Genomic DNA, 56241 nt, shown 5'->3' on the forward strand with positions numbered 1-56241 from the left:
AGTTCCGGCGCCTTACAAGGTGGTCAAAATTACTCCATCTTTAATCGAATTCAAGGACTCCAATAATTCAGAAGTCGCCTATCGGATAGATAGATATAATTTGAGTTATATTGAATCAAGGAAAGATTATGAGCATAAATGCAAGGATGTTTGTCTCGATAGGAGTTATCAAGGCAACCAAATGTCCAAGGATATATTGGATCTATATTTAGATATCAAGATTCAAAGTCCCCGTGCATATTGCAAGTCCTGTTCAATAAGGGGCCAGTTGCTAACTGGGAGATGTAAAATCCTTCGAGAGGGGCAGAGCTTAATTGCTGCCCCTCAGATTTGAGTTCCATAGAAGTAGTCTATATTTTGAAGTAGTCGCTCGAGCCAGAGTTGCCTGCCGACCTGGATCGGTGTTGAATTTGGCTAGTTTCTTTCATGGTAAACACAAAAAGTCCCCATGCTTTTGCATGGCTTTATTGTCTTGTCCTTATTGGGTTTAGTTCAAATCTTTTTATGCGACTTCAATGTCCTGTTTTTTGTGAATTAGTAGCTTTGGGAATGTAATCTTTATGTGTTGGTCCTGTCAGATAATTTAGTGACCAGATCTACTCTTAAGTGGTTTTTGCTTAGCGCCTTAATGGATGAGGTGCCTCATTTATCTATTCCTGCCTAATTCGTAGTCGCTGGGCCCCCTTGTGTGATCAAATGGTTCTAAGCGATGGCCAGGTTTCTTTTAGGAAAAAGTTTGCCAAAAGTGTGAGCTTTACGTATTTGAAAACTTGCGCACTGATTGTATTGCAAATGCCACTATAAATAAATATGTTGGATGGTGTCAATCTTTCACTTGGGCGAATAGGCTAAATGCATTGAGCGAAAAGATGACGCTTGTTTTTGATGAACTTATAGGTGAAATGACCAGCCGTCCAGTTGGAGGTTGCAATTGCCTTTTCTGTAGGTCAGAGATATTGCCTGTGGCTGAGCTTCCTGACTCAGCCACAAGGAAGCTTTCTGCTGATGCTCTTCTTGCTGAGATCCCTGGTAGCTCAGGTGCTCACATCTATGATCACACTCGTGATGCTGTATTGAATGATGGAGATGAAATCCTTAATTACTATATTGATAAATCATTTGGATGGGATTATTTGCAAGAAGCAAATGACTCGCTGGATACTTCGTATCACAGTAGTGGTCATTCGATAGCAGAAGTGGCTTTTATTGAGGATATATTCAACAAGCTTGATCCTTTGATCGATTTAGACTTTCAGCGGCAATATACATACTATGGCACTGAGATTGATATCTATTCAGTTAATTATGTTGGCGATTGGGGATATAATTCGACAGTAGGACAAGCTAAGCCTAAGGGCGGAAGGTACGGAGGTGGTTTCGCATGGTTTGATGTCTTATGGAAGGACACTGACAGCTCGCCTGCATTAAATGACTTTGACAGAAATACAATTGTTCATGAGATAGGTCATGCGCTTGGCTTGTCACATCCTCATCAAGACCCCTTCAATGGCAGCTGGAATACTGATGACACAGTGATGTCATATAACATGAGTCCTGATGGCTGGGATTACTGGTTCTCCAGTACTGATATTGCTGCTCTTCAAGCTATTTGGGGAGTTGAGAATGATGTTCTTGTGTAGGTTAATAAGTTCAGCAATGCGCAACTAGCAATCTATCTATGATGAGGGTGTTGGTTATTCCCAGCCACTCCTATGTTTAATGTAATGCCAAGGCCTCCTTTGCTGGGCAGCCTTTATGTTGTCTATCTTTATTTAGTGTCTAAAGGTTTTGATCAGAGTTTTCCTCTGAAGAACTCTTGAATAGTGTTGATTCCATTTTGCCTTAGCAGGTCAGCGAAAGTGTTTTAATGGCGGCCATGCGAAAGGTCTCTAGATCTATAATAATTTTATTTATTGCCTGGCTGTAATAAGGACTAGGTTGGGAATTGTTGTTGGTTTTTGTTTGGTTAATGGGTGGAAATAATTCCGTCAGTTTTAAATGATCTCGATAAATTGCTGATGGATGATGCTTTTATGAGAGCCAGCCATGTTAAGTACGAGAGGTGCTGAGCGTATGATATTTTTTAAAGATAATCTACTTTTTGTCAGGGCAATTGCTCATTCATTCTCTTTGTAGACATTCTGAATATTTATCGTACTTTGATCTGTTGTTGCTGACAAGTCCCCTGCTTTATTGATCATTGAAATACTTAGAATCAGCGCAGAAGCATTAGTCGACCATGGTTGCCATCTAGCTGGGTTTGTCGTCCAAGTGGTAAGGCAGCATTGCCGCAGCAATGACCAACTGGGAGTTTGCCGACGACAGGAATTCCGAGGTCAACACTGCGTTCTTTGAGGACTTCCTCAAGCTGGAAGGTTTGATGCCCAGGCATCTGTTCAGGTGCTTCACATCCCTCAAAGCTGCCGAATCCGAGGCCGGCCAGTCTTTGTAGTAGGCCTGCGAGGCGCCAGTGGGTCAGCATGCGGTCGATGCGATAGGGCGCTTCATCAACATCTTCCAGAATCAAGATTGCACCGTTGAGATCGGGTACGTGGCTACTGCCTAGCAAATGGGAGGCCACAGTGAGATTGGCGACCACCAATGGCCCGCTAGCTACTCCACCCATCCAGGGCTGCCCTTCAAGGTCTGGGATGTGTTTGCCGAAGAGAAGATCATGCAGTCGGACTTGGCTCCAGGCGGGTTCCTTGGCAAGTGTGGTTAGTAAGGGGCCATGCACGCAGCCGTCGAACCCGTCCGCCAAACGTGCCCAGAGTAGGGCGGTGACATCTGAAAACCCCATTAGCCAGCCTGGTTGCCAGGTTTGGTTGTGTTCCAGTAAACGTGCAGCTCCCCAGCCGCCGCGAGCACAAGCAAGAAGAGCAGCAGGGGACTCAGGATTTAGCTCGCGCTGGCGGCTGGCATCATCACCCGCCAGGTACCCCCAGCGGCGTTCACTCACTTGCTCCGACCGGCAGACTAATCCCCATCCTTCAAGGACTTTGAGGCCTTCGAGCAGTGATTGTTCATCCTCCAGCGCTGAACTCGCAGCCACTGTGATCACCTCGTCGCCACGTTGAAGCGCTGGTGTGAGCAGGTCAGATCGGAGCTGCACCATGCTTCAGCTGATGCGCCCCAGGATCAATCCGAGCAGCAACATCGCGCCTAGCAGAACTTGATGCTGAAAGTGCTGCCCGTAGGTCGTCATTGGTTGATTGGAACCTCGCAGGGTCCACGTTTCTTTTTGCATGCCGATGCTGGCGATGAGCCAGAAGGGCCAAAAGGCCCAGCCCACTCCTGCGCTCATTGCTGCACTGGCCAGAAAGGTGCATGCCAGTGCATAACTAAACGCGACAGTTTTAAGTGAATGGCTCCCCAAGCTCAAAGCACTGCTTTTTAAGGCCAGCTTGGCATCGTCACGACGATCCGCCATGGCGTAAACCGTGTCAAAGCCGAACGTCCACATCAGAGTGGCCAACCAGCAGCCCAGCAGTGGCCAGCCTCCGTTGAGATTGGCCTGGCTTGCTGCCCAGGGGATCAGTACGGCAAACCCCCAGCAGAGGGCAAGCACCGCTTGTGGATAGGCAAACCAGCGCTTGGCCGAGGGGTAGAGCAGGATCGGTGGCAAGGCCAGGATGGCTAGAGCAAGGCATAGGCCCCGGCTTTGCGTTGGCAGGGAGACCACGACCAAAAGACTGAGCAGCAACAACACAATCAATAAGCCCACAGCAGTGGAAATTCGAAGGCTGCCCGTTGCTAGTGGCCGTTTCCTGGTGCGCTCCACCTGGCGATCAATGCGTCGATCCCAGAGATCGTTGGCAATGCAACCGGCGCCGCTCACCATCAGTCCTCCAACGACGATCAGACTTACAAGCTCTGCTAAAGGAGGTGCATCCGGAGTGAGCCAAAGGCTCCAACCTGCTGGTACGAGAAGGATGAGCCGACCACTGGGTTTGTGCCATCGCAGCAGCTCTAGCCATTGTCTTAAGCCATTAGAGACGGATCTGCTGGTCACGGGTTTCTGGGTTTGAAGAACCCTAGGGAGGGACCTCCAGACATCGTTGGCTGATGGCAAAGTGGTCTCGTTCCAGGCTCCTGTATTTCATGCCAGGTGTCGAGCCATTGCCTTTCGGTGTGGTTGATGTCGAGCAGGAGGAGGCCAGGTACGCCAGTGCTGGTCAGCTCCGTTCTGAGCGAGAGCTCCGCAATGTTGCCGCGATTGATATTGGAACCAATTCCACCCATCTCTTGGTGGCGACGGTTGATCCTTCCCTGCACACCTTCAGCGTTGATCTTGCAGAGAAATCAACTACAAGACTGGGTGAGCGAGACCCTGACTCTGGAGAGCTCACGGGGCCTGCTATGGAGCGGGTATTTGAAACACTCAAACGTTTTAAGGAGCTAGCCGCCAGCCATCAGGTGGAGCAGGTGGTTGCGTCGGCGACTAGCGCAGTACGTGAAGCCTCAAATGGGCGGGATTTTTTGCAACGGATTCAGGATCAACTCGGCCTTGAGGTGGATCTGTTGAGCGGTGCTGAGGAAGCACGACTGATCTATTTGGGTGTTTTGTCTGGCATGCCTTTTGGGGAGTGTCCCCATCTTTTGCTCGATATCGGTGGCGGTTCCACAGAGCTCATCCTCGCGGATGGTCGCGATGCTCGGGCTCTGACAAGCACGCGGGTTGGTGCGGTTCGGCTACAGAGGGATTTTGTCAAGCATGAACCAATCCCCCCTCAACGGCGTTCCTTTTTGCAGACATTTATTCAGGGTTCTTTAGAGCCAGCTGTTGATAAGGTCTGCCGTCGCATCAAGCCTGGGGAGAGCCCTGTGATGGTTGCCACCAGTGGAACCTCCATGGCCATCGGTGCTTTGTTGGCTAGCGAAGACGATCGCCCTCCGTTGAGATTGCATGGCTATCGAATCACACGGCACCGGCTTGATGGCCTGGTTGAGAAGCTTATAGCGATGACGCCTGAGCAGCGTCGCATCCAGACGCCGATTAATGATCGCCGTGCCGAAATCATCGTTCCGGGTGCGCTGATTCTTCAAACCGCCATGCAGATGCTCGCTGCTGATGAGCTGGTGCTGAGTGAAAGGGCTCTGAGGGAGGGTTTGATCGTTGACTGGATGCTGCGACATGGCCTCCTGGAGGATCGCTTTAGTTTTCAGAGCAGTATTCGTCAGCGCACCGTGATTCATCAGGTGCAGCGTTTTGCAGTGAATCACCGCCGTGCAGAGCGTGTAGCCAGCCATGCACTCAGCCTTTACGACCACACACATGGTGTTCTTCATCACGATGATGGAGGTGGTCGGGATCTGCTTTGGGCATCGGCAATGTTGCATGCCTGTGGTCAGCACATCAATCTCAGTGCTTATCACAAGCATTCCTGGTATCTCATTCGTCATGGCGAGTTGCTCGGCTATTCGGAAGCGGAGCATTTGATGGTTGCGGCTATTGCGCGCTATCACCGCCGCAGTCTTCCCAAGAAGCGTCATCTGGAATGGCAGGCTTTAGCCACCCGGGAGCATCGTCGCCTCGTTGCCGAGATGGTTTTGTTGCTGCGCTTAGCAGCAGCCATTGATCGCCGTCCTGAGCCAGTGGTGGCTGCAATAAGAGTGGAGTCCGCTGATGATGATCAGGTTGTCTTTGAACTAGTGCCGGAAGGATTGAATCAGAACCTCAGCCTTGAACAATGGAGCTTGAAGAGCTGTGCTTCGGTTGTGAAAGAAGCAAGCGGTGTAACCATGAAAGTTGTCGTTAAGGAGTAAACTTAGTTCAGTATTAGGTTGTTGTTGGTTAATTGATGCCAGCGGATCTTTCTAATTGCACCCAGAGCAGTAGGCGGTTTTCGATTATGAGTTATATGAATCAGATCAGGATGCCCTGCAAAGATTTCTAGGGCTTCCTCTAGTGGATAGCTGAGAGGCTCGCTAAGGGTGCCTTCAAAAACAATCTCAGCTTCACTGTTGGGGGTTGGAGTTGGTGCCTGGCTGTGTTTTTGGCTGTTCAGTTGAAGCTGGTTGATTATTATTATTTGTTTTTTTTAGCCCTGCTGGAGATGTTGATGGCAAATTTTGGTTAGGTGTTGCAACTGCAGGCTGAGAGATTAGCTCGGTGTCCTTAGGCTCATCTTTTACATCCTTTGAACGAGTCGAAGACCTAAAGATCATGCCGTCGGCAGTGTTGTTGATTGAAATGATTGCGTTGTTGATGCTTGTTTGGATGCGGGTAAAGGTGTTGGGGTTGCTGTAATAGGTGATGGCTAGTCCTGCTGCAGTCAATCCAATTAATCCTCCCGAAAAGGCCAATGCAGGTATCACTTTTAGGTTTGGACTAGATGCTTTGCTCTTTGATTGGCGTAGGGCTTCGGATCTTGAGGGAATGAGGACCTGAATTTGCTGCACAAGGGCAGTCGCATCGAGGTTGAGTCGCTCGGCGACCCGGCGCACCATGGCTCTGATAAAAACCGGCTCAGGTAGTAGGTCTGTGTTTCCATTCTCCAGGGCTATTAGTTGCTCTTTGCCTATTCGAAGACTTCCCGCGATTTCTGCTATTGAAAACCCCCGTTTTTCGCGGGCTTCTCTAAGCAACGCACCAACTGGAATCAGTGGTGTGGAGATTTGCTCTGAGTGGGATTGGTCACTCAAGAAGTCCTGAGGGTGCTCCGGCATTAAGGAAGAGGAGTGTTGACCTGCATTCATTTGACCTTAGTTGGAAGCACTGAGCTTGTCAGGCATCATTTGTTCCCATGTATATGGGATCACTTGGTTTTGATGATGAGCAGATCAAGCAAATGCTTGGCATTAAAACTTATGGGCGATGCGGGATTCGAACCCACGACCCCTTCCGTGTGAAGGAAGTGCGCTACCACTGTGCTAATCGCCCGCACTACTGGATTTTAAAACACTCTCTTTAGCCCTTTTGGCGAAAGAGATGTTTGTGGCTTGGAGAATACAGCTTCGAACGTTGGCGTCCTGCAGCTAGGGCCGGACTAACGACATAAAGGGTGGTGCGAATCAGCTCGTGTTCACGGGAGGTCGTAGCCATTTGCTTCAAAGGCACCACGCTTAACCATTGATCGGGCCAGCTCACCCTGTAGCCTATAGCTACTGGAGTTTCAGCTGAATAGTGCTGCAGCAGTGTGGCTTGTACTTCCTCCACATGGCGTGCACTGAGGTAGAGGCATAGAGAGGCTCCAAGTGATGCCAGATGTTGGAGGTTTTCGCGCTCGGGAACACCGGTGCGTCCTCCTGCTCTGCTGAGAACTATGGTTTGGACAAGGCCAGGGATGGTGAGTTCAGCTTTTAGTGCTGCGGCTGTCGCTTGGTAAGCACTCAGACCCGGCACAACCTCTACTTCAATGCCTGCGTCAGCAAGGCCACAGATCTGTTCCGACAGGGCCCCATAAAGGCAGGGGTCTCCGTCGTGAAGACGGACCACCCGCTTGCCTGCTTGTGCCCTGTTCACCAGAAGCGGAAGAACTTCCTCGAGGGTCATTGAGCTGGTGCGGATTCGTTCACAGGATTCAGGTGCCAATGCTGCAATATCTGGTGAAACCAGTGAATCGGTCCATACAAGGACCTCAGCCTGCTTGAGATGTTCTGCGGCACGCAGGGTTAGCAGATCAGTCGCGCCTGGACCTGCACCAACGATGGAGATTCTGCTCATCAAGCGAATGACCTAGGCCTACCAGGGTCCGGTAGCTTTCGTTTGCGACCATAGAGCCACCAGAGGCCAAAACCTCCAACTGCCATCATCGCCAAACTCATCAGCTGGGCAATACGCAGGCCCCCTTCACAGGAAGGTGGTAAGGCGCCTAGGCAGAGGGGATCAGTTCGAAGTGCTTCGATCCAGACTCTGCCTAGGCTGTAAGTGATCAGGTAGATGCAGCTCAACGCTCCGGCGGGAAGCTTCAGTAGTCCTTTGCTGCTGCGTTGAAAAAGAACAATTAGCAGCGTGAAGACTAGAAGATTCCAAATTGATTCGTAGAGGAATGTCGGATGGAAAAACTCGTTATTGGCATAATTAAGTGGACGATTCACGAATGGGATGAACAATTTCCAAGCAAGGTCGCCCTTGATTGGAACACCGAAGGCTTCGTTATTGAAAAAATTTCCCCAGCGTCCGATTGCCTGGCCAAGGGCAATGGATGGGACAAGCACATCAAGAACATCCCAGAAGGCTTGGCGACGCCAACGGCAGAAGATCAATACTGCAAGGGTGCCAGCAAGCAGGGCCCCATGAATAGCGATTCCTCCACCCCAAATTTCCACGGCACTTGGGATTGGGATGGCGAGTCCAAAGATATTGATCGAGCTCCAAAAATTGTTTCCGCTGTAGTTCCTCCACTCAAATGCGACGTAGTAGATGCGTGCTCCAACAACGGAAGTTAATACGAGAATGGGCAGCAGATCACTGATCAAGCCCTGCTCAAGGCCTCGTTTACGGGCCAGGCTGCTGGACAGATTGAGGCCGATCAGTACGGCGATGGCAATTAGCAATCCATACCATCGCAAGGCAAAGGGCCCGAGCTGAAAGAGCTCGGGCCCTGGAGAGGTAAAGGTCGCGATGAATGCGTCCATTGAGTTGAGATGAATGGGGATCAGATCCCCTCAGCTGCCTGAACTTTTTCGACTTGCTTCTTCTTCAATACAAGTAAGATCTGAGCGAGAGAAACTGCTACAAAGAATGCCAAGAGTCCATAGATTCGAACTGGATTCTGGAGCACAACCTCGGTATCGAGTTGTCCGAAGCCACCACTATTGGGGTCGCTAGTTAAGGGGGCGCCAGCCTCTACTTTGTCATCTACTTTTACCAATAGGCTTGGACCAGCTGGAATGGTTTCACTGATAACTTTTCCGCTGTCAGTTTTGAGCTTGATGTCGCTTTCCCCATTTTTACCAGACTTAATAGATGTAATTGTGCCAGCTTCAGTTGCTGTGAACGCGTTGTTATTGGTTTTTTCACCAGTAGGCAATATTTGGCCTCGTCCACGGTTGCCTCCAACGTGGATGGAATATTTGCCGAATTGAATACTGCTGTCAGTCGCAGGATCAGGTGAAAGTATTGGGAAAACAATTTCTTTGTTGTTGTCACCAGGAAGCGGGCCAACAAGGAGGATGTTCTCCTTGTCTTCGCTGTATTGAGTGAAGAAGACTCCTTTGGTTTCTTCTTTTATCTCTTCGCTCCAGCGATCCTGTGGGGCCAGCTTGAATCCATCAGGAAGCATGACAACGGCACCCACTTGGAGGGGCACATCACTGCCATCGGAGCTGATCTCTGTTGTGTCTTTCTTGTAGGGGATTTTCACCACTGCTTTGAAGACGCTGTCGGGTAGTACTGATTGAGGTACTTCTGCCTGAGTGGTTTTTTGGGCCAGATGACAGTTCGCACAGACGATCTTGCCAGTAGCTTCTCGGGGGTTGTCGTAGTTCTGTTGAGCCCAGAAGGGATAGGCCCAGCTGGCAGCTGGAGCAACAAGAATCGACAAACTAAGAACCAGTGAGCCGAGAAGGATGGGGATGAGGCGACGCATGATGCGAGGGGATAGGAGAGCTGGAACGACGATGGTGCGTTTGGTTGTCAGATTCAGGTCCACCAGGGCTTCTCGCCCGTGCGGAAGTCTGTCTCGGTCCATTGGCTTACAAAGACGTTGTCGTTCTCGACAGCGATGTTGGCCAATGCGAGAGAGAGGGGTGCCGGCCCCCTTACGACCTTTCCGGTGGAGTTGTATTGGCTGCCGTGACACGGGCAGACGAATTTATTAACCCCGCTGTTCCAAGGCACCACGCAGCCGAGGTGGGTGCAGATCGCGTTGATTCCGTAACTGCCAATGGCATCATCACCTTCAACAATCAGGTAGGTGGGATCACCTTTCAGCCCTTGGACAAGGCTGCGGTCACCATCTGAATGGTTCGCAAGCCAGCCGCTTGCTGTGACCGAATTGCCAAGTTCATCCTTGGCGCTCGTGCCACCTCCGCTCCCGGAGGCACGAGGTGGAATGAAGTACTTCACCACTGGATAGAGGGATCCAAGCGCAACGCCAGTCACTGACCCGAAAGTGAGCAGGTTCATGAACTGCCGACGACCCATCCCGGGCACATCACTCGAGGTCATTTGTGTCATGACGGATGTTCGATCTGCGCAGAATGGAGACCATTATGGACTGTGAAGGGCCCGTCACGCTTTGCAAAGACTGGGCTTTTCAATGCAATCGTTGCATCATTCTGTGCTTTGGCTAATCCTTGACGATGCTCTGTTGCCTCTAGAGCTAGGAGAGGGAATTGCTTGCTTAAGGAATTGTCTGCAAACTTTCTAAGGCATGCACTTGTTGGTGTGCCGCCAGAGTCTCTACTTGCAGGAGATCTGGGCGTATTTGAGCAGCAATCTTTATGTTCTGGATCAACAGGCTTATCGCCATCATCTCGGCGAGGCGCTTTAGGCGGTCATTCGACTGGGCTTGGCAGAGGTCGTCTGGGAATTGCTGGCGCGCACAACAGAAAGATCAAGCTTCTCAATTTGTGGCTGTAGGAGGCTGGTCGCTTTCGCTTGCAGGCATGTCTGGCCTGAATTGATCAGTTAGCGCCACTAGGCCTACTCCAATCAGGAAAAGGGCTGTAATGGCTCCAGCCAGCAGCAGCATGGTGATTGGATCAGTGGATGGGGTCAATACAGCTCCAGCCAAGGCGGCACCAAGCACGACCCATCGCCAGGCACTCAACATGGGTTGCCAGTGCAATAACCCCAGAATTCCTAATATCAACTGGAGCACAGGTAGCTGAAAGGCCAGGCCGGTAGCCAGCATCAGCAGAAGCACAAAATCGAGATACCGCTCAATTGACCACAGTGGCTCGACTACATCGGCGCCATAACTCACCAGAAACTTCAGAGCTGCTGGTGCTAGGGCCCACCAGGCGAAGGCAAGGCCGGCTAGAAACAAGATCGCTGATCCAGCTACTGCTGGCGCGATCAGACGTCGTTCCCGTTGAGTGAGGCCAGGCAATACAAATCCAAGCCCTTGGTAGAGCACATAGGGCAGTGCAAGTGTTAAGCCTGCGTAGCCTGCCACCTTGATTGAGACGAATAGAAACTCTCCTGGGGCCAGCTGAAGAAAGTGAATGGATCCAGCCGGAGCTTCCAACAGCCGTACGAGCGGCTTAACCATGAGCAGGCAGACACCTGCCGCTAAAACAACAGCAAGCAGACTGCGCAGCACTCGCTGCCGTAATTCCTCCAGGTGATCAACCAGAGGCATTTCCACGTCGTGGGGTAGTTCGGTGTGCTTGATTCCCTGCTCGACGTGAATCGGGGTAGGGGGTGGAAGAACCGAACCTGTGGGCTGATCGGGACTGGTCAGAACAGGCGCCGCTTGGTTTTCATCAGACTAAGAGTTCTGAGGCAGAGAGGTGTTGAAGCCCTCGGTCTGGTTCAGCCCAGCAAAGGTTTCCGTCCCGGTATCGCACGGTCCCTGGGCCTGCTCCTGGGATTCGCTGCAGGTTGCTTGTGGGCACCATCACCACAGGTACGCGTTGATTGCCTCTAGCACGACTGAAGTGAGCGGCCAGGTCTGCAGCTAGTTGCAGGTCGGCCTCCTCAGCATGGCCATTGGAGGCCTTGAGAACGACATGGCTGCCTGGACATTCCTGGGCATGAAACCAAAGATCACCAGGGCGAGCTTGGCGAAGGCTGATCCAATCGTTTTGGCGGTGGTTGCGACCAACCTGAACGATGAGTCCACCAGGAGTGGTCAGTTCGAGGGGGCTTGGGGGTTGTTGATTGCGACGGCCCCGCTTCTGGCGATTGCGGGATTGAGAGATCAGCAACTCGTCTAGCTCCTGCCGCAACTCCTGCAGCCTTATCGACCGTTCTCGCCGTCCTTCCCAGCTGGTTCCAAGCAGATCTTCCAGAAATGTTTCACTGCCTTGGATCAGCTGCAGCCTTTGCTGGTGATGTTCAATCCGTGTTTTCAGCACGGTCACTGAGCGGCGGAATTTTTGAGCTTTTCGGTAGAGCTTTTGGGTTTGGTTGATCAGATCCTTGCTCGGCGAAGGCAGGCAAAGCATGGCGTCGGCTTGTTGTTGAAGAGAATTGCTTTGACTGGTTTCCTTGAGTCGACCCTGTTGTTCGCCAAGGGCCTGCTCCTCTCGTTGTCGCCACTGAAAAAGTCTTTTCTGGAGGTCTTCGGCTAGTTGATTGAGAGATTGGGTTTCAAGATGCCTTCGGTAATAACTCCCGAGAGTGAGGCTGAGCCCATCGGTGAAGGAGGAGGAGGTTGAGGTGTCACAGTCCCAGACGCGGTAGCTGCTTGGACCGTCAAACCTCATCGTGAAGCGCTCTTTCTCAAGGCAGTCCAGCCATCGACTCCAGCGGTGGTAAAGGAGTTGCCATTGCTCGTCGGTGATCTCAAGTACTGAAAGCTCCAGCAGGGCATGTGCTTTTTTTGCATCGTCGTCAACCAGCTGCAAAGCGAGTGCAGGACTGATGCCTTGGTAACACTGCTGCAGAGCGCTACGTAGCTTGGTTGGCACAAGGCAGAGAATGTCTTTCCAGCGTTTTAGGGATTCCTTTGAGCTTGGTTCTCTGCCTTGCATCGGCGGTGGAGCGACATAGATGTCTGCAGTTCCGATTGGTCTCACTCTTGATTGATGGTTGCGTACCTGGCGTCCAAGGGTGATTACCTGGCGTTGACGATCAAGCAGAAGCAGGTTGCTGTGGCGTCCCATCAGTTCCAGCACAAGAGTGCGCTCGATAGGTTCGCCGGGGCGGTGGGCGAGGCCGCACTCCACCACGCGATCAAATCCTTTCTGTTTCAGTTCAATGAGCGCCATCTGTCGAAGGCCATGTTGAATCTGCTGGGCCAAAGTGCTGCCGCTGCCTAGGCGGGGAGGAGGGGTGATCTTGACCAGTCGGGGACAATCAGCACGCCAACTGAGTTCCAGCCACACAAGACCTTTGAGTGTGCGCAGCCCCAGTTGGAGGGTATGAGGTTCTGGTTGTTGGACCTTTTCGAAGCGGCTTGGCAGCACCTCCTTGCGGAGCTCGCTCAGTACAGCGCGCAAGCTTGAGAGGTCCATGACCTGTAGGGCAGCAGGGGCCATCGATTCAGTCGGGACCTGGATTGCACGCAGCCTTCCTACTCTGCGATCCGATTCAATGCAATGCAATCAATGGCTTCATCCGCCGCTGAAGGAAAGCTCACGGTGATTACTGGGCCCAGTGGCGTTGGCAAGGGTTCGTTGGTGAAGCAACTCCTAGAGCTCCATCCAGAGATCTGGCTGTCTATTTCGGCGACAACGCGTGAAGCCAGGCAAGGCGAGATTGAGGGTGATCATTACTTCTTCTTGAACCGTGATCGCTTTGCAGAACTGGTTCAAGCTGGCGGTTGTCTTGAATGGGCTGAATTTGCAGGCAATCGCTATGGCACCCCACGCCAACCTGTTGAGGAGCAGCTTTCATTAGGCCGTCCGGTTTTGCTTGAGATTGAACTGGAAGGGGCCCGACAGGTGCGGCGCAGTTTCCCTGAAGCTTTTCAGATTTTTTTGGCGCCGCCCAGTTTCGAGGAGCTTGAACGACGCATTCGCGGACGCGCCACTGATCCTGAAGAGGCAATTCAGCGACGTTTAGCTAGGGCGCGGGAGGAATTGATGGCTCAGCAGGAGTTTGATGCAGTGGTGATTAATGACAACCTGCAGGTTGCTGTGATTGAGCTGGAGTCTTTGATGGGTCTGAGCTGTTGATGCGAAGACTTTTTCCTGACCTTAAAGCGTTATTTGACAACATAGGCCAATAAAAAAAGCCCCTTTAGAGGGCTTTTTGAAGGGGTTTAGCCAAGAAGCTAATTTGTTTCTTGGCTGTAGTTGTTGATGCTCTTCAGCTCTTCAAAGACCCATTGGGTGGAAGAGAAGATCTGGGTAGAAGCGGTTGAATTCAACAATGATTCCCGCTGTGAGCCATACCCAGAGAACGGCAGCCATTGGCCAGCTTTCGAAGAATTTTCTCATCTTGATAAAGGGGAAATGGGGTGGTTGTTAAGAGGAGAATATTGCTCAGCGTGGTGAAACTGTGATCTTGTCGTCGCTCTCACGGAGGCTGCCATTTTGGCCTTCAATATGAGCGAGCCACGGCCAGGCAGAAGCTCTGAGCATGCAATTGAAAGCCAGGGTTATATCGAGATGGATCTCATTGTCTAAGGCTGCTTTGTGGCCTTTGGCTTTGATGGCCTGGAGATAAGAACGACCAGCCCAACCAATGATTCCAGCGATATAGATGAAAATCACCCCTGGGATCATGATTTCGCCTTCATGGCCGCGAATAAAGGACATCGCAAACGGCTCAGTTGGCGCTGGGATTAGAGCGTGTGGGAGTCCGTCATCACCGCACAAGGATTTGCTGTAGCGGTCAAAGCGGGCAATGGCCTGTGGAGTGTCTGCAGCACTGGCTCGCTGCTGAAAACGGGCATTCTCAGCGCAAGGGGTTAGGCCAGCTATGTCAGCTTTAGCAACGGGTGCAAAGCCGAGAACCAGCAGAGCCGAGAGCACAACGGCGAAGAGACGACGCATCGGTTTCGATTCCTGTAAGACCTGCTCCGGAACGGCAGGATGTCACAAGTAAAATGTAAATGAGGCTTCCCACAACTATGCCGACGGTGCTTGCCCTCGAAACAAGTTGTGACGAGTCGGCTGCCGCAGTTCTACGTCTAAATAACGGGTGTTTGCAGGTTGTCGCTAGCCGAATTGCTTCTCAGGTGGAGAAACATGCCCAGTGGGGAGGCGTGGTACCGGAAGTGGCCTCTCGCTTGCATGTGGAGGCTCTGCCTCATCTTGTAGAGGAGGTTTTGCAGGAGGCGGGACAGTCGATGGCTCGCTTTGATGCTGTAGCGGCAACGGTGACCCCTGGGCTGGCCGGAGCACTGATGGTGGGATCGGTGACAGGCCGATCTTTGGCTGCTCTCCATGCGCTGCCTTTTTTTGGCATTCATCACCTGGAGGGGCATTTGGCTTCAGTGCGCTTGGCGGAACATCCTCCACGCCCTCCTTATCTGGTGCTACTTGTGAGCGGGGGACACACTGAGTTGATTCGGGTCGGGGCAGAGAGTGAGATGGTGCGTCTTGGACGTAGCCATGATGATGCTGCTGGAGAGGCTTTTGACAAAGTTGGCCGTTTGCTCGGTTTGGCCTATCCAGGTGGCCCCGCTATTCAGGCGTTGGCCGCGACTGGAGACTCTGGCAGATTTTCTTTGCCCAAAGGACGGGTCTCTAAGCCTGGTGGTGGATTTCATCCTTACGATTTCTCTTTCAGCGGATTGAAGACTGCCATGCTGCGCCTGGTTCAGGCTCTTTCAGAGGCTGATGAAGACCTGCCCCGCGCAGATCTTGCTGCCAGTTTTGAGCAAGTGGTTGCAGATGTTTTGGTCGAGCGCAGCTTGCTCTGCGCTAATGACCAGGGCCTAAAAACTGTGGTGATGGTTGGAGGAGTCGCTGCTAACCGCCGCCTAAGAGAACTGATGAGCAAACGTGGACAAGAACAGGGAATTGAAGTGCACACGGCACCGCTTCGATACTGCACGGATAATGCCGCCATGATTGGAGCAGCGGCCCTGCAGCGCTTGGTGTCTGGGGTTAATGGCAGCTCTCTTGAGCTGGGAGTGGCAGCCCGATGGCCATTGGACAAAACCGAGGTTTTGTACCATTCACCTCCCCCATTTTGAAGAAGCGAATTAGCTTGACCTTGTCTGCTGTGCAGCGATGGCTTCTGAATCTCCACTTGATTCCAACACCTCTGCGGAACCTGTCAGTAGTGAAGAGCTAAACGCTTGGCGACGAGGGTTCACTCCACAGGCCGAGATATGGAATGGTCGTATGGCAATGGCGGGATTGATTATTGGGATCAGTGTGTTGTTGTTGTTGCGTCTAGTGATGCCTGCTGATTGCAGAGCCTGGCTGAATTAGGTGTGGTTCAATTGCGGCCACGAATGCTTTGGGCTAGTTCGTTGGGTTTAAAGCTTGCGGCGACTGCAATCTCTGGTTCTACCCGGCCACTATCGACAAGATTCAGCAATGATTGATTGGCTGTGATTATGCCATCAAAGCTGCTGCGTTCCATGATCTCCTCAACATCCTCAAGTGCTCCTCTTTGGATGTAGTCCTTGCAAGCATCGGTATTAATCAGGATGTCGTGGTAGGCAGCTCGCTTGTTGTCGGTTGTTCGGATCAACCCTTGGGCAATCACCCCCAGCAGTGATTCTGAAAGGGAGCGACGCATGCACTCTTGATCTTCTGGGGCATACATGCCCAGGACTCTCTCAATGGTCTTGACTGCCGAGTTGGTATGCAGAGTGCCAAACACCAGGTGCCCCGTTTGGGAGGCCTCAATCGCTGTGGCCAGGGTTTCTTGATCACGGATCTCACCGATCAGGATCACATCTGGGTCTTCTCGTAGGGCTGCTTTCAGGGCGTTGTGGAACTTCAGGGTGTGTTTCCCCAGTTCTCGATGTTTGACAAGGGATTGCTTGCTCTTGTGTACAAACTCCACAGGATCCTCGATGGTGAGGATGTGGCGGGGTTGATTTCTATTGATCCAGTCGATCATGGCTGCCAGGGTGGTGCTTTTCCCTGACCCGGTTGAGCCGGTCACCAAGACAAGTCCTTTGGGCTTGGATGAGAGGCCCTTCAGGACATCAGGGAGTTGCAGTTGCTCAAGGGTGAGAATTGTTTGGGGAATGATGCGAAGCACCATCGCTGGTCCCGTGAGGGAATCCAGCAGGTTGATCCGGACTCTTGCGAAGGGAAAGGCATGGGAGCCGTCGAATTCTTTGCTTCTAAAGAATTCATCGATCTGATTCGCGGAGAGGATCTCTTGCAACCAGCTTTGAAATCTTTCTGGATCGGTTACAGGCCAATCTGTGCTTTGCATTTCGCCGCGGTCTCGGAAACGGGGCACTTCGCCAACGCCTAGGTGTACATCGGAATGTCCTTCTTGATAGGCGATTCGTACGATCTCCTCCAAGTTGGGAGAGACCCCAGGCGTGGCTCCAGCGAATGGGGTTAATCCCTCTGTAGAAGATCTTGATATCGGCTCCGCCGACTGAGAGGCGGACTTTGGTGCTTGAGGGGGGAAGTTGGGCGGAAAGACCGGTTGACTCACGAGGGGATTGTGGCCGCTCTCTTCAGCTTCGTCACGGCGAAGCTCTTGGCAAGTCCGTGCGCACTTTTGATGATCAGCAAGCACTCTTAGGATCCTTTCAAGATTGCTTCTGTTATGGCTGGCTTGCCCCGCGTCACGATTGTGCTGGGCACCCGTCCAGAGGCGATCAAGTTGGCACCGGTGATCCAGGCGTTTCAGGCCTGTGACGCTTTGACGACTCGAGTTGTGCTTACTGGCCAGCACCGCGAGATGGTTGCTCAGGTCATGGATCTATTTGGTCTTTCAGCCAATCATGATCTCGATCTGATGGCCCCTCTGCAGACCCTCACTCACGTGACCTGTGCAGCATTGCAAGGCCTCAAGGATGAATTCAAGGCCTACCCTCCCCAGCTGGTGCTTGTCCAGGGAGATACCACTACAGCATTTGCAGCTGCCCTTGCTGCTTTTTATGAGCAGATTCCGGTTGGTCATGTTGAGGCTGGTTTGCGCACAGACAACCTGTTAGATCCGTTTCCTGAAGAGGCAAACCGGCGCCTGATTTCTCAGATCTCCCAGCTTCATTTCGCTCCAACGCCTCGCTCTCAAGCCAATCTGACCAGTTCAGGGGTTGTTGGTCAGATCTTTGTTACGGGCAACACAGTGATTGATGCTCTTTTGTTGATGGCTGAGCAGGCGCCGCCTATCGAATTTGATGGTCTCGACTGGGCGCATCAGCGCGTCATTTTGGCCACCGTGCATCGACGGGAGAATTGGGGAGATCGGCTTCAAGACATAGCCGAGGGCCTCAGAAGGGTTCTTGACCTCCATCCCGACACGGCTTTACTTCTGCCTTTGCATCGCAATCCAACCGTTCGAGAACCAATGCAGGCCCTTTTGGGGACCCATCCGAGGGTGGTACTCACCGAGCCTCTCGATTACGACCGTTTGGTTGCTGCGATGAGGGCCTGCACGCTTCTGCTCACTGATTCTGGTGGGCTCCAAGAAGAAGCTCCTGCACTGGGTAAGCCAGTTTTGGTTTTGAGACGGACCACCGAACGACCAGAGGCTGTTGAAGCGGGTACGGCCAGGCTGGTTGGTACCGATCCGGAGATGATCGTGACTGAGACAGCTTCCTTGCTTGATGATTCAAGCGCTTACGAGGCGATGGCACGTGCTGTCAATCCCTTCGGCGACGGTCAGGCCAGCCGTCGCATTCTTGAGGCAAGTTGTGCATTCCTGGGCGTCTGAGGCTGCCTTTAGTTCTTGTGGTCACTACCGCTGGTGGTTGAAGCGCAGCCTTGGGCAATGCGAACGCACGTTGCTTTTCATTGGCTTGAATCCCTCCACCGCTACAGCGTCAGAGGATGATCCAACCTTGCGGCGGTTGCTGGGGTTTTGCCGCTCCTGGGGTTATGGACACCTTCTTGTTGTGAATCTATTTGCGCGGATCAGTCAATCCCCAGCGCTGCTTAGGCACTGTGCTGATCCGATTGGTGATGCAAATGATGATCAGCTTTTGACTCGGGCACGCCAGTGGTCTGAGAGCCCTAATTGGGACCTTTGGTTTGGTTGGGGGTGCGGTGGAACTTTGCGTCGACGTGATCTTGCCGTCCAGGCTTTGTTGGAGCGTCATCGCCAGAACCGCATCAGCAATATTCCTGATGCTCGCGGCCCTCTCTCGCTTGGTTTGACGCGTGAGGGAAACCCCTGCCATCCCCTTTACATGCCTGGCAAAGAGGTCCTTCGACCATTCAATTGGGCAAGTGGGGCAACTATCGGCCATCCTGAGTTGATGGACCTTGGCATTACGGTTCACTGATGACACGCACCCCACGCCGCTATGCGGTGTACCTCCATCTCTCCGGGGGGCAGACCGAAGAGGTTCATTTCCCTACTCTTGAGACGTTTCAGCAGTGGTATCAGGGAATCGTCAACGACTCAGGCAGTGGGGGGTTCGTGAACGTACCGCTTAGCGAGCTCGATGGAGAGTATCTGGGGGTGCGTCCAGAGGCTGTGATCGGTGTGAGAGTGGAACCTCAGTTCGCAGCCCTCGATGACGCCTGAGCGGTTAGGCCTGCTTTGGGGGATCACCGTCTTTGCAGGTGCCGGAGCTCGGATTTTGTCTGCTCTCTCTGGCCTTCCTGGTGTGGTGCTGTTGTTGCTATCTGGCCTGCTGATTGGTCGATCGGGCCTTGGTTTGGTTGAACCGCTAGATCTTGGTCAAGGACTTGAGACGATCGTTGGTCTGCTGGTGAGCCTTGTGCTCTTTGACGGTGGTCTCAATCTGCGCCTCCCTGGCGACACCATCAAGTCAACGGTGCTGCGCATCTTGCTGATCCGACTAGTGATTTCACTGGCCGCGGGTCTGTTGGCGGCGCATTGGCTGGCTGGTTTGGGTTGGTCAGTGGCAGCGGTTTACAGCGCCATCGTGCTGGCTACTGGTCCGACTGTTGTGACCCCGTTGGTGCAGCAGATCCGTTTAGCTTCTCCTCTAGGGGATGTCCTTGAGGCAGAGGGATTGGTGCTTGAGCCAGTGGGTGCTGTGCTGGCCTTGCTTTTGCTGGAGTTATTGCTGGGCGATTTGCATGGTTGGCGGGAGGTTGCCTTCGGGTTGCTGGCCCGCCTGGGTGGAGGCGTGTTGATGGGGGCTGCTGCTGGTTGGCTTTTGTCAGAGGGATTGCGGCGTTTAAAACCGGACCCTTCGGTAGGGCTGAGGTTGCAGCTCACCTTGGGTGTGTTGTTCCTCTTGTACGCAGTTTGTGAATGGTTGTTGCCGGAGTCGGGATTGCCGGCTTCTGTAGCAGCGGGGGTGGTGGTCGGTCGCAGGCCTGTTACCCAGTCCGATCAGCTCGATGAGTTGATCCGGGAGCTGGCCCGTCTTGCTATCACAATGTTATTTCCACTTTTGGCTGCTGATGTCTCTTGGGGTGAGCTAAGTCCGCTTGGCTGGGGGGGGGTCAGTTGTGTGCTCGTACTGATGTTGGTTGTGCGTCCTGTTGCTGTAAGCCTGGCGACGATTGGCTTGCCTCTTGATTTCAGGCAGCGATTGTTTCTTGGTTGGCTTGCACCACGTGGGATTGTTACGGCCGCCGTGGCCTCTTTGTTTGCGATTCGCCTTGAGCAGGCTGGGATTTTAGGAGCCGGTCGGTTGCAAGGTTTGGTCTTTCTCACCATTCTGATGACAGTTGGTATTCAAGGCCTCACGGCCCAGCCGCTGGCCAAGGCCCTGGGTTTAATCGCTCCTGAAGATTCAAACGAAGACGACTGCTCAGAGACAACGACGCAGCCTGTTCAAGTCTTGCCCGATCCTGGCCAGTAATCCCCATGTTGTGATTAGGTCTGGCCCTTGTAGGCGGCCTAGAAGCGCAGCTCTGAGGCTTTTCATGATCACACCTTTTTTGACGTTGGCAGCCTGAGCAGCATTCGTTAGCAGTTGTTGTGCTTGCTTGACATCAAAACCGTCCCAGGAAGTGCGATCCAGCTGATCGAGAAGATTGCTAAGGCCTGCCTTGGCTCCGTCCACGGCAAGTTGTTCCAGGCCATCAGCTTGCAGCGTTGGTTCTTCGAAAAAAGGGCGAGCTTGATCGACACCATCCTTGAGCAGTGTCAGCGATGGTCCAAGCAGCTCGGCTAGATCCAAACACCAGTTTTCTTCTGGCAGAGCCCAGCCAGCCTTAGACCACAAGGGTTTGAGTTCATGCAACAGTTGATCTTTAGGCAAGTCATGTAGCACTTGAGAGTTGAGCCAGTTGAGTTTGTCCCAGTCAAACTTTGCTCCTGCTTTATTGACTCGGTCAAAACTGAAGACGGTTGCAGCTTGCTGAAGAGTGAACCGTTCGTCAGTCCCTTCGGGGACTGACCAACCCAGCAGGGTCATGTAGTTGGCCATAGCTTCGGCTGTGTATCCCATGGCTTGGAAGTCACTGATCGAGGTCACTCCATCCCGCTTGGAGAGTTTGCGTCCTTCGGAATTGAGAATGAGCGGGGTATGGGCGAATTGAGGTATTGGTAATCCAAGGGCCTCATAGATCAGCACTTGTTTGGCCGTGTTTGCGATGTGATCTTCGCCGCGGATCACATGCGAGATACTCATGGCGGCGTCATCAACCACCACAACAAGGTTATAGAGCGGGTCGCCAATTTCCTTGGCTGGAGCCCGACGTGAGATCACCATGTCGCCGCCCAAATCTGATCCCTTCCAGTGCATTGGACCGCGCACCAGGTCCTTCCAACTGATGGCCGCATCATCATCGATACGGAAGCGCACCACGGCAGTTCTGCCTTCAGATTGGAAGGCGGCTTCTTGCTCGGGACTGAGATCTCGGTGACGGTTGTCGTAGCGAGGGGCCTTGCCCTGGGCCTTTTGTGTTTCTCGCATGGCCTCCAGTTCAGTCTCGCTGGCGTAGCAGCGGTAGGCCAGGTCACGATCGAGCAGCTTTTGGATTGCTGCGCGATGGTCATCCACATGCTGGCTTTGAATGATGGGCTGTTCATCCCAGTTGAGGCCAAGCCACTTCAGACCTTCGAGGATGTTGGTGGTGAATTCAGGCTTGGATCGTTCTTTGTCGGTGTCCTCGATGCGCAAGAGGAATTGTCCTCCCTGATGGCGTGCAAAGAGCCAGTTGAAAACTGCCGTTCTTGCCGTGCCGATGTGAAGTGTGCCTGTTGGACTCGGGGCCAGCCGAACGCGCACCTTCACAATGACTCTCAGGATTAGGAATAAGAACGGGACCGACGGGGTTCGAACCCGCAACTTCCGCCGTGACAGGGCGGTGCTCTAACCAATTGAACTACGGTCCCAGATGAGTTCAGGTCCAGTCGGGAGCTCGCCGCATGGAAGCTGACCTGTGTCGCTTATGCGACCAAGAAAGTATCAACCTCTGCCCTGCCTGCCGTCAACTCGCTGGCGGTGGTCTTGTGATCCTTTTGAGGATGGATCGATTCGAATGAAATTGAAGACTTCGGATCTGCTTTTTGGGACGCTTGTTCTCGATGACGAAATAAAGACATCCCTAGTGGTGTTTCAGGTAGGGAACTCAGATAGAGAGCAAGTCGAAAAGTTGGAATCACTGTCCCTCTGATTAGGGACGGAATCCTGCGGGTTCGATTAGGCGTACTTGGTTCCCGCGGGCTGTGAATTCGCGTCCCTGATCGCTTTGCACGACCACACGACCACCAGATTTGACTCGAATGACGCGTGCACGAACCCAACCAAGAGCGGCTGACTCGAGCACTTTGACGACATCACCAGGTTGAAGATCTAACTCCATTCTCGGAACGAGGAAACTGCAGGATGGGCCATCGGACGCGCCGTGGAGGACTTGAACCCCCGACATCAGGTTTTGGAGACCTGCGTTCTACCAACTGAACTAACGGCGCAAGGCGATGGACCCGTCGACCATCACAGAGGTGATGGCATTTGGATTGAACGAGGCCGAAACCTCAGCGGTCGAAGCGCTGCTTCACGCGGGTGGCCTTACCCACCCGTTCCCGCAGATAGAAAAGCTTCGCTCTTCGCACTTTACCTCGCCGCTCCACCTTGATGGAGGCCACCTGAGGGCTATGCAGCATGAAAACACGCTCGACACCGATGCCTTGGAAGATCCTGCGCACGGTGATGGTTTCATGAATTCCGCCGTGGCGCTTTGCAATAACAACACCCTCATAGGGTTGGATCCGTTCCTTATTGCCTTCACTGATGCGTACTCCTACTCGGACGGTGTCTCCCACGTAGATGTCATTTAAATCACTTTTCTGCTGTGAGGCCTCGAACTCTTTGATCAGGGCGTCAGGGCTGAGCCTGACGTTTGGGGCACTTTTGCTTGTTACATCAGTCACCATGGCTGAGCTGTTCTCAATTGCTGTTGCCGTTTCAGTGTTGTCTTCGCTCATGGAGGTGTCTTTCGAATCCGCCGTCATCCCAGCTCCGGGTTAACTAGCCAAACGACAACTCTACCTGCTGATCATTCTTGCCTTGAGTAGTTTTGCCATTGCTTGGCGGTGAAAGCTCCTTAGTCGATGCTTGGCCATTGCGAGGGGTCAGCTCACAAGCTTTCTGGGAATTTCACTTAGTCAGGAAGCCTTCGGCAGCATTCTTGCGCCTGTGATCAGTATCCATAGCAGTTAAAGGGCATGGCGTAGAACCTCCTTTAGCTCAGCTTGGGAGCAGGACATTCATCTTCATGCACGGTGGTCATTCTTAGCCAATGACTTTGTTTATCGGACATTTCTTGCAAGTGACGCAACAAGGGATATGTGCCTCATGAAGTCATCTTGAGATCAGCAAAGAAATCACCACTCATGGACCCAGCAAGCCAGCGATGCGGCTAGCAGGGTTGCTTGAAGCGGTTCATTCGCGCCGTTCCTAGGACAAAGATTGATAGCGTGACGAATGGAAAGATGGAAGTCGGGCAGAGCCGATAACCGTTCATTTGATTTTTTCATATCAGTTTTTCTTCAGCCCTATGAACCTCTTCGCTGATCTGCTGGCCTCAACTTCAGAGGCGCGCGCAACGGCTACAGGGCCTCGAATACAACAGCGTCGAGGAGTGGAAATCAAGTCTTCAAGGGAGTTGGCGATCATGCGCAAGGCAAGCCACATCGTGGCCACGGTTCTGCGCGAGATCATGGAGATGGCCGAGCCTGGCCAGACGACTGCTGATCTTGACGTTTATGCCGAGCGCAGGATTCGTGAGATGGGCGCAACCCCTAGTTTCAAGGGCTATCACGGCTTCCCTGCCTCGATCTGCGCGAGCATCAACAATGAAGTTGTGCATGGCATTCCAGGCCCTAAGCGAGTGATCAAGTCCGGGGATCTTCTCAAAGTCGACACCGGGGCTTACTACGAGGGATATCACGGTGACAGTTGCATCACCATTTGCGTTGGGGAGGTGCCTGAATCTGGGCAGAAACTTAGTCGCGTGGCCCAAGAATCCTTGATGGCAGGGCTCTCTAAGATTCGAGCCGGCAACACTCTTCTTGATATCGCAGGAGCTGTTGAGGATCATGTCAAGGCTCATGGCTACAGCGTGGTGGAGGATTACACCGGCCACGGTGTGGGTCGCAACTTGCATGAAGAGCCTTCCGTTTTCAACTTCCGCACGGATGACCTGCCCAATATCACTTTGCGTTCAGGGATGACTTTGGCCGTCGAGCCGATACTCAATGCTGGCAGTAAGGCTTGCCGCACACTTAAAGATCGCTGGACTGTTGTGACTCAAGACGGCAGTCTTTCGGCTCAGTGGGAGCACACCATCGTGGTCACCTCAGATGGCTGCGACATCCTCACTGATCGGGGCGACTAATGCTGGAGTCGACTTGTTATTGATTGTCTGTGGATCCACTACCTAACAACCGGGAGTAAATCATTCGCCCTAGTTCGGTCAGGGGCATCAGTAGATACGTGAGAGGGTTGGGGGTGACGATGATCAGATTGAGGCCAAGGTCGGCTTGTTGAACAATTTGGCTGGCTACTAGATCAGCAGACATTAATCCGATTGGATTGAGCTCTGAGCGGAAGGGGCCAAGTACAAGCTTGCGGATTTTGAAGACTTTGCGTTGATTCGAGGTGAGGTTGTTCCAGCGCAGGCTGACCAGCTGACCGATCAACCGCTTGCTGATTTCATAGGTGGGGCTGAGGGCTGGTTGGATTTCAGCTTCTGATGTGTTCACCCATAGCTCGCGGGGGCGTGTGGAAGGTTCTGCGTTGAGGGCGAGGCTTTCAAAGAGTTCCATTAAGCGCCAGCTGCTCAGAGCATTCACCTCTAAAGCCGCTTTGATGTCTTTCTGTGTCTGACGTCCCTGCGGGTTGATGCCGTGATTGAGCACGAGCACGTCAAGGCTCACAAGGGTGCTTTTGAGGGATGCTTCTTGGCTGCATTCCCATTGCACCCATTCCTGGGGTGCATCGTCTGATGGCTCTGCGGAGGGAATCGGTCCATGGGTCAATCCGATCACAACAGCTCCCCGAGAGCGCAACTTTTGGGTTAGGGCCCTGCCAAGACTTCCACTGGCTCCAGTGATGCCGATGCGGCAGTTTGACCAATGGTTGTTGAGAGTTGTGATCTGTCCCATTTCTTCAGCTTGGGGCATCCTTTGTTGTGAGCTTCAAGTTGACGTTGCCAATTCCCTCCGAAGCGGCCCAATTGGCCTTGTTTGCACCCTATTGCGGTGGCCTTTCCAGGCAGGCTGATTTGCAGCGAGCCCTGCGGCTCTTGGCTCAGAGCTCATTGAAAGGAGAGCGACCTCTTCAAGGTGGTCGTGTTCATCGCTTCACTCTTCGTTGGCAGGGAGCTAGGTCGCCACTGGAGCTGTGTTCTTGTCAGTTGTGTTTCCCAGACATCCAAGCTTTGACCTACACCTTTGATGTGTCTACGCATCAACTTGTGGATTGGTTGATGGACTGGCCTGAGTTTGAGGGGTAGGGAGACCTGCCCAATCGATTCTGGAAGTGGCTGCTGTTGGGTTCTGAAGAGTCTGTGGGTGACGCCTAAATTGCTCAGCTATAGGAACACGGAGTCCACTGATGGGCAAGACCTTGCTGATTGGCTCTTGTGAGCCATTCAGTGGTAAATCGGCATTGGTTCTTGGTCTCGCTCGCCAGTTGATAGCGGCGAATCAGCCCATTCGCTTTGGGAAGCCTTTGGCCACGAGTGTGGAATGGGATCCCGCAGTTTCCCCTCTGCCCGAACCTTTAATTGATGATGATGTTCGTTTTGTTGGTGCAACCCTGGGTTTGTCTGAGGATCAGCTGATTCCCTCTTTGCATCTTCTGGCAAAGGCAACGGCTGATCACCGTTTGGCCATGTCTCAAATCGATGCTGGCAAAGGATTTGAGGACCTATGCAAACAGCTCGATCTTCATGCTCAGGGCCTCACCATTCTTGAAGCAGCCGGTAGTTTGCATGAAGGCCTGCTTTACGGTCTCAGTCTTGGTCAGCTGGCCCATGGCTTGGATGCCCGCGTCGTGCTGGTGCATCTCTGGCAGGACAGCCGCAGTGTCGATGCTTTGTTAGCGGCGAAGGAGCAGCTTGGAGATCATCTGGTGGGCATCGTTTTGAATGCGGTAAAACCAGATGAAATTGATGATCTAGAAACCAATGTGGTGCCTGCCCTGGAGGCCCTTGGACTGGCGGTGTTCGGAGTGATGCCCCATTCGCCACTCTTGCGCAGCGTGACTGTGGGTGAGTTGGTTAGGCGCCTAGGAGCCCGGGTGATCTGTTGCTCTGAGCGACTTGAGCTTCTGGTTGAGACTCTCAGTATCGGAGCCATGAATGTGAATTCCGCCATGGACTTTTTCCGTTGTCGTCGCAACATGGCTGTGGTGACTGGTGCTGACCGTACTGATATTCAGTTGGCGGCCCTTGAGGCTTCGACTCAGTGCTTGATCCTCACTGGTGCAGGGCAACCTTTGCCGCAGTTGATTAGTAGGGCAGAAGAACTTGAGGTTCCTTTACTCAAGGTGGATCACGACACACTGTCTACCGTGGAAGTGATTGAGCAGGCCTTTGGTCATGTGCGACTGCATGAGGCCGTTAAAGCAACCTATTCCTTCCGATTGGTGGATGAACACTGTGACTTGGACCGTTTGTTTGATGTTCTGGGGTTGCCTATGCAGGGTCGATGACCACTGCTAGCTTCGATCCATCGTCATGGGGATGTCCTTGAGTCAGTCTCTGGATCTCCCTGACCTTGATCGGGTCGATACCCTTGCCCAAGAGCTGGCTCTCTTGCAGGACAAGGGCAAACGCCGCATTGCCATGCTTGGCAGTCGCCATGTGCCGGTGGTCGCGATACATCTTGTTGAATTGATGGCACGCTCCCTTGCGCAAGAGGGTCATTCTCTGATCACCTCAGGTTCACAGGGGGTGAATGCGGCGGTGATCCGTGGGGTATTGGAGGCGGATGCCTCTTGCCTCACTGTGTTGCTTCCCCAGAGCCTTGATCGTCAAGCCCCTGAGATTCGCGATCAGCTCGACTCTGTGCTTCATCTCATCGAAAAACCTGAGCACGATGAGCTGTCGTTACCGATGGCTAGCAGTCTTTGCAATCAGGAGATCATCAGTCGCTGTGACCAATTGATCTGCTTTGCTTTCCATGACAGTGAGACGTTATTGACTAGTTGTCGCAGTGCTGAGGATATGGGCAAGGTTGTGAGTCTTTTGTTCTTTGATTGAGTTCAGCGACGCGGCAGTGGCAGAACCTGTAATTGTGTGCCTTCACGGCCCATCACCACGACCTGATCACCGGCGTTTATTGGAGTCTCCAGGTCGATCGAACTGGCGGCCCAGCTTTGCCCATGCCAACGCACACGCCCATCTCCTCCAGCTTTGATTGGTGTCAGAACTTCGGCGATATCCTCGCGTTGGCGAAGCCCATCTGGACTGGGGTTGCGGCGGGCTGACCAACGAGTCAGCCAGAGAGTCCCTAAAACCGTGATCAGCAGGCAGAAGATCATCTGCAAAATCAGTGGCATGGGAGTGATTGCAGTCAAAATCGATACCACTAAGGCCCCAAGCGCTGCGAACATCAGGCCATCGAAGCTCGGTTGAGCCAGCTCAATGGCTAGGAGTAGGCCAGCTACGGCGAGCCAGATCATTGGAATCCAGGTGGGCGAAGGCAAGGGATAGGGTGCAGCGCTTTCTCTATCTACTTTGGAGAAGAGAAAGCTGTTTGGAAGGGCTTTGCCGTGGTTCGTTTACGGACCTAGGTTTTGCCTACACAGGAAGAACATTGTGGAAGCGTTTCTTGGTTTGCCAGCTCTCTTGCTAGTTGCCTTGTTGGGAAGTGGCAGTGTCAAAATTACGAGTGGTGGACGCTCGCGCTTGGTGGAGCGGCTCGGCAAGTTCGATCGTGAACTGCAGCCTGGCCTTTCTTTTGTTCTCCCCATGGTTGAAAAGGTGGTCAGTTACGAGTCGTTGAAGGAGAGAGTTTTGGATATTCCTCCTCAGCAATGCATCACTCGTGACAACGTTTCGATCGAGGTGGATGCGGTGGTGTATTGGCAGCTACTTGAACACTCTCGTGCTTATTACTCGGTGGATAATCTGCAGGCGGCGATGGTGAATCTCGTTCTCACTCAGATCCGAGCCGAGATGGGCAAGCTTGATCTTGACCAGACATTTACCACCCGTACAGAAGTGAACGAATGCCTTCTCAGGGAGTTGGATGAGGCCACAGATCCCTGGGGGGTCAAAGTCACGCGAGTGGAAATGCGAGACATTGTTCCATCGCGAGGAGTGCAGCAAGCGATGGAACAACAGATGACAGCAGAGCGGGAAAAACGTGCTGCCATTCTTCGTTCTGAGGGCGAGAAAGAGGCTCAGCTCAATGAGGCTCGTGGTCATGCTGAAGCGTTGGTATTAGATGCTCGCGCTCAGCAGGAAGCCCTGTTGTTAGAAGCTGACGCCCAGGCAAAGCAGCAGTCAACCCTTGCTCGCGCCAAGGCGGAAGCCGCCCTGGAGATTGCTCGGGCTTTGGAGGCCAGCCCCAGAGCAGAGGAGGCTTTGAGGCTTTTGTTGGCTAAAGAATGGATGGCTATGGGCGAGCAGATGGCTGCTGCACCAGCAGGAAGTGTCTTGATGGTTGATCCTCAAAGCCCAGCTGCTTTGCTTTCGGCACTCAAGGCTTTTCAGAAATCAGATAGCTGAGTTTGTTATGGCTGTTCGCTAGCTGGTTTAGCTCTTAAGCACTCGGCTAGGTCAGGGTTATTGGTCATACGGTTCAAAGGGTTCTGTTTTGTGAGTGTGCGTAGTGGTTGCCTTGAGTTTTAAGCAGAGAAGCCATCCCTTGCGCTGGATTTAGATCCTGCAGCAGGGTTGGCTAGGGAACTTTGCTTCAGGATCTAAATCATGAGAAGCAACAAAAAAGCCCTTGCTGATGACGCCGGGCCTTGCTGATGGGACTTTTTCTCGTTATTGGATCGTGAGGGGCCATTCAACCCTGCCTGTTCGAGAGTTCCCGCCATCTCCATATGTAGTAGTTGTTACTTGCCTTAGTGGCAAAAGAAGCGCCATGAGCAGTGTTTTTGCGCATGACAGATCCCTAAATAGTCACTACTCTCTGCGTGGCCGGGTGATGGGGATCAATCGGTTCCAGGACAATGGAAACCTCAGGCTGATCACTGGGGGATTCACTAGTGCTTCAATTGAGTTGGCTGAAGGATGCAAAGCTGTTTTGTTGGGCTTAGTTCGCAGGCTTTCTTGTCTCTGGCAGACATTTTAAATATCGCTTTCAGCAGTCATGCGCTTCGCCTGGATGTTGGCCAAGTAACCGAGAACGACCGAGTGAACCATGAGAAGGGATTTTCGCTAATTAGGGCCTGAAAATGCTTAGTTCCTCAAAACAAAGGTTCTCTAGGCTGTGTCAATACCGTTAATGGGTTGATGGTAGAGAGTTCTCTGTTTAGAAGCGGACCGTGTATCAGGTAGTGGTGAAGGGATTGATCCACTTTTGGCAACGCCTGGGGCGATCGGAACTCCGCACCGCCAACGCCTCCTTTGCTTGATTTGAGATGGACGACTCAAAGAGAGATCTGGAAAAATTCCAGCAGGAGATTGATGAAGCGCAGGCCAAGGTCCGCAGGGTCAGCGAAGGAGGCTCATCTTTGATCAAGAAGCCCGCGAATTTGGATGTGGTTCTCGTGGTTGCCTGCGGACTTGGAGTGATTGCAGCTGGTGTTCACTTCGTTGGCCAGATGACCGATCAGCATCGTTTTGCGTTGATGACTGGGATGGATGGCGCTGGAATTGGCTTGGTTGCAGGCTTCGCTATCGGGGCAAACCGCAAAGAATCCTGAGCCTTTCGCCCATATGAGCAAGATCAGGCCAAGTTGGGCCTGATCTTGCTGAGATGTTGGGTAGGTTGATCTCAGAACCGTTTCTAGATATGGCGACCTATTCCTTTGATGTTGTCTCGGACTTTGATCGTCAGGAGTTGGTGAATGCGTTGGATCAGGTTCGTCGGGATGTTGGACAGCGCTACGACCTTAAGGATTCAAATACTGAGATCGAGTTAACACAGAGCGAAGTGTTGATCACTACTGCCAGCGATATGACGTTGAAGGCGGTGGAGGACGTGCTGCGAGCTAAGGCCACCAAACGAAACCTCTCGCTCAAGATCTTCGATTTTCAGACGCCGGAGGCGGTTGGTGGCAGCCGGGTGAAGCAGGTGGTGAAGCTGCGCAAGGGTTTAAGCCAGGAGTTCGCCAAGAAGTTGAGCAAGTCCGTGCGCGATGAGCTCAAGAAGGTGACCGTGGCGATTCAAGGAGAGAGTTTGAGGATCACCGGCAAAAACAAGGATGATCTGCAAGCAGCGATTCAGTTAGTCAAAAGCAAGGAAGATGATTTAGATGTGCCGCTTCAGTTTGAAAATTATCGATAATGAAATATTCTTGTGAATGTTGATGTGTGTATAATACTGATAGTAAAATTCTTTGTTTAAGTATTAGATATGAATCATTCGAAGGGGGAGAAGATATTTAACCAAGGTATAAGGCTTGTGCTTGCTCTGAGCATGGCTTGTCTTATGGCTGAGAAGTCTATGGCCAACCAGTTTGGTAGTCAGAAATTTGGGATTAAGGAGTCTACAATTGAATCCATTCATGATGCTTTTAATGAGAGAGAGATTGATTGCAAGCAATTAATTCAGAGCTATTTACATCGAATCAAGAAGTATAATTTTAGCCTCGAAAGAGGAGCTCCGCTTAATGCATTTGTTGCACTTAATCCGAATGCAGTCAGACAGGCAAAGGCTCTGGATAGGCATTTTAAACAGAGCAATCAATTGATTGGCCCTTTACATTGCATCCCGATTGCTGTTAAAGACAATATTGATACCGTTGACACTCCTTCCACTTCTGGGTCGTTGGCTTTACTTGGCTCTCAGCCAATCAGTAATGCTTTTTTGGTGAATAAATTGCGAGCCGCTGGCGGCATCATTATTGGTAAAGCCGCTATGGATGAATTTGCTTCTGGCGGGGAAGGGATTAGTGGCCGCAGCGGAAGGATTGGCAATGCTTATGACCCTAATCAAAATCCAGGTGGCTCAAGCGGAGGCTCTGCAGTTGCAGTGAGTGCGAACTTTGCTGTGTTGGGGATCGGTACGGATAATAGTGGCTCGGTCAGAGTGCCTGCAGTCTTCAACGGGGTTTATGCCATTCGCCCAAGCACGGGGCTGATCAGTCATTCAGGAATTCTCCCGAGAGGCAACCTGGATGGAGTCGCTGGCGTGATGGCAAGGTCGATTCCTGATCTTGCTATTGGCCTTGCTGCGATAGCAAACACATCTGATCCTGATGATCATTTAACGAAGCAAGTGCCGCGCACAGATTCTTATGCAAATAATTTAAAAACTGCTTCCCTTGATGGAAGGCGAATTGGCGTGATTCGCAGTGTTGCAGGCAATGATGTCTTTGACGCCACCGACAAGACTTCAATGGCTATATTCAATCAGGTCACAGCCAGGCTTGAGAGAAAGGGCGCATCACTTGTTGAAATCAATCTGCCCTTATTCGACACGAACAGAGACAATAATATGGCGGGCGAGGCTGAAGATATTGATCAATACCTAGGTTCTTTTGCCTCTACCAGAAGGAGTCTTCAGGACATATGTTTATCTGGTCGCACACGGCTAGGCGAGAAAGCCTGCATAGGCTATATGGAAAGCATTGCGCCAAAGTATAGCGATCGATATGATTCTGCGTTAAAGACTTTTGAGAAGAATAGAAACTATGTAGAGGGATTGATGCGAGAAGATGGCATTGATGCTTTGCTAATGCCACTTAGTTCTTGGCAACCCCCAATTTATTACGATGATATGTATCGCACAGCCACAACGGAATCGCCGGTTGCGTCAAACTCCGGATTGCCGGCAATTGCTTTGATTGCTGGTTGGACATCGGCAACTCCAGCAATGCCGATTGGCTTTGAGTTGATTGGTTTTCAATATGGAGAGGGGGGGTTGATCGGCCTTGCGCAGGCTTATTCTTCTGGTCTTCCAGGCAGGCCTTTGCCTGAATTAAGCGCAGATAATAATGACTCTCCTTTCGAGGATATTTGTGTTCAAGGAATCAATTACTTTATTACTCAGGCTGGTTGGCATAGTTATAAGCAGTTCCTAAAGGATGCTAATGGTCAGAATATTGAGCCAGCTGCTTACCAAAGGTTTTTTGAGCAGCAAACGCAAAAATTCTCTCAGGCAAATCAACAGTCTGTCCAAGCTTGTGAATAACTGCTCTGCTTATCCAGCTTTTTCCTGTTCTTGAGAGGCTTCTGCTCCGCGAACACAGGCAGAATTAGCGCTTGCTAAAAAACGAGAATTGAATTAACTCTCGCTTCTCAACTTTTAGTTCTAGATGTAACACCTTAGCTTCGGCTCGTTTGTATTTGCGCAAGAGAGCTGTAAGAACAGCTCTCTATTTTCGTTGTCTGTTCACGCCACTGCTGCAAAACTCTCGCGGAATGCCTTCAAGGTGGTTTCGATGTCTGCTTCGGAATGGGCAAGGGATGTGAAGCCTGCTTCGAAGGCACTTGGGGCTAGGTAGATGCCCCTTTCGAGCATGGCCCGATGCAGCTTGCCGAAGAGTTCGGCATCGGTTGCTTTGGCATCTTCGAAATTGCGTACTGGGCCTTCGCAAAGGAAGAAACCGAACATCGCACCGATGCTGTTGCCCGTAATGGGAACCTCTGCTGCTTTGGCTGCTTCGAGAATGCCTTTAATTAAGCGCTCCGTTGTGCTTTCTAGGCGCTCATAAGTGCCTTCTTGCTTGAGTAGCTCAAGGGTCTTGATGCCAGCCGTCATGGCAAGCGGGTTGCCACTCAGCGTGCCGGCTTGGTACATGGGGCCTGCGGGGGCCACCATCTCCATGATCTCGGCTCTGCCGCCATAAGCACCAACGGGGAGCCCACCACCGATCACTTTCCCCATGGTGGTTAGATCAGGCGTAACGCCAAAGCGGGCCTGAGCACCTCCGTAGCTGATGCGGAAACCACTCATGACTTCATCAAACACAAGTAAGGCTCCGTGTTCACGGGTGAGTTCTCGTAAACCTTCCAGGAAACCAGGCTCTGGAGTAATGAATCCGGCATTTCCTACGACCGGCTCAAGGATCACCCCGCTGATTGCGTCAGGATTCTCGGCAAACAGCTCTTTGACTGCCTCGAGATCGTTGTAGGGCGCAGTGAGGGTGTTACTGGTGGTGCTGCGGGGCACCCCTGGTGAGTCGGGTAGACCGAGAGTTGCCACCCCGGACCCAGCTTTCACCAAAAACATGTCGGCGTGCCCGTGATAGCAGCCTTCGAATTTGATGAGCTTGTCGCGGCCAGTGAATGCGCGCATCAGCCGCAGTACAGACATGCAGGCCTCAGTGCCGCTATTCACAAAACGGACCATCTCGACGCTGGGTACGGCGTCGATCACCATTTCAGCTAGTTGATTCTCTAGCTCACATGGGGCACCAAAGCTTGTGCCCTTTTCAAGCGCATCTTGTAGAGCAGCGATGACTTCTGGGTGGGCATGCCCGCAGATTGCGGGCCCCCAGCTGCCGATGTAGTCGATGAAGCGATTGCCATCGACGTCCCAGGCGTAGGCACCCTTTACGCGGTCAAACACGATCGGTTGACCGCCTACGGAGCGGAATGCTCGCACTGGAGAACTAACGCCACCAGGCATTAAGCGCTGGGCGGCGCTGAAAATCGCTTGGGAGCGGCTGGTGTTCAAGGCTGAAGCTGTCACAGGGACCGAAGCCAAGTGGCTGATACGAACCGTTCGCCATCTTGACCCAAAAAGGTCAGAAGCGGATGAACTGTGTCAGGCCATCCGTTTACTTCAGTGTTTGCTGCCTAGGTTGTTGGACAGATGCGCGGGCATGGTGTCCCACGACTGGACTGCTCTAGACAGGGACTTAAGGCGATTTTTGCCGAAGAAGTCGGTGGTCTCCAAGCGGCAAGAGTTGCTCGTTTACGACTGTGACGGGTTAACCATCGATCGTCATTGTCCTCCTTTGGCAGTGTTGCCCGAGACCACTGAGGAGGTGTCTCAGGTCTTGGCTTGTTGTCATCGCTATGGCATCCCTTTTGTCGCTAGGGGTAGTGGTACGGGGCTCTCGGGAGGTGCATTAGTTGAGCAAGAGGCGCTGTTGGTGGTGACTAGTCGCATGCGCAGGATCCTTTCGATGGACTTTGATAACCACACCGTTACGGTGCAGCCAGGAGTGATCAATAGTTGGGTGACTCGGGCGGTCGCTGGGGAAGGGTTTTATTACGCCCCTGATCCTTCCAGTCAGGTGGTGTGCAGCATCGGCGGCAATGTGGCCGAGAACTCTGGTGGTGTGCACTGTCTCAAATATGGCGTCACCAGTAATCATGTGCTGGGGCTTGAGGTTGTGCTTGCTGATGGCACGGTGACCCTTCTCGGTGGTGGATTGTCGGAGCATGCGGAGCTCGACCTGCGTGGGGCCTTTATTGGCAGCGAAGGCACCCTGGGGATCGCCACAGCGATCACTCTGCGGCTCTTGCGGGCGCCGCAACATGTGACTGTGCTGCTCGCAGATTTCCCCACCATGGAGTCTGCTGGCGAGGCGGTCTGCCAGGTCACCGCTGCCGGAGTTTTACCTGCAGGAATGGAGATCATGGACAACTTCATGATTAATGCAGTCAATGATCTGTTTGGCTTCGACGAATACCCTCGTGATGCCGCGGCTGTGCTGCTGATTGAGCTCGATGGTCAGGCGGCGGAAGTCACTGTGGCCGCAGACCAGGCCAGTGGACTTTGTAGCAAGGCAGGAGCGAGGACCATTCGTCGTGCAGAAGAGGCTGCTGACCGTGCCTTGCTTTGGAAGGGACGCAAGTCAGCATTTGCTGCGGTTGGGCAGATTTCACCCACCTATTACGTGCAGGACGGTGTCGTGCCACGCAGCACTTTGCCGAGGGTGCTGACGGCAATAAAGAGGCTTAGTCGAGAGTATGAGTTGCCGGTGGCCAATGTTTTTCATGCTGGCGATGGCAATTTGCATCCTTTAATCCTCTACAACGCAGACACGCCTGATGTGGAGTCTCGTGTTCGGGATCTGGGGTCGGCCATTCTGCGTGAGTGTCTTGATGTTGGCGGCAGCATCACTGGTGAACATGGGGTTGGGGCTGATAAGCGCTGTTATCTCGATTGGATGTTTGCAGCGGATGATCTGTCCACAATGAAACTGCTACGAAGAGCCTTCGATCCAGATGGACGGGCCAATCCTGACAAAATTTTCCCCACTCCAAAAAGCTGTGGTGAGTCGGCTCGGCGGCAGGTCATCTTGACTTCAGAAGGTCTTGAGATGCCTTCAGAAGCCAAGGCATTCTGACTCTCAGGAGGTGAATCCTTGACTGCGACTATTGCCTTAAATAGCCATGTCCTTCAATTGCTGAACAGTTCCGGCATCTCCTCATCGTCATCAGTTGGAGGCCAGTTGAGATCTACGCTTACCGGGGCATGATCACTAGGCTTTTCATGGCCCCTTAGATGCTTTTGAATCACACAGCTTCTGGCCTGACTGAGAAGCTCATCGCATAGGTAGATGTGATCAATACGCCAACCCTGATCACGGTCCCAGGCACCACTTCGATAGTCCCACCAGCTCCAATGGTTGGCATCTGGTTCGAACACGCGGAACACGTCGTGGAGCCGGTCTCCTAAAACCTTTAGAAGAGCCTCTCTTTCAAGCTCGCTAGCCATAATCCCTCCCGTTAGTCGTTCGGGATGATGAATGTCTCTTGCTTCCAAGGCGATATTGAAATCCCCAACGAGGCAGAGGGGTTCATCCCGTTTCGCTTGTGCGCTCAGATAGCGGTTTAGGCAGCGCAGCCATTCGAGTTTGTAGGGATATTTCTCCGATCTCAGAGCGGAACCGTTGGGAACGTAGACATTAACGATACGAATGTTGTTGACGAGCGCGCTGATGACGCGCTTTTGCTCTCCCAGTTGCAAGGCTTCGGCATCCTCTGGGAGCTCACCAGTGAAGCCCCGGCGCACATCTTCGAGAGGTTGACGGCTAACGATTGCAACGCCGTTATAGGCCTTCTGTCCGTGAAAGTGCACTTGATAGCCCTGAGCTTCAAAGACCTCGTGAGGGAACTGCGGATCATCCACTTTTGTCTCCTGGAGGCAAAGCAGATCGGGTTGGGCATCCTGTAGCCAAGCTTGCACCTGATCGAGGCGGGTGCGAATTGAGTTGACGTTCCAGGTAGCGATCTGCACAGGTCATGGAAATCTGATCATGACAATTAGCATTAGCCTTGCTGAACTTGGGGATGCGTCATTGATCAACCGAGCCCCCTTAGGTCTTCATCCCTTGTGCAAGCTTGGCTTGGCTGCACTGCCAATTGCCTTGCTCAGCCTGACAACAGTTGTCGATCGTGCTGAAGCACAGCTTTCAGGTGACTATCAGACACCACAGGAGCGTGATCTTTACAACACCGTTCCGGGGAACAACGACAAAGGAACGATTCTCGATGCCACCAATCCGATGGACCTTATGAATCGTTTGCGAAGGTCCACAGCTATGGACGATGCCACAGCTCCTTCTGATGCAATCGATGCAGCCCTCAAGGCCCTGGAATTGGAGAGTTCTGAGGCTTCGGCGAATCAGCCCTGAGGACACTGTTTGAACCTTTTGTGCGGATTGAGTTAAGCCTCCACTGACTCGCCAGGCCATCAATCAAGGGATCAGCTTCGCCTGGTTTGTTACGGCGTTCTCTAGCTTCTTGAAGCAGAGTTTGTGCTTGCTGGTCTTGGCCTTGCTCCTGCCGCATGAGAGCAAGGGCGAGCAAGGGACGTGCGTCTGTTGGTGACTCATTTGATAGAACGCGATAGAGCGCAGCGGCAGCCTTGGTTTGTCCTATCTGGCGCTGCAAATCTGCCAGGAGAAGCCCTATGGGTATGCGCTTGCCTTTCGTTTTGGACTCAAATCTCTTTTTGAGTTCAGTAACGGCTGCTTTTTCTCTCCCGGCCTCTAGGTCAAGCAAGATCTTCAATTGCAGGACCTCAAGGTTGTGAGGCTGGATGGTCATTAGCTGGTTGATGTCCTTCTGGGCTCCATCGCGATCTCCCTGTTCGCGCTTTAGTTCCGCGAGCATCAACTTCCATAACCAGGTTTTTGGCTGCCTGGCCATTAGCAGTTCAATTTGGGTCATTGCCTCCTCGTTGCGGCCTAGTACCAGCAATCGCTCCAGCAGCTTCTGCTGTTCTTCTGTGTTCAGATCACCATTATTTTGTTGATCTAGCAGATCTTTCACCTGCCGATTGAGGATCTCCCGATTGCCCAGAGCTCTTGACTCAGGTGCGATCAATTGCGCTCCAAACCAGGCCAGTGCTGAGGCGGTTATGAGCCCAGTGATTAGAAGGATCATCCCGCGGGAGGGCAGAATCCTTTCGGGCTTAAGCACTTCAGCGAGCAGAAAATTACCTGGTCAGTCTGGGACGGTTCACGAATGCTGGCTAGATTTCCAATTGGGCCAGTGGATGCCCTTTTTTTCGATGCGCGACCATCCGATTCCTGCGGCCACTGAGCCGTTGCAGTACAGGGCCATCGGTGTCGTAAGAGGCACTTATCGGCCGCAAGATTCTGAGAAGTTCACTCGAGGTTTCCTGGTGGATTCTGACGGGGTTGAGATTGAGGCTGTTGTCCTAGGCCGGGTGCTCACTTTGATGCGTCGTCATCTAGCCATGGATCAACCTCATCTATGGGTCGTCTATCCCCGCTGCCGCGAAGCGGATCATCTGCATCTACAGATTTCTGGAATCTGGGAGCCCAGCACCCTCAAACAAACCTTGCTTGATGAAAGTGATTCAGAGCGTTCGAGTGATTCCAACTTGGAAATTGAAGATCAGCTTCCTCAAGGGGACGACTACTTTTCTATTCGTGGTGAATTGATCTATACCAGGCCTGAAACCGGTGACCTGGTTTTGAAGGTTCGCCAGAAACCTAGGGCTGATGGCAGTAGACCATTGCCGTTCAAATTGCAATTAAAAGGGGATGTGCCCCTCAGTAACCTGCGTCATTTTGTGAGCTTGGAGGTGCGACGTCATGGGCAGCAGCTTCACCTTGAAGACTATGAAGTGATGGGGCCGATGCCTACTCGCGGTGGCAAGGGGCGAGGAGGAAGAGGTTCCCTTGTTCGACGGGATGGACGCGGTAGCCAGCCCAATAACTGAATGTCGTTGATCCAACCTTTCTGCTTAAGCCTTGGTGTTAGATCCTTCGCTGCATTGGCTGCCTATTTAGGCGTTGCGATTGCTATTGGTTTGGCTGTGGACAAGCTGTATTGGCAGTCTGTTCATGTTTTGTTTGGTCAGTTTCCCAAGGGACTTCCTCAGGGGCAATGACGGCCCTGTTTGTTGACTGCCCAACTGGTCTGGCTGGTGACATGCTCCTGGCCGCATTTTTGGATCTGGGTGTGCCTCGGGCCGTGATTGAGGCTCCCCTTGCAGGACTTGGCCTTGAGAAGGGTTATGCCCTTACGGTCGCAGAGGACCGCAGCGCCGGCTTGAGGGGGCTGCGGTTATCCGTCGAAGGGCTCGACTTGGAGCCTCCTCATCGGCTTTGGCATGACATCAGAGCGCTGATCATGGAGGCTGATTGGTCAGAACCTTTGCGCACCAAGGTGTTGACGGTGTTCAAGGCTTTGGCGGAAGCAGAGGCTGCGGTTCATGGTCACCCGATCGAGCAGGTGCATTTTCATGAAGTGGGCATGATCGATGCTTTGGTTGAAGTGGTGGGCGTTTGTGCGGCTGTTGAGCACTTGGCCCCCGAACAGATTGTCTGCGCCGTACCTCCGGCGGGGCGAGGCAAGACGGCAACAGCTCATGGCTTCTTGCCGGTTCCAGTCCCGGCCGTTTTGGAACTAGCCCGAAGACATCAAATCTGCCTCGAGGTTGGTGATGACCTCCCGGCTTGTGAACTCACCACTCCGACGGGGCTTGCCTTGATGGCGGTGCTGGCAGAGCGCTTTTGTCAGCCTCCCTCGCTAAGAATCAACGCGATTGGCGTGGGTTTGGGACACCGCAATCTTGATCGCCCAAACATCCTGCGAATCTGTGAGCTCGATGGTTTCGCGAGTGAGCGATCTGAAGAAGAGATGGCTGGTTTGAGATGGCAGCCGGTGGTTGTGCAGGAAGCCTGGATTGATGACGCCACGCCTGAGGACGTTGCCGTTTTCAGTGATCAGTTGAGGGATGCCGGAGCGTTGGATGTTGTTTCTGAGCAAGTGCAGATGAAAAAAGGTCGCCAGGGGGTCAGTGTGAAGGCATTGGTGACTGCTGAACAGGCTCCTGGGTTGCGAGTGGTGTGGTTCTCTCAGGGAACGACTCTGGGGTTGCGGGAGCACTCTCATGGGCGGTGGTTGCTGCCTCGTCGTGGGGGATCCTGTCCCACGCCATGGGGCTCAGTGCGTGTCAAGCAGGTACGGCGACCTCAAGGGATCCTCACTGTCAAGCCGGAGCATGACGATCTCCTTCGCCTCAGTGTTGAGACGGGCCATTCTATGGAGGAGTTACGCCGTGAAGTGTTGTTGGCTTCGGAGGATTTTGTTGCAGATGAGGATTGGACATGGTGATCTCAGGCTTGATTCGCCATGGGCGGGGTTTGAGGTTTTGGCTGGGCAAGGTTGCTCTCCCAGGTGGGTTTCGACTCTGGATCACGCTCGCAAGTCTTGCCTTTGTGGTGGTGGCATTGGTCAGCCATGGGGCACAGTTGCGTCAGCTTTCCCTGAGTGGCCTGGCCTGCTGGTGGCTGGTGCTTGGCGTGGGCATCAGCTGGTCGAGCCTTGTGGTGAATGCACTCGCCTGGCGAGTGTTGGTGGGTTGGTTGGGCCATCGACCCAGGCAAATATCACTGATTCCCCTTTTCCTGAGTAGCAATCTGCTCAAGTATCTGCCTGGCGGGATCTGGCATTTGGTTGAGCGAATGCGGGTGTTAAGGTCCCATCTGGGGGCCGGGCCTGCATTGGCTTCTGTGTTGCTCGAGCCCTTGCTCATGGCCGTAGCGGCCCTGCTTTGGGTTCCCTTCGGAGGTTGGCAGTCAGGCCTTGCGATGGCCTGTTGCTTGCCAGCAATGTTGTTGATACCTCGCTGGAGAGAGCCCCTGCTCAGACGCTTAGAACGTGCCAAAGCCAAGCAGCTCGATCGGGTTGATGCGGATCTGGTTGGTGTTGTTTCAGCAGAATCATTGGGCAGTGGACGAGACGACTACCCCTGGAGTTCGCTGGTGATGGAGATGCTCTTCGTGGCGTTTCGCTTTGCTGGATTTTGGTGTTGTGTGATGGCGTTTTCGCTGAGCACCAGCTTGTCGATGGGGGAATGGTTGGCAGCGTTTGCCTTGGCTTGGACTGTGGGCTTGGTCGTTCCTGCAGCTCCTGGAGGGCTAGGGGTTTTTGAAGCCACTCTTTTGTTGCGAGTGGGCTCTGAGGTGCCGGAAGCTCCCTTGTTAGCGGCGGTGCTCTGCTACAGGGTGATCGCAACGATTGCCGATGGGCTTGCCGCTGCTGCGGTTGCGGGGGATCGTGCGTTATGGAAGCGACAGATGGTGCATTAGCGAGGCAGACGGCGAATGCAATGAGGTGATGAGATGTCTCAGCTTTTAAAAATTAAATTGTCTATAAAAGTCTGAAACCTTTATTGTTAATGTCAGCTTGGCGGCAGCATTGATAAATCTCCGGCTCTAAGTCGCACGTTCTCTGTGTTGTTGAGTTGAGATAAATCGGGGTGCATTGTCGCTTGAAATGGTTCGGCATTTATCCTTTCTGAATGACTGAAAAGGCTGAGTCAATGATCGGAATCAATGGCACTTCTTGTTGCAGAGTTGCTTGCGCCTTGTGTTAGAGAGTGCTGGAGAGATTCAGGTTTCTTGGGGTATTCTAGGGGTAGGATTTCGCTTAATGACTGTCAAACTATAAAATCATGGCCGGAGGCTAAGGCCTTGGAAGAGAGGCTTCTGGGCTAAAAGTTCTCTTTGAGCTCAAAGAATAGTAGCTTGCTAATCCTCTTTGATGCAGTGACTTTTACACTTTGCTCGTCATCGCTTCTGGCGAAAATTTTCAATTTGATTGGATTGGTTTGAACTGCAAGAAGTTCTCTGAAATCTTCTTATGTCCGTAGATTTTGCTAAGCACCGGTTCGTTGTGAACATAAATTTGTATCGCATGCATCACACTGTTGCTAGTAAAGAAACTGAACATGGATGTTCTTGACCTTTTCCCAAGGTCCATCCTCAAGGGGGAGCTTGAACCCTCAGTGCTCAGCAGCCTGCAGAGTCTTGCGGCTCAGGTGCTCGCGAATCCAGAAAACAGCCCTGATGCATCGGCAAAGCTGGCTGGGCAACTCAACCAACAAAGAGAGCTTGCTCTCAAGCAACTAGAAGTTCAGAATTTTTGCAATCAAGCTGTCTTGCCTGGTTGTGAACGTTGGATTCGTCATGTGATTGATCGGCAACCTCAGCAAGGACGTGGCCCATGGACACCAGGCCGCTATCGGCTGCAGATGGTGGATGTTTGGTTAAACAGTCAACGTGCTGGTGATTACAACCCGACCCATACCCATGGTGGAAGTTTTTCGGGTGTTGCATTCCTGCAAGTGCCATCTCAGATTAGGCCAGACAGTTTTGATGGTCAGCTTTGTTTTCATGGCCCTGAGGAATGGCACATCCAAAGTTTTCGCACGGGAATGGCGCACTATGTTTTGCCAGTGCCAGGTGAGTTTTATGTTTTCCCGGCATGGCAACCTCATTCTGTGATGCCTTTCCGAGGTGAAGGAGAGCGCTGGTCATTGGCTTTTAATGTTTTGGCATTGCCTAAGGCAAAGGATCAGCCCAGGCCACAGGATCAGCCCAGGCCACAGGATCAGCCCATTACCTCTCAGATCAATCGAAACGTGTCCCTTTCATCCCAGAGGGCTGAGGTGAAAGGCTTCTAGCTCATTTTTTGATTGAGAAACCAATACTTCTCCTTGGCCATCAAAAGCTGTAATGGCTTGGATAGAATTAAATCAGGAGCAGCAATTTTGTTGAAATAAAGACGCCTAGTAGTGATCTGGTATCAGAGCTAATAGAAGCAAATGTAAATATCAGAGGCTCTATATCTTATTGACTCTAAGGAGCTTAAGCCACGCTCAAGGTTTAGATCTAAGAGAGAATTCGCTTGATTGTGTGTTTAGCCAAGCGGTGCATTGGTTGTATACCAAATAGGCGAACCCATTTCAACTGTAGCCCCGACTAATCGTAGTGAAAGGAAAGCGGCTATGCCGAGAAATAGGCGTATTAGAAACACGCTATTGGATTTTTCCATGACTTGGTAGTCAATCAAAAGATGCCAATATCTTAGTCTTCGCATGCTGCTAATCTCGTATTAAATAAGAGGTTAATCTGTAGCAAGTGTTGCAGAGGAGAGACTTTTTTGTCTGTCGAGTCTCTCTTTGCAATTTTCGCTTTTATGAGTCTGTGGTTTTGAATGGGGTCTGCCTATCTGAAGCTGACCCAAAACTCTTGTTGAAGATCATTTGAAGTATTGAAAACTAAGTGAGTGGTTCTTTCCTTAAAGGAGGCTTTTTTCGTTCCCCTTGATCGAGCCCTGGGACCAATGCCAGCGAAGCGATTAATCCCAGAGCGATGATAATCAGTGCTGGTAAGATGGATTCCGCCATGCGTTCATCTGCGGCGTATTGGTACAGCCGTACAGAAAGGGTGTCGAAATCAAAGGGTCTCAGAACAAATGTGAGAGGTAGTTCTTTAACCGTGTCGACAAAAACCAAAAGTGCTCCTACCGCTAGGGGACCTTTCAGCAAAGGCAGATGAACGCGTCGAAGCACCTCTTGCCATTGACAGCCAAGTCCAGTAGCGGCCTCATCCAGGCTTGGGGAGAGGCGCTCGAAGGCAGCGTCGAGTCCTCCTTTTGCAACTGCCAAGAAGCGATCGCTATAGCCCCACAGCAGCAGCAGAATCCAGGCGAGGTTCCATGGAGCACCGTTGAATGGCATCAGCGCAATGGCCATTACAGCTCCTGGAATGGCATAACCAATACCTGCCATAAATGAGAGGTTGCCCATCCATCGTGTTGATGACCAACGCTTGGCGATTGCAAGGATCAGACCTGCTACCACGGCCAGGCTTGCTGCTGCCAGCCCAAGTCCAAGACTGCGTTCTGTCAGTGGGATTAGATCAGGATCTATCCCTTGTTCGAGTTGATCGAGATTGAGGATGGCCCACAGTAGGGGGACGCCCAAAGTGATCGTGGGAGGAAGGAGGGCTAGGCACTGAGCGCACAGAGCGCGACCACCCTGCAGCTGCCAGGCTGGAGAATCGCCACCAGCGACACCCTCTGTCCAGCGGCGGCTGCGTCGTCTCAGTCTGCGTTCATACCCCACCAGTGACATCACGATGATCAGCGCGATCATGGCTAGTCCAATTGCACCGGCAGGATTGCCTTCCATTTGCCAGGTCTCAACGATGCCAGCTGACAGGCTTGGGATGGCGAGTAGTGCTACAGCCCCGAGTTCATTGACGACTTCCATGCCCATCAGGGCAATCCCGGCACCAATCGCTGGCAAAGCCATGGGCAGAGCAATGCGTCGAAAACTGTTCCACGGTCCAACCCCAAGACTGCGACAGGCTTCCAGTTGGCGGCGTCCGCAGATTGAAAAGCTTTCAGTGCTGAGGAGAAAAACGTAGGGATAGGTTGTCAGCGCCATGATCAAAATCCCCCAGCCCATGCCATGAATTCGGATGGCATTGCGACTGCCAAGGTCGATCAGGATGGCCGAGAGTAGGTAGGCGGGTGTTGCGAGGGGCAATAGCTGAGCCACTCGTAGGGCTCGACGTCCTGGGAAGCGGCAGTTTGCTAATAACCAGCCGTTTGCAGTTCCAAGTAGGCCACCCAATAAAGATGTCCCGATCAGCAGAGTTAAGGTCCCTTGAATCTGTTGTGGGCCATCGACTCCAAGGCTGGCCGATCCATTGATGAATCCCTGCAGTGCTTCACGGATCAGACCAATCAGAGGCCAGAGAGCAAGCACAGCAAGCAGAATGGCCATGCTGTTGAGAAGCAGGCGGTCTGGTTGCCAATGGCGTTTGCGCAGGCGGTTCGAGCCGTAGTTTGAGGGGACGGCGTCTTGGGTCATCAGGCGATCAATCTCAACCGTTAGAGGCCATCAGGGAGAAGGTTTTGATGTTGAGCAAGTGAAGTTGGGTGGAATTGGCAGAGGTCTGCAGCGGTGAAGACTTTTCTCAGCATGCTCTCAACTGCGTTCAACAGCATTGTGAGTCACGACATTCTTTTTGCTGTGCGATGACTTTGAAAGCTGGCCTGCCGCTTCTTTTTGTGCTCGAGTTCCCTTCCAGCTTGTTGATTGAGGGGTGGTTTTCTAGGGGCGTCGCTCGCGTACCGGAATAGGCACAAGTGAGGGTTCCATCAGTCCGCCGCCGCTGTTGTCGTCATCGGAATCGGCCAATAACCAAAAGGCCAGCATCACGAGGGCCAGGGCGGTGATGGCGGTCAGCAGTTCAAGCATGGCCCTCTCCGTTGAAGAAACACTTTAGCCAGGTAGATCTCAATCAGAAGTATTAGAAGCTTGATTTTGTTCATACTGAAGTATCAATTCAGCACAGCAAACATAACCAGCGAGTGTGCAGTCGTTTTTATTGCCTCAGAATTGAGTGCGCTGTTGATCAAGCTGTTGGTCAGCTTCTCCTCCTGGCGCGGGTTGAGTAACGGCCATTGATGCAGCTGTTGAGTAGCAAGCAGTGGGCGAAGTTGTCGATCTGTTTGCCTGTTGGTTGGAGTCAGCTGAACCCTTTGCCGGCGTCCTTGGCTACGCAGGCCTGAAGTTGGCGTCGCAGGGTGTCGTGATCGAGTTGGCGTCCAATCAAAACCAGTTGGTTCTTGCGCTCAGCGGGCCAGTCGCTGTCATCAATGGAGAAGCGCTTGCCGGCTAAATGAAAGATGTGGCGGCGTTCGCTCTCGTTGAACCAGAGAATCCCTTTGGCACGAAAGACTTCTGCAGGAAGTTGATTGTCTAAGAAATTTTGGAACTTCCGCAGCGCAAAAGGGTCATCGCTGCTGAAGGATAGGGATGTGAAGCCTTCGATTGCTAGGTGATCAGGGTGGTCGTCGTGTTGATGACTGTGATCGTCGTGGTGATGACTGTGATGACTGTGATGACTGTGATGACTGTGATGACTGTGATGACTGTGGTCGTGGCTCTCTGCAACGTCTGCTGGTTGTACGCGATCGGTTTCAAACAGGCCCACGCTTAGTAGCAGCGGTAAGGGCACATCTCCTTTGATTGATCGAAGGATGCGGGGATTTTGTTTGAGGTCTGCCAACTTGGATTCAACCTCTTTTAATCGCTCCTCAGGGACGAGATCTGTTTTGTTGAGCAGCAGGATGTCGCCATAGATCACCTGGGCTCTGCCGACTTCGCTTTCCAGGAGTTGGTCGTTAAAGTTTTCCGCGTCGATCAAGGTAATGATCGAATCCAAGCGGGTTTGATCTCGCAGTTCACTGCCAAGAAAGGTCATGGCAACGGGGAGCGGATCTGCCAGGCCTGTGGTTTCCACAACGAGGTAATCGATTGGGTCTGGACGTTCGAGAATCCGATCAACCGCTTCGAGCAGCTCCCCATTGATCGAGCAGCAGATGCAGCCATTGCTGAGTTCAACCATGTCCTCGCTGGTGCTGACGATCAACTCGTTGTCGATTCCAATCTCACCGAATTCATTAACCAATACGGCGGTTTTTAGGCTCTTCTGATTGCTGAGGATGTGGTTGAGCAGGGTGGTTTTGCCGGCGCCTAGGAAGCCAGTGAGGATTGTTACCGGTACGCACCGGTCTTGCTCGAGCGCTTCGCCATGATCAGGTTGAGTGGTTGCTTCGGATGCGATTGCGTCGTTCATGGGCTTGCCGTCAGGGGAACGGGAGGGTGCTGGAACCACAGCCGCTCGTTGATTCCATGCTGGCAGCAGTTTCGCCTGAGTGAGTTTTGATCAGCCAGGCTCAAGCAAATTGATTGCTTCGGCGAGCTTCAAATCACGATCGCTCAATCCGTTGACGTCATGGGTCGTCAACTCGATCGTCACAGTGGCATAGACGTTGCTCCATTCCGGGTGATGATTCATGGCTTCGGCTAGCAGTGCTACACGGGTCATAAAACCGAAGGCTTCCACAAAGTTGCGAAAGCGCCATTGCCTTTGCAGCCGTTGATCCGCCAGGGTCCACCCCGGCAGCTTTTCAGCTACGGAAGAGAGCTGTTCAGCAGTAAGCAGGGTTGCCGTCATGAGGTTGTGTTGTGAGCTTTGCAGTCATTCTTGTCTGTGATGGTTGCTGTGTTGTGTTGCTCTACTGATGCAATGGCTGAAGGGTGATTTGATGTTGTCCCCTAGGAGTGATTGCGGCAGTTGAGAATCCAATGCTGTTGTCCGAGTTGGTCGGATACTGTTCAACAATTTTTTTGAACCAGCCGCAGTATTGAGCGCTGTGGTGCGTTGTCGATAGGTTGTCTTGTCAGAGCATCGATTAACGATGCAAATTGGACAGTGCATTTGTGCGGTTCAGGTTTGATCTGTTGGCATCGATTGCTCCTGATCTGGTGATTCAGCTAGATCGTGGAGACGATCAACGAGCAGATCCACGTCGGTCTCAGCACCACCATCTTCAGCCCAGGCATCAGGTTTGTGGCGTTGCTGCACCAACTGGTTGATTTTGGAACCATTGCGGCGTGCGAATAAGTTGGCTGTGCTGCTTGGTGCTGCTTCTTTGTGGCCAGCAGTTGGCTTGACTGGCTTGGACTTCGAGAGATCAGGAATGGCGAGATTGAGGGCTCCTCGTAGTAGATGCTCGATGGCTTGTTTTTGATCCATGCCGTGCATCGCGGCATAACGATCAAGTTGCTTTAACAATTCATCAGGCAGATCATTCATGGCTGTTCATTTCGCCAATCGCGTGGATCGCCACCCGCCTGTGGCTTCCATGCCGGCGATGTTCCCAGAGATAAATCGCCTGCCAGATGCCTAGTAGCAGCCTGCCTTGATCAATGCTGAGGCTAAGAGTGCTGCAGGTGAGAGCTGTGCGGATATGCGCGGGCATATCGTCTGGCCCTTCATCGTCATGGAGATAGGAACGCCGCTCGCCTAGGCCGTTGATCGGCCGGAAGCCCTCTTCTGGCACGAGAGCCTTGAGATAAGCCGAGAGATCTGTGAGCACTCGTGGGTCTGCGTTTTCGTTGATGGTGAGGCTGCAGCTGGTGTGCAATGCCGTGAGGTGGAGAACGCCACGCTTAATTCTCGAGGAGGTAATCCAATGATTGAGTTGGGCAGTGAGGTCTGTGAAGCCTTCTCCTGTCGTGACGATCTCCAGCTGGTGTAACGCTTGCTGAAGAGACATCGCTGTTGGGGGGAGTGACTGGCTGCCTAAGTTTGGTCTACACAGTTGACCTAGCAGCAATGGGGCGTGCTGTTTTGCTGAAAGGGTCTGCTGGCGATCATTGCTTTGCTTGCTGCGCTTGCGAGTGGCTGTGCCTCTCTCCATCTGCAGCGGGGGCTGAAGCAGCTGAAAAATATCTACCCGATGGCTTGTCTCGAAACCTTTTGCTGGCAAAGACAACACTTGCCAATGGATGACCTATGCCTTGATGGCCAGCAATGGTGAGGAATTCCCTTGTGGTTGGATGACCTTGACTGATGACTGATGCCGCAAGGAATGCACCTGGAACAGGAGATGACCGTCAATGTTGAACCTGAGCTCACCCTCTTGTTTGACGGGGCTTGTCCTTTTTGTTGCCGTGAAGTGAGCTTTTTACGCGCTCATGATCGTCACGGCCGCTTGAATTTTGTTGATATTGATTCCCCTGACTATGAGCCTGAGGCCTTTGCTGGCATCAGTTATCGGCAGGCGATGGGGCGCATGCATGCGTTGCGTCGCAATGGTGAAGTCGTGCGAGATGTCGCGGTCTTTCGTGAGGCTTATCAATTGGTGGATTGGGGATGGCTCTATGCACCCACGGCCTGGCCTGGTGTTGCTCGAGTTGTGGATGGGGTCTACAAGATCTGGGCTCGATTACGCCTGCGGCTCACTGGCCGCGAATCCCTCGATCAGCTATGCCGCTGCCGCATGAAGCGGCTTTAGTGTTTTGCTTCTCTTTTGCCTAACGCTTAAGGGATAAGGGGGAGTCAAGCTCGACGAACTTTTGGCCTTAGGGCACTCGTCTGTTTAAGGTTGATGAAGTCATGGATCCAGCCCTTGCCTGCGCTGGCTTGGCAACGACTTGGTGAATATCTGCACGAGACCCAGCTTTTGGGTTCGATTCAAAGCACCCTTTATTGGGATCAGAACACCAGGATGCCTTCTGCTGGCGCTGCTTGGCGTGGTGAGCAGCTCAGTCTTTTGGCCAAGCAACTGCATGCTCGTCAAAGCAGTCAGCAATTTGAGGGGCTGTTGGTGGAGGCTCGCGCTGAATTTGAGCAAGCTCGTTTGGCGGGGGAGTTGGAGCCAAGCCAGGTTGTTGAGCGAGCTCGCAACCTGGAGCTGCTTGAGCAAGACCTCAGGCGACAGCAGCGCCTAGATCCTGCTTTGGTGGGAGCGCTCGCGACTGCGAAGGCAAAGGGATATGCCCGATGGCAGCAAGCCAAATCAACGGCTGATTTTTCCTTCTTCGCGCCGGCTTTGCAGCATCTGATCAGTTTGCGGCAGCAACAGGCGCAGCAGCTGGCAGAACAACGCAGCTGCTGGGAAAGTTTGGCCCAACCTTTTGAGCCAGATCTGACCTTGTCGCGTTTAAAGGAGCTGTTTGCTCCATTACGTCAACGATTGCCTGATTTAGTTGAGAAGGCACGCGCTTGGACTCGTTCTCGTGCGGTGTCATTGGGATGGGATTTGTATGACACCAGTCAGCAGGATCTTTGTGAGCGCTTGCTGCAGCGATGGGGTCGGGATCTGAGCATCACTTGCGTGGCGCGATCACCCCATCCGTTTTCAACCACCCTTGGACCTCAGGATTTTCGACTCACGACAAGAGTGGTGCCTGGGCAGCCCTTGTCGTGTTTTTTGGCCACCGCCCATGAATGGGGACACTCCCTCTACGAACAGGGTCTACCTGCTCAAAGTCATCAATGGTTTGCCTGGCCGTTGGGCCAGGCCACGTCGATGGCGGTGCATGAGAGTCAGTCTCTGTTTTGGGAGAACAGAATTGCTCGCAGTAGGGCTTTTTGCGAATGCTGGTGGCCTCATTTTGCCTCTGTAGGCGCGCCACTCAGCTCTGCTGATGAGCTTTGGCTGGCGATGAATCCATTAACACCAGGATTGAATCGCGTGGAAGCCGATGAACTCAGTTATGGCTTGCATATTTTAATTCGAACAGATCTTGAAATTGCGCTGCTAGAAGAAGGCTTGCCGGTGGAGGATTTGCCTGATCAATGGAACCAGCGCTATAGCAATTTGCTTGGTGTGATTCCCGAAAATGATGGTGAGGGTTGTCTGCAAGATGTGCATTGGAGTGAAGGTTTATTTGGCTATTTCCCTTCTTATCTGATGGGGCATCTGATTAGTGCGCAGCTATCAGAAGCGATGCAGCAGGCGATTGGACCACTTGAGGAACATGTTTCTCATGGTAATGAGCATCAGCTGTTGGCTTGGTTGCGAGAGCATGTTCACCCGATTGGCCGGATGATGAATGCTGAGCAATTGGTGGAGCAAGTAACCGGAAAATCTTTATCGAGCAAGCCTTTCCTTGATTACTTAGAAGACAAGCTTGAGCATCTGCAAGAACCTTAATAGATACTCCTGGCCTGGATTTGGCGCTATGTTGAAAACGTCTGCTGCCGTTACTAGATAAAATCAATTGCTTTGAAGTGAAGGGCATTGGGTGAATGGCATCTTTCTTTGCTCTTAGATGTTCTTACTAATTATTTGCTTTCTTCTGGGATTTCTCCAGAGTCCGTTATGCTTGATACAGCAGAACGTGGCAAATGAAAGGTGTTAACGGCATATTGGCTGCCATTGGCGTGATGCTTTTGGTGTTTATTGTTATCACCATGGGGATAATTCCTGGAGGTAATGTTATCACTAAGCAAGTTACTGAAAGTCAGCTTGATGCTAGGGGAGTAGCTATTGATCAATTGAAGAATAATCAAGTGGCAATTAATCCAGCAGCCACTAATCCAGCAGCCACTAATCCAGCAGCCACTAATTCGCTGGCTATGCAGCGAGTGCCAGCTAATTTACTAACCAGTCAGCGAGTACCGAATGATCAAGTGTCAACAGATGAGACCGCTGTTGAACAGCCGGGCTCTAAATGTGCGCCTGGCTGGGTAGAAACAGGCGATGGCATTTTATGTGTGCCTGGATTGTTTAAGATGCTTGATGTTGCTGATACGGGCGGTCCGGGCGAGAAGAATTGTTGGGCTGGAGGGATGGTGCTTAATTGCCGTGACTAAAGAATCTTATGCGACTCTATACATTGTAGTCGCATAAGTTGGTTGGATCTATTTAGAGTTAAACTCCTAGAGTACCTCTTTGTTGGTATGATTGCCTTGATTAATTCACAGTGTCTGCACTGAAATAGCAATAGATAGTTTTGAGGTTTGGAAAACTAGTTTGGTCAAAGCTGGCGACAGCTGGTTGTGCTTTTGAGGGTTGGCTAAGGCCTCGATAAAGAAGACGCTGTTATCACCAACAGCAATTGGAAGAAATGCCCTATGCCGGCTTGATTGGGTGTGCCTGCTCCTTGCAGTGTTCCTTGAAACTCCCAGTTGAACTGCACAGCGTCTTTAAGCTTGATCTCCATCACGCCTAGATCTGCTGCATTGCTGTCTTCTTCTTGTTGAGCAGCAACAGGCTGGATGGGAGTGTTGGCTAAGGCAAGAGCAGCAGCCCCAGTGAGCGATAACGCGAGGCGAAGCGAACACTGCACTGAGATTGAGCAGTTCAATGCTGTCAACAGCATGACGGCAAGATGTGGCTTTCGACCTGCCCACATCTTTTTCACCAAAATGATCGGCAGGATCGGCTCCTCTTTTGCGCAGTTTTTGCTGTGGGTAATGAGCGCATGAGTTGCTGGTCTTGTATCAATAGGGCAGTAGATCTTGTCCAATGCAGAGCAAGCCATTCACTCAAAAAGAAGACAAGCCGTTGTGGCTTCAAGTTTTCATTGTCACTAGATGGCCCTTCGCTCTGGTGATTTCGATCGGTGTGCTTTCGGCAACAGCGCTGCAGTTGCTCAGCCGGCCGATTCCAATTCGCATCGTCGGTGGATTGCAAGTGGATCAGATTGCTTTGCCCACCGTTGAGATCAACGCCGAACAGCCACTCGCTGTGAACGGTGATGTGGCTGTGAAGAATGGTGTGACGATTAACTCCAATAAAGCTCTACCGATCCTCGGCCAAGTGTTGGTAGAAGAGATTAAAGGAAGCGTGAGTGTTGATGAAATTCGAACACCGGTGGATGTGGTGAATTCATCTCCTCTACAAGTGCAAGGTAGAGTTAATATTGATGGCAAGGTCAATGTGGAAGGGAGTGTGGGTGCTTCTGTTAAGCCCAAAATCTTCTGACTTGTTTCATGGAAGTAAAGAAGATGATTAGCTAGAGGCCTCTCTTTTAAAGTAGTTGTTGATTGATGTTTAGATGGTCAATCATTAATCTTTTTATTTGTTCTTTTAATCAAGCCAACTGCTCTGCCAGCTATTGGCTTATTTCCCTCTTGAAGATTTGGATCGTGTTAAGCATCGTTTGTTGAATTAATCACTTTGGATTCGTTGCGGCGATGAGCTTGATCGCGGCGCCCCCGTAGGATGCGGCGCTGGCGACTTCGCTACTTATGGCCAACATCGATCAGGCTCCAAGCCGCAGCACTCCCAACCTCTTGCATGTGTTGCCTGCCTTTGCCGATGAATCGGAATTGCGGCTCAACACGATCGTGGAGCTCAACTCCAACACGATCAACAAATATGAGCTGATCACGGAAACAGGCCACCTCAAGCTTGATCGTGTCGGCTACTCCTCCCTGGCCTATCCCTTTGCCTACGGTTGTATTCCTCGTACATGGGACGAAGACGGTGATCCACTCGACATCGAAATCGTCAGTGTCACAGAGCCGCTGGTGCCTGGCTCGATTGTTGAGGCAAGGATCATTGGCATCATGACCTTTGATGATGGTGGTGAAGTCGACGACAAAGTGATTGCTGTGCTGGCTGATGACAAGCGCATGGACCACATCACCAGCTTTGAACAGCTCGGAGAGCAATGGCTGAAGGAGACCCAGTACTACTGGGAGCACTACAAGGACCTTAAAAAGCCTGGTACCTGCAGGGTGAACGGCTTCTTAGGGGTGCAAAAGGCTGTCGAGATTATCAAGGCCTGCGAAGCCCGTTATCTCGCTGAGATCGATCCAAAATTGGTTGATTGAAACGTTGTTCCGGCAGACGATCCAGGAAGGCCGTGATAAGCCCGCCTTCCTGCATGGCTTGTCGCAGGAGACATATTTAACAGCGGTGCCCTACAGGTGTTGGCTTGCTAATCTTATAATAGAGCTCTGCTTGGTCAGAGATCACTATTTCATGCGCCCTTGTTTGTGCAACAGTCACTAATAAGGCCAAGAAGATTGTGGTAAATCAATAAATTCTATGCAAATATGGGCTGACTAAGTATATTTTGAAAAATAGCTTCAAGCATGTTTAAGTTTTCATGGCTAACGCTGGTTACGTTGTCATGGATGATAGCCGTTGCCCCGCTGCCTAAAGCATTTTCTTCTACATTAGAGAATCAAAAGTTCAGCAATATTAATTCTATCGTAAATTGTTTGAAAAAATTTAACGAAAGCGTAGTTGGCGCATTCAGGACAAGCGGGTCTGAGGAATTAACCGCTTCAAGCGAATTAGCACAATTATGCAAAACCCAGTTAGCATTAATAAGAGGTGAAGAAAATAAGTTCAATCGAGATTCTGATGACCCTACCTCTTTCAAGCAAGAGCTTTTCAAGGCGCTTGCCAGATCATTCACACTGGAAGAAAAAGCTTTAGGATATAGCCAATCGATAGATTCACTCAATCAGGAAATTGCCCTTCGTAATCCTACTGTTTCTTTGAATCTCGACTTTTCTCTTTACTCAGAAAGCTTCCTTCAATGCACAGAGAATATTGATGCATTAATTGGAGAGACTTGTGATGAGGTTGATTCTTTTGCGGAATATGCGAAACCCCTTAACTCCTACCAGCTTGGAAGTGTAGACACTCCAAGCATAATGGCAAGCTATGACTTGATTAATTATCAACAGGATATGCAAATCATGGCGGCAAAGGCAAATGTTGAGAGCGAAAGTAATAAATTGAACAAATCATTTCAAGATTTTTCGAGACAGACACTTGATAAATTAGATGAGATTGTTCAAGCCAAGCAGAAAATTGTGATTCAGAAATCAAACGAAATGCTTTATGAGAAAAGTTTAGAGATTTCTCTGTACCAGCTTAAGATTGGCTATAAAACAATTGTCGAAATCGATAAGCTTAGGGGTAAACTGGCAAAAGCTAAAAGCTCTGTATTGAAGGCTATATCTGAATATAATCAGAAGATCTATGAGTTCAAAACATTTACGTCCAGTCAAAATATACCTTTGCCAGGCATTTTGTTTATTCGTAATGTATTTGATTACGTGCCACTTGATGATAGGAATCAATTGATTCGTGAGGCAGTATCTTTGAATCCTCAGTTCGCTGAGATAGAGTCAAAACTGACTGAAATTGGTTACACTTTACAGGCTGAAAAAGCCAAAAAGTTACCAACCATATCATTGTCACTTGGTTATGGACTAGAGAAAACAGGAGTTGTCAGTGAGAGAGCTTTTTTGCTGAATTCCGAGATGTCACAATTGTCTGGAGTTCTAGGTATCAAGTGGGATTTATTTGATTCTGGATTAACTAGCTCTGCGGTTGGCAAGCAGAAGAAGGAACTTGAGAAAGCCAAGATACAATTGGCTCAGCTTACTTTAAGTACTTCAAATAAAATTAATAGCTTGATAGATAGGATCCATGCTTCTAATGAAGAACTATTGAACCGCATCCAAGCTGTGCGAGCTTCTGAAAAGGCAATGCTTGGTACTGAGAAGCGAATGTTGGCTGGATTCGAGGATGCTACGTCTTTGATTCAAAGTGTTCAGGAATACATTACAGCAGAGGATCAATTGGTTGATAACACTTTAAAAAGTTCTAAATTGTATCGAGAATTAGCCTTTCTGACTCAAAATCTTAAGGAGTCTGGAATAGAACGCGATTTGCTTGAAACCTTGGAAGATCACAAGCATAATGCTGATAACAGCTAGATATTAGCCAATCAATGACTGATAGTAACGATGAAAACACTCAAGATAAAGTGCAGAGGTTTGAACAAGAATTTTACCCTCTAAAAATCGTTCAGCCATATGCTTGGCTAGGAATTGTGGCTGTTCTTGTTGGCTTCAGTGGTGCTCTTACTTGGGCATTAATAGGCACAGTTCGGCAATCTGTATCTGCAGTAGGTGTCGTAACTTATCCAGGAGGTCTTAGACAAGTTTTTTCACCCAGCACTGAACGTATTGGTTCTATAGAGGTAAAACCTGGCCAGCAAATTCACAAGGGTCAAACCATTGCTATCCTTGAAGATGAAACTCAGCAGAAAAAAATTAAAGCAGCTGAGAAAGAACTTGAAAAACTGCAAAGAGCTGATAACGATCTCCAAAAACTAGTGGATACTAGAATCCAGCAAGCCAAAATCACTGAAGCATCTCTACAGAGTGTATATAAACCTCTGGCTGATGAAGCAGAGGATCTCTTTCAACAAAGATTGATTACTGCAGTTAGTTATGGCTCGACTAAGAAGAATTTTCTTGATACGCGTCAAGCTTATCTGCAGCAAATAACCAGCCTTAGAGAGCTAAGAAGAACTCTAGATATCCAAATCATTGAAAAAGAGGCAAACGTTTTTCAATTAAAATCTGAACTAAAAGAAAAATATTATATTAACAGCCCTATCTCGGGCCAAATTATTAATATCAACTATCAAACCGGAGATTACCCTTCCAATGACGTTGCATTGGCCACGATCATCAAGAACAAGAGGTCGCTTAATAAGAATAATATTGTTGTAGCAACTGCTAAGTCTGGCGATATTGATAAATTGGCTGAGGGGAATCATGCAATTTTCACACCAGACAATGTTGAACGAAATAGGTTTGGAGGAATTGTTGCTAAGGTTGTTAAAATTCAGCGTACTCCCATTACCCCTGAGTTCCTCACAAATTTAATCGGTAGCAAACAGATTGCAGACAAATTAAGCGACGATCAAAAACTCTTTTATATGGAGTTACAACTTGCACGAGATCCAAGTACGCCAACAGGTTACAAATGGTCTTCTGGAAAAGGTCCAGATGGCAGAACGATTATTTTTTTGAATCTTCTTGGTAAAGCAACTGTCTACTATGAAGAGCGTTCACCCATTACATATGTAATGCCCTTTATAAGAAAATTTGTTGGATTGCAAGATAACCCCTCTAATCAATAATCATGAGTAATATCAAATCTATAGTCACATTTCGGATGAAAAAAAGGGTTTACCAAGAATGCCCCTCTGTTACGCAAATAATGGAATCAGAATGTGGGCCGGCTGCCTTATCAATGTTACTTGGTTATTATAAAAAATTTGTTCCTTTAGGAGTTCTAACTGATAAATGCTCTGTAACACGAGATGGCTCCTCTGCAAGCAAAATTATAAGTGTAGCTGAAGAATTTAATGTTAAACTTCAAGGCAAGGGATATCGATTAGAAAGGCTAAAGGATCCTTCCTTGATGCCTTGCATTGTATTATGGAATTATAGCCATTGGATAGTATTAGAGGGTTACAATGAGAATGGCTTCTTTATTAATGATCCGGCTTCAGGAAGAAGATTCGAGCCCAACGAGACTTTTTCGATTTCTTATTCTCATATAGCTTTACTGGGTAAGCCTGGCCCAGGCTTTTATCGAAGTGGAAATAGATTTCAGGAAGACATCAATATGTTTGAGACATGGAAACCGGTTATTCGACATCTTATCTTTATAACGTTTTTTGCATCAATGGTTGCAATCCCTAATCTAGTGATTGCT

Annotated in this window: 58 protein-coding genes, 3 tRNA genes and 1 pseudogene (1 of these 62 cut by a window edge); 33 read left to right on the forward strand and 29 right to left on the reverse strand. The window is 51.3% G+C overall.

Annotation, left to right across the window (positions count from 1 at the left end; translation table 11 throughout):
- Positions 1-857: 857 nt before the first annotated feature.
- Positions 858-1640: a hypothetical protein gene (locus tag SIB41_RS01880; protein WP_413360016.1), complete on the forward strand. Its 783-nt coding sequence runs from the start codon at positions 858-860 to the stop codon at positions 1638-1640.
- A gap of 575 nt (positions 1641-2215) precedes the next feature.
- Here the strand turns inward: SIB41_RS01880 and SIB41_RS01885 are convergent.
- Together SIB41_RS01885 and SIB41_RS01890 are read right to left on the reverse strand one after the other, a co-directional pair.
- A complete protein-coding gene (locus SIB41_RS01885; protein ID WP_413360018.1) occupies positions 2216-3115 on the reverse strand; it encodes a S66 peptidase family protein in 900 nt (299 codons plus the stop codon).
- 3 nt (positions 3116-3118) lie between these two features.
- Positions 3119-4012, reverse strand: a complete 894-nt coding sequence (locus SIB41_RS01890) for a 4-hydroxybenzoate polyprenyltransferase (RefSeq protein WP_413360020.1) — start codon at positions 4010-4012, stop codon at positions 3119-3121.
- A 53-nt stretch (positions 4013-4065) separates the two neighbouring features.
- On the opposite strand from SIB41_RS01890, the gene SIB41_RS01895 reads away from it, so the two are divergent.
- Entirely contained in the window at positions 4066-5766 is a 1701-nt protein-coding gene (locus SIB41_RS01895; RefSeq protein WP_413360022.1) for a Ppx/GppA phosphatase family protein, read from the forward strand.
- Between the two features lie 192 nt (positions 5767-5958).
- Here the strand turns inward: SIB41_RS01895 and SIB41_RS01900 are convergent, their stop codons facing one another.
- The 8 genes from SIB41_RS01900 to SIB41_RS01935 all read right to left on the reverse strand — a co-directional run bounded on the left by SIB41_RS01900 (position 5959) and on the right by SIB41_RS01935 (position 13095).
- Complete coding sequence (locus SIB41_RS01900; RefSeq protein ID WP_413360024.1) at positions 5959-6645, reverse strand: helix-turn-helix domain-containing protein; 687 nt, start codon at positions 6643-6645, stop codon at positions 5959-5961.
- A gap of 166 nt (positions 6646-6811) precedes the next feature.
- Positions 6812-6883 (reverse strand) — tRNA-Val (locus SIB41_RS01905).
- Positions 6884-6910: 27 nt separating this feature from the next.
- Positions 6911-7666, reverse strand: a complete 756-nt coding sequence (cobM, locus tag SIB41_RS01910) for a precorrin-4 C(11)-methyltransferase (RefSeq protein ID WP_063415668.1) — start codon at positions 7664-7666, stop codon at positions 6911-6913.
- On the reverse strand, positions 7666-8580 hold the full coding sequence (lgt, locus tag SIB41_RS01915; RefSeq protein WP_413360027.1) for a prolipoprotein diacylglyceryl transferase: 915 nt from the start codon (positions 8578-8580) through the stop codon (positions 7666-7668). Before lgt ends, cobM begins: the two co-directional genes overlap by 1 nt.
- Before the next feature lie 20 nt (positions 8581-8600).
- Entirely contained in the window at positions 8601-9533 is a 933-nt protein-coding gene (gene petA / locus SIB41_RS01920) for a cytochrome f (protein ID WP_413361318.1), read from the reverse strand.
- Between the two features lie 53 nt (positions 9534-9586).
- The gene (gene petC / locus SIB41_RS01925) at positions 9587-10123 is read right to left on the reverse strand and encodes a cytochrome b6-f complex iron-sulfur subunit (protein WP_011825335.1); all 537 of its coding nucleotides are present in this window, start codon (positions 10121-10123) and stop codon (positions 9587-9589) included.
- 388 nt (positions 10124-10511) lie between these two features.
- Entirely contained in the window at positions 10512-11252 is a 741-nt protein-coding gene (gene tatC, locus SIB41_RS01930; protein ID WP_413360030.1) for a twin-arginine translocase subunit TatC, read from the reverse strand.
- Positions 11253-11376: 124 nt separating this feature from the next.
- Positions 11377-13095: an NFACT RNA binding domain-containing protein gene (locus tag SIB41_RS01935; protein ID WP_413360033.1), complete on the reverse strand. Its 1719-nt coding sequence runs from the start codon at positions 13093-13095 to the stop codon at positions 11377-11379.
- A 69-nt stretch (positions 13096-13164) separates the two neighbouring features.
- On the opposite strand from SIB41_RS01935, the gene gmk reads away from it, so the two are divergent.
- Entirely contained in the window at positions 13165-13734 is a 570-nt protein-coding gene (gmk, locus tag SIB41_RS01940; protein WP_413360036.1) for a guanylate kinase, read from the forward strand.
- Between the two features lie 141 nt (positions 13735-13875).
- Here gmk and psaJ read toward each other — a convergent pair whose 3' ends face one another.
- Both psaJ and SIB41_RS01950 read right to left on the reverse strand, forming a co-directional pair.
- The gene (gene psaJ, locus SIB41_RS01945) at positions 13876-13998 is read right to left on the reverse strand and encodes a photosystem I reaction center subunit IX (RefSeq protein ID WP_011130685.1); all 123 of its coding nucleotides are present in this window, start codon (positions 13996-13998) and stop codon (positions 13876-13878) included.
- A gap of 45 nt (positions 13999-14043) precedes the next feature.
- Positions 14044-14556, reverse strand: coding sequence for a Photosystem I reaction center subunit III (locus SIB41_RS01950; RefSeq protein ID WP_063400115.1), 513 nt, complete (start codon positions 14554-14556; stop codon positions 14044-14046).
- 77 nt (positions 14557-14633) lie between these two features.
- On the opposite strand from SIB41_RS01950, the gene tsaD reads away from it, so the two are divergent.
- Together tsaD and SIB41_RS01960 are read left to right on the forward strand one after the other, a co-directional pair.
- Positions 14634-15704, forward strand: a complete 1071-nt coding sequence (gene tsaD, locus SIB41_RS01955) for a tRNA (adenosine(37)-N6)-threonylcarbamoyltransferase complex transferase subunit TsaD (protein ID WP_413360038.1) — start codon at positions 14634-14636, stop codon at positions 15702-15704.
- Positions 15705-15741: 37 nt separating this feature from the next.
- Complete coding sequence (locus SIB41_RS01960) at positions 15742-15945, forward strand: high light inducible protein (RefSeq protein ID WP_011130682.1); 204 nt, start codon at positions 15742-15744, stop codon at positions 15943-15945.
- Between the two features lie 7 nt (positions 15946-15952).
- Here the strand turns inward: SIB41_RS01960 and SIB41_RS01965 are convergent, their stop codons facing one another.
- A complete protein-coding gene (locus tag SIB41_RS01965; protein WP_413360040.1) occupies positions 15953-17140 on the reverse strand; it encodes a type IV pilus twitching motility protein PilT in 1188 nt (395 codons plus the stop codon).
- 114 nt (positions 17141-17254) lie between these two features.
- Here SIB41_RS01965 and wecB point away from each other — a divergent pair, with 114 nt between their 5' ends.
- Genes wecB through SIB41_RS01985 form a run of 4 tightly spaced genes read left to right on the forward strand, consistent with a single transcriptional unit; the run spans position 17255 to position 20438 of the window.
- Positions 17255-18367, forward strand: a complete 1113-nt coding sequence (gene wecB / locus SIB41_RS01970; RefSeq protein WP_413360042.1) for a non-hydrolyzing UDP-N-acetylglucosamine 2-epimerase — start codon at positions 17255-17257, stop codon at positions 18365-18367.
- The gene (locus SIB41_RS01975) at positions 18291-18938 is read left to right on the forward strand and encodes a DUF1643 domain-containing protein (RefSeq protein ID WP_413360044.1); all 648 of its coding nucleotides are present in this window, start codon (positions 18291-18293) and stop codon (positions 18936-18938) included. Before wecB ends, SIB41_RS01975 begins: the two co-directional genes overlap by 77 nt.
- Entirely contained in the window at positions 18938-19183 is a 246-nt protein-coding gene (locus SIB41_RS01980; RefSeq protein ID WP_413360046.1) for a hypothetical protein, read from the forward strand. The genes SIB41_RS01975 and SIB41_RS01980 overlap by 1 nt, the downstream gene beginning before the upstream one ends.
- Positions 19173-20438 (forward strand): cation:proton antiporter, encoded by a 1266-nt coding sequence (locus SIB41_RS01985; RefSeq protein WP_011130677.1) that lies wholly within the window; start codon positions 19173-19175, stop codon positions 20436-20438. The genes SIB41_RS01980 and SIB41_RS01985 overlap by 11 nt, the downstream gene beginning before the upstream one ends.
- Here SIB41_RS01985 and gltX read toward each other — a convergent pair.
- From gltX to rplS, 5 genes are all read right to left on the reverse strand, one after another.
- Complete coding sequence (gene gltX, locus SIB41_RS01990; protein WP_413360048.1) at positions 20388-21818, reverse strand: glutamate--tRNA ligase; 1431 nt, start codon at positions 21816-21818, stop codon at positions 20388-20390. The two genes, SIB41_RS01985 and gltX, sit on opposite strands and share 51 nt — an antisense overlap.
- A 27-nt stretch (positions 21819-21845) precedes the next feature.
- Positions 21846-21919 (reverse strand) — tRNA-Asp (locus tag SIB41_RS01995).
- Between the two features lie 281 nt (positions 21920-22200).
- Positions 22201-22389: a hyperconserved protein Hcp gene (locus SIB41_RS02000; protein WP_006043540.1), complete on the reverse strand. Its 189-nt coding sequence runs from the start codon at positions 22387-22389 to the stop codon at positions 22201-22203.
- Positions 22390-22425: 36 nt separating this feature from the next.
- Positions 22426-22498: transfer RNA gene (locus SIB41_RS02005), tRNA-Trp, on the reverse strand.
- Positions 22499-22561: 63 nt separating this feature from the next.
- A complete protein-coding gene (gene rplS, locus SIB41_RS02010) occupies positions 22562-22960 on the reverse strand; it encodes a 50S ribosomal protein L19 (protein ID WP_370521001.1) in 399 nt (132 codons plus the stop codon).
- 623 nt (positions 22961-23583) lie between these two features.
- Between rplS and map the strand changes: the two genes are divergently transcribed.
- On the forward strand, positions 23584-24423 hold the full coding sequence (gene map, locus SIB41_RS02015; RefSeq protein WP_011130674.1) for a type I methionyl aminopeptidase: 840 nt from the start codon (positions 23584-23586) through the stop codon (positions 24421-24423).
- Between the two features lie 16 nt (positions 24424-24439).
- Here map and SIB41_RS02020 read toward each other — a convergent pair whose 3' ends face one another.
- Positions 24440-25210 (reverse strand): SDR family oxidoreductase, encoded by a 771-nt coding sequence (locus SIB41_RS02020; protein WP_413360050.1) that lies wholly within the window; start codon positions 25208-25210, stop codon positions 24440-24442.
- 20 nt (positions 25211-25230) lie between these two features.
- On the opposite strand from SIB41_RS02020, the gene ebsA reads away from it, so the two are divergent.
- The 3 genes from ebsA to SIB41_RS02035 all read left to right on the forward strand — a co-directional run bounded on the left by ebsA (position 25231) and on the right by SIB41_RS02035 (position 27294).
- Positions 25231-25542, forward strand: coding sequence for a type IV pilus biogenesis protein EbsA (gene ebsA / locus SIB41_RS02025; protein WP_413360053.1), 312 nt, complete (start codon positions 25231-25233; stop codon positions 25540-25542).
- A 101-nt stretch (positions 25543-25643) separates the two neighbouring features.
- The gene (locus SIB41_RS02030; RefSeq protein WP_413360055.1) at positions 25644-26744 is read left to right on the forward strand and encodes a phosphotransacetylase family protein; all 1101 of its coding nucleotides are present in this window, start codon (positions 25644-25646) and stop codon (positions 26742-26744) included.
- Between the two features lie 31 nt (positions 26745-26775).
- The gene (locus SIB41_RS02035) at positions 26776-27294 is read left to right on the forward strand and encodes a DNA recombination-mediator protein A (RefSeq protein ID WP_041374719.1); all 519 of its coding nucleotides are present in this window, start codon (positions 26776-26778) and stop codon (positions 27292-27294) included.
- A gap of 2 nt (positions 27295-27296) precedes the next feature.
- Here SIB41_RS02035 and SIB41_RS02040 read toward each other — a convergent pair whose 3' ends face one another.
- Positions 27297-27740: an NfeD family protein gene (locus tag SIB41_RS02040; RefSeq protein WP_413360057.1), complete on the reverse strand. Its 444-nt coding sequence runs from the start codon at positions 27738-27740 to the stop codon at positions 27297-27299.
- A gap of 112 nt (positions 27741-27852) precedes the next feature.
- Between SIB41_RS02040 and SIB41_RS02045 the strand changes: the two genes are divergently transcribed.
- The 5 genes from SIB41_RS02045 to SIB41_RS02065 all read left to right on the forward strand — a co-directional run bounded on the left by SIB41_RS02045 (position 27853) and on the right by SIB41_RS02065 (position 32347).
- On the forward strand, positions 27853-28767 hold the full coding sequence (locus tag SIB41_RS02045) for an SPFH domain-containing protein (RefSeq protein WP_063400128.1): 915 nt from the start codon (positions 27853-27855) through the stop codon (positions 28765-28767).
- Between the two features lie 229 nt (positions 28768-28996).
- On the forward strand, positions 28997-29341 hold the full coding sequence (locus tag SIB41_RS02050; protein WP_413360061.1) for a hypothetical protein: 345 nt from the start codon (positions 28997-28999) through the stop codon (positions 29339-29341).
- Between the two features lie 289 nt (positions 29342-29630).
- Positions 29631-29915: a hypothetical protein gene (locus SIB41_RS02055; protein ID WP_413360063.1), complete on the forward strand. Its 285-nt coding sequence runs from the start codon at positions 29631-29633 to the stop codon at positions 29913-29915.
- Positions 29916-30004: 89 nt separating this feature from the next.
- Positions 30005-30499 carry a YajQ family cyclic di-GMP-binding protein gene (locus SIB41_RS02060; RefSeq protein WP_413361320.1) on the forward strand — a complete coding sequence of 165 codons (495 nt, stop codon included), beginning with the start codon at positions 30005-30007 and terminating at the stop codon, positions 30497-30499.
- Positions 30500-30658: 159 nt separating this feature from the next.
- Positions 30659-32347 carry an amidase gene (locus SIB41_RS02065; protein ID WP_413361322.1) on the forward strand — a complete coding sequence of 563 codons (1689 nt, stop codon included), beginning with the start codon at positions 30659-30661 and terminating at the stop codon, positions 32345-32347.
- A 201-nt stretch (positions 32348-32548) separates the two neighbouring features.
- On the opposite strand, the gene hemL is transcribed toward SIB41_RS02065, so the two are convergent.
- Positions 32549-33850, reverse strand: a complete 1302-nt coding sequence (hemL, locus tag SIB41_RS02070; RefSeq protein WP_413361324.1) for a glutamate-1-semialdehyde 2,1-aminomutase — start codon at positions 33848-33850, stop codon at positions 32549-32551.
- Positions 33851-33983: 133 nt separating this feature from the next.
- On the opposite strand from hemL, the gene SIB41_RS02075 reads away from it, so the two are divergent.
- On the forward strand, positions 33984-35459 hold the full coding sequence (locus tag SIB41_RS02075; protein WP_413361326.1) for an FAD-linked oxidase C-terminal domain-containing protein: 1476 nt from the start codon (positions 33984-33986) through the stop codon (positions 35457-35459).
- Positions 35460-35512: 53 nt separating this feature from the next.
- On the opposite strand, the gene xth is transcribed toward SIB41_RS02075, so the two are convergent.
- Positions 35513-36352 carry an exodeoxyribonuclease III gene (gene xth, locus SIB41_RS02080; RefSeq protein ID WP_413360066.1) on the reverse strand — a complete coding sequence of 280 codons (840 nt, stop codon included), beginning with the start codon at positions 36350-36352 and terminating at the stop codon, positions 35513-35515.
- A gap of 19 nt (positions 36353-36371) precedes the next feature.
- On the opposite strand from xth, the gene SIB41_RS02085 reads away from it, so the two are divergent.
- Positions 36372-36749, forward strand: coding sequence for a hypothetical protein (locus SIB41_RS02085; RefSeq protein ID WP_413360068.1), 378 nt, complete (start codon positions 36372-36374; stop codon positions 36747-36749).
- Here SIB41_RS02085 and SIB41_RS02090 read toward each other — a convergent pair.
- Positions 36700-37503, reverse strand: coding sequence for a tetratricopeptide repeat protein (locus SIB41_RS02090; protein ID WP_413360070.1), 804 nt, complete (start codon positions 37501-37503; stop codon positions 36700-36702). The genes SIB41_RS02085 and SIB41_RS02090 overlap by 50 nt on opposite strands.
- 127 nt (positions 37504-37630) lie before the next feature.
- Between SIB41_RS02090 and SIB41_RS02095 the strand changes: the two genes are divergently transcribed.
- The 5 genes from SIB41_RS02095 (at position 37631) to SIB41_RS02115 (ending at position 42061) form a co-directional block, all read left to right on the forward strand.
- Positions 37631-38308, forward strand: a complete 678-nt coding sequence (locus SIB41_RS02095; RefSeq protein ID WP_413360073.1) for a hypothetical protein — start codon at positions 37631-37633, stop codon at positions 38306-38308.
- Positions 38309-38479: a hypothetical protein gene (locus SIB41_RS02100; protein ID WP_413360076.1), complete on the forward strand. Its 171-nt coding sequence runs from the start codon at positions 38309-38311 to the stop codon at positions 38477-38479.
- A complete protein-coding gene (locus SIB41_RS02105) occupies positions 38476-39708 on the forward strand; it encodes a LarC family nickel insertion protein (RefSeq protein ID WP_413360078.1) in 1233 nt (410 codons plus the stop codon). Before SIB41_RS02100 ends, SIB41_RS02105 begins: the two co-directional genes overlap by 4 nt.
- Positions 39702-40685, forward strand: a complete 984-nt coding sequence (locus SIB41_RS02110; protein WP_413360081.1) for a lysylphosphatidylglycerol synthase transmembrane domain-containing protein — start codon at positions 39702-39704, stop codon at positions 40683-40685. Before SIB41_RS02105 ends, SIB41_RS02110 begins: the two co-directional genes overlap by 7 nt.
- A gap of 641 nt (positions 40686-41326) precedes the next feature.
- Positions 41327-42061, forward strand: a complete 735-nt coding sequence (locus tag SIB41_RS02115; RefSeq protein WP_413360083.1) for a putative 2OG-Fe(II) oxygenase — start codon at positions 41327-41329, stop codon at positions 42059-42061.
- A gap of 597 nt (positions 42062-42658) precedes the next feature.
- On the opposite strand, the gene SIB41_RS02120 is transcribed toward SIB41_RS02115, so the two are convergent.
- From SIB41_RS02120 to SIB41_RS02140, 5 genes are all read right to left on the reverse strand, one after another.
- Positions 42659-44260 carry an ABC transporter permease gene (locus SIB41_RS02120; RefSeq protein WP_413360086.1) on the reverse strand — a complete coding sequence of 534 codons (1602 nt, stop codon included), beginning with the start codon at positions 44258-44260 and terminating at the stop codon, positions 42659-42661.
- Between the two features lie 661 nt (positions 44261-44921).
- The gene (locus SIB41_RS02125) at positions 44922-46034 is read right to left on the reverse strand and encodes a CobW family GTP-binding protein (RefSeq protein WP_413360088.1); all 1113 of its coding nucleotides are present in this window, start codon (positions 46032-46034) and stop codon (positions 44922-44924) included.
- 90 nt (positions 46035-46124) lie between these two features.
- Complete coding sequence (locus tag SIB41_RS02130) at positions 46125-46415, reverse strand: 4a-hydroxytetrahydrobiopterin dehydratase (RefSeq protein WP_011130652.1); 291 nt, start codon at positions 46413-46415, stop codon at positions 46125-46127.
- Positions 46416-46688: 273 nt separating this feature from the next.
- On the reverse strand, positions 46689-47057 hold the full coding sequence (locus SIB41_RS02135) for a CopG family transcriptional regulator (RefSeq protein WP_413360091.1): 369 nt from the start codon (positions 47055-47057) through the stop codon (positions 46689-46691).
- Positions 47050-47742, reverse strand: coding sequence for a secondary thiamine-phosphate synthase enzyme YjbQ (locus tag SIB41_RS02140; RefSeq protein WP_413360093.1), 693 nt, complete (start codon positions 47740-47742; stop codon positions 47050-47052). The genes SIB41_RS02135 and SIB41_RS02140 overlap by 8 nt, the downstream gene beginning before the upstream one ends.
- 81 nt (positions 47743-47823) lie before the next feature.
- Here SIB41_RS02140 and SIB41_RS02145 point away from each other — a divergent pair, with 81 nt between their 5' ends.
- The 3 genes from SIB41_RS02145 to SIB41_RS02155 all read left to right on the forward strand — a co-directional run bounded on the left by SIB41_RS02145 (position 47824) and on the right by SIB41_RS02155 (position 50567).
- Positions 47824-48261, forward strand: coding sequence for a thiol-disulfide oxidoreductase DCC family protein (locus tag SIB41_RS02145; protein ID WP_011825383.1), 438 nt, complete (start codon positions 47824-47826; stop codon positions 48259-48261).
- A 93-nt stretch (positions 48262-48354) separates the two neighbouring features.
- Entirely contained in the window at positions 48355-49905 is a 1551-nt protein-coding gene (locus SIB41_RS02150; protein ID WP_413360096.1) for a carboxypeptidase M32, read from the forward strand.
- 194 nt (positions 49906-50099) lie between these two features.
- Positions 50100-50567 carry a Paralytic/GBP/PSP peptide gene (locus SIB41_RS02155; RefSeq protein WP_413360099.1) on the forward strand — a complete coding sequence of 156 codons (468 nt, stop codon included), beginning with the start codon at positions 50100-50102 and terminating at the stop codon, positions 50565-50567.
- A gap of 198 nt (positions 50568-50765) precedes the next feature.
- Here the strand turns inward: SIB41_RS02155 and SIB41_RS02160 are convergent.
- Positions 50766-51043, reverse strand: a pseudogene (locus SIB41_RS02160) (carbamoyl-phosphate synthase); the annotation flags it as partial.
- A gap of 179 nt (positions 51044-51222) precedes the next feature.
- On the opposite strand from SIB41_RS02160, the gene SIB41_RS02165 reads away from it, so the two are divergent.
- The 5 genes from SIB41_RS02165 to SIB41_RS02185 form a co-directional block, all read left to right on the forward strand.
- On the forward strand, positions 51223-51681 hold the full coding sequence (locus SIB41_RS02165) for a hypothetical protein (RefSeq protein ID WP_063415619.1): 459 nt from the start codon (positions 51223-51225) through the stop codon (positions 51679-51681).
- 266 nt (positions 51682-51947) lie between these two features.
- Positions 51948-52535, forward strand: coding sequence for an inorganic diphosphatase (locus tag SIB41_RS02170; protein ID WP_011130644.1), 588 nt, complete (start codon positions 51948-51950; stop codon positions 52533-52535).
- Positions 52536-52799: 264 nt separating this feature from the next.
- Positions 52800-54443, forward strand: coding sequence for a TolC family protein (locus SIB41_RS02175; protein ID WP_413360102.1), 1644 nt, complete (start codon positions 52800-52802; stop codon positions 54441-54443).
- 14 nt (positions 54444-54457) lie between these two features.
- A complete protein-coding gene (locus tag SIB41_RS02180; RefSeq protein ID WP_413360104.1) occupies positions 54458-55660 on the forward strand; it encodes an HlyD family efflux transporter periplasmic adaptor subunit in 1203 nt (400 codons plus the stop codon).
- 35 nt (positions 55661-55695) lie between these two features.
- Positions 55696-56241 carry the beginning of a cysteine peptidase family C39 domain-containing protein gene (locus tag SIB41_RS02185; protein ID WP_413360106.1) on the forward strand. 1614 nt of this gene lie beyond the right edge of the window, so 546 of the gene's 2160 nt are visible here — the first part of the coding sequence; it begins with the start codon at positions 55696-55698; its stop codon lies beyond the right edge, outside the window.

The organism is Prochlorococcus sp. MIT 1201, assembly GCF_047303415.1.
GTDB lineage: Bacteria > Cyanobacteriota > Cyanobacteriia > PCC-6307 > Cyanobiaceae > Prochlorococcus > Prochlorococcus marinus_D.

Bases quoted from the DNA above. Each gene is read 5' to 3' on its own strand.
- SIB41_RS01885 (WP_413360018.1), bottom strand. From the start codon at position 3,115: ATGGTGCAGCTCCGATCTGACCTGCTCACACCAGCGCTTCAACGTGGC.
- SIB41_RS01895 (WP_413360022.1), top strand. From the start codon at position 4,066: ATGGCAAAGTGGTCTCGTTCCAGGCTCCTGTATTTCATGCCAGGTGTC.
- cobM (WP_063415668.1), bottom strand. From the start codon at position 7,666: ATGAGCAGAATCTCCATCGTTGGTGCAGGTCCAGGCGCGACTGATCTG.
- lgt (WP_413360027.1), bottom strand. From the start codon at position 8,580: ATGGACGCATTCATCGCGACCTTTACCTCTCCAGGGCCCGAGCTCTTT.
- petA (WP_413361318.1), bottom strand. From the start codon at position 9,533: ATGCGTCGCCTCATCCCCATCCTTCTCGGCTCACTGGTTCTTAGTTTG.
- petC (WP_011825335.1), bottom strand. From the start codon at position 10,123: ATGACACAAATGACCTCGAGTGATGTGCCCGGGATGGGTCGTCGGCAG.
- tatC (WP_413360030.1), bottom strand. From the start codon at position 11,252: ATGCCTCTGGTTGATCACCTGGAGGAATTACGGCAGCGAGTGCTGCGC.
- SIB41_RS01935 (WP_413360033.1), bottom strand. From the start codon at position 13,095: ATGGCCCCTGCTGCCCTACAGGTCATGGACCTCTCAAGCTTGCGCGCT.
- gmk (WP_413360036.1), top strand. From the start codon at position 13,165: ATGGCTTCATCCGCCGCTGAAGGAAAGCTCACGGTGATTACTGGGCCC.
- psaJ (WP_011130685.1), bottom strand. From the start codon at position 13,998: ATGAGAAAATTCTTCGAAAGCTGGCCAATGGCTGCCGTTCTCTGGGTA.
- SIB41_RS01950 (WP_063400115.1), bottom strand. From the start codon at position 14,556: ATGCGTCGTCTCTTCGCCGTTGTGCTCTCGGCTCTGCTGGTTCTCGGC.
- tsaD (WP_413360038.1), top strand. From the start codon at position 14,634: ATGCCGACGGTGCTTGCCCTCGAAACAAGTTGTGACGAGTCGGCTGCC.
- SIB41_RS01960 (WP_011130682.1), top strand. From the start codon at position 15,742: ATGGCTTCTGAATCTCCACTTGATTCCAACACCTCTGCGGAACCTGTC.
- wecB (WP_413360042.1), top strand. From the start codon at position 17,255: ATGGCTGGCTTGCCCCGCGTCACGATTGTGCTGGGCACCCGTCCAGAG.
- SIB41_RS01980 (WP_413360046.1), top strand. From the start codon at position 18,938: ATGACACGCACCCCACGCCGCTATGCGGTGTACCTCCATCTCTCCGGG.
- SIB41_RS01985 (WP_011130677.1), top strand. From the start codon at position 19,173: ATGACGCCTGAGCGGTTAGGCCTGCTTTGGGGGATCACCGTCTTTGCA.
- SIB41_RS02000 (WP_006043540.1), bottom strand. From the start codon at position 22,389: ATGGAGTTAGATCTTCAACCTGGTGATGTCGTCAAAGTGCTCGAGTCA.
- rplS (WP_370521001.1), bottom strand. From the start codon at position 22,960: ATGGTGACTGATGTAACAAGCAAAAGTGCCCCAAACGTCAGGCTCAGC.
- map (WP_011130674.1), top strand. From the start codon at position 23,584: ATGAACCTCTTCGCTGATCTGCTGGCCTCAACTTCAGAGGCGCGCGCA.
- SIB41_RS02020 (WP_413360050.1), bottom strand. From the start codon at position 25,210: ATGCCCCAAGCTGAAGAAATGGGACAGATCACAACTCTCAACAACCAT.
- SIB41_RS02030 (WP_413360055.1), top strand. From the start codon at position 25,644: ATGGGCAAGACCTTGCTGATTGGCTCTTGTGAGCCATTCAGTGGTAAA.
- SIB41_RS02035 (WP_041374719.1), top strand. From the start codon at position 26,776: ATGTCCTTGAGTCAGTCTCTGGATCTCCCTGACCTTGATCGGGTCGAT.
- SIB41_RS02050 (WP_413360061.1), top strand. From the start codon at position 28,997: ATGACGCCGGGCCTTGCTGATGGGACTTTTTCTCGTTATTGGATCGTG.
- SIB41_RS02055 (WP_413360063.1), top strand. From the start codon at position 29,631: ATGGACGACTCAAAGAGAGATCTGGAAAAATTCCAGCAGGAGATTGAT.
- SIB41_RS02060 (WP_413361320.1), top strand. From the start codon at position 30,005: ATGGCGACCTATTCCTTTGATGTTGTCTCGGACTTTGATCGTCAGGAG.
- SIB41_RS02065 (WP_413361322.1), top strand. From the start codon at position 30,659: ATGGCCAACCAGTTTGGTAGTCAGAAATTTGGGATTAAGGAGTCTACA.
- SIB41_RS02075 (WP_413361326.1), top strand. From the start codon at position 33,984: ATGGTGTCCCACGACTGGACTGCTCTAGACAGGGACTTAAGGCGATTT.
- SIB41_RS02085 (WP_413360068.1), top strand. From the start codon at position 36,372: ATGACAATTAGCATTAGCCTTGCTGAACTTGGGGATGCGTCATTGATC.
- SIB41_RS02090 (WP_413360070.1), bottom strand. From the start codon at position 37,503: ATGATCCTTCTAATCACTGGGCTCATAACCGCCTCAGCACTGGCCTGG.
- SIB41_RS02095 (WP_413360073.1), top strand. From the start codon at position 37,631: ATGCGCGACCATCCGATTCCTGCGGCCACTGAGCCGTTGCAGTACAGG.
- SIB41_RS02100 (WP_413360076.1), top strand. From the start codon at position 38,309: ATGTCGTTGATCCAACCTTTCTGCTTAAGCCTTGGTGTTAGATCCTTC.
- SIB41_RS02105 (WP_413360078.1), top strand. From the start codon at position 38,476: ATGACGGCCCTGTTTGTTGACTGCCCAACTGGTCTGGCTGGTGACATG.
- SIB41_RS02110 (WP_413360081.1), top strand. From the start codon at position 39,702: ATGGTGATCTCAGGCTTGATTCGCCATGGGCGGGGTTTGAGGTTTTGG.
- SIB41_RS02115 (WP_413360083.1), top strand. From the start codon at position 41,327: ATGGATGTTCTTGACCTTTTCCCAAGGTCCATCCTCAAGGGGGAGCTT.
- SIB41_RS02120 (WP_413360086.1), bottom strand. From the start codon at position 44,260: ATGACCCAAGACGCCGTCCCCTCAAACTACGGCTCGAACCGCCTGCGC.
- SIB41_RS02125 (WP_413360088.1), bottom strand. From the start codon at position 46,034: ATGAACGACGCAATCGCATCCGAAGCAACCACTCAACCTGATCATGGC.
- SIB41_RS02130 (WP_011130652.1), bottom strand. From the start codon at position 46,415: ATGACGGCAACCCTGCTTACTGCTGAACAGCTCTCTTCCGTAGCTGAA.
- SIB41_RS02135 (WP_413360091.1), bottom strand. From the start codon at position 47,057: ATGAATGATCTGCCTGATGAATTGTTAAAGCAACTTGATCGTTATGCC.
- SIB41_RS02145 (WP_011825383.1), top strand. From the start codon at position 47,824: ATGCCGCAAGGAATGCACCTGGAACAGGAGATGACCGTCAATGTTGAA.
- SIB41_RS02150 (WP_413360096.1), top strand. From the start codon at position 48,355: ATGAAGTCATGGATCCAGCCCTTGCCTGCGCTGGCTTGGCAACGACTT.
- SIB41_RS02155 (WP_413360099.1), top strand. From the start codon at position 50,100: ATGAAAGGTGTTAACGGCATATTGGCTGCCATTGGCGTGATGCTTTTG.
- SIB41_RS02165 (WP_063415619.1), top strand. From the start codon at position 51,223: ATGCAGAGCAAGCCATTCACTCAAAAAGAAGACAAGCCGTTGTGGCTT.
- SIB41_RS02170 (WP_011130644.1), top strand. From the start codon at position 51,948: ATGGCCAACATCGATCAGGCTCCAAGCCGCAGCACTCCCAACCTCTTG.
- SIB41_RS02175 (WP_413360102.1), top strand. From the start codon at position 52,800: ATGTTTAAGTTTTCATGGCTAACGCTGGTTACGTTGTCATGGATGATA.
- SIB41_RS02180 (WP_413360104.1), top strand. From the start codon at position 54,458: ATGACTGATAGTAACGATGAAAACACTCAAGATAAAGTGCAGAGGTTT.